Genomic DNA, 57,671 nt, shown 5'->3' with positions numbered 1-57,671 from the left:
AGCTTTAAAAAATCGATATGTCCAGTCCTTTGCGATAAAGAAACTTCAATTTTGGCAAAGAAATTTAAATTATGGCAAAGGAACTTGAATTCTTGCAAAGAAGCTTAATTTTTGGCAAAAAAGTGTGAAGTGCGACAAAGAAGTTTAAAATTCTGGCAAAAAAGCTTAAAAAATTCACGCTTTTTGTGAATTTTTATGATTTGCCTTTGTTGAATTTTCCTTTTAAATACCTAAATTATTCTTTCAAGCATACCTCATTGCAAATTTTAATATTTTTCTTGCCTTGTAAGCACAGCCCTAGAATGACAAATAAGACATCTTGTCTAAATGTTTTAAAAATAAGCCTTAATAAAAGTAGCAATTTTTGCAAAAATGCTAAGCTCTTTCAATCTTAGCAAATTCAAGTAAGGTTCTTAAATTTAGCCTAAATTCAAGGCTCTTTTGTGAAAAAGATCTAAATTCTCCATACCTTGTGCTAGCTAAAAAATTTGCAACTGTTTTTAATTTTGCCAAGCTTAAATTTAAAAGCTCTAGATTTTTTTGCCTTGAATTTTTATCTTAAAACAAGTTTTAAAGCTCATAAAATTTGTCTTTAAGATTTATAAATTCGCCACATTTAAAAACTCATTCACTTTATCACAAAAAGACTTTAAGCTTCATATCTTTGAACTAGCTCTTAATTTGAGGCATTTAGATCTAGTGTGCTAATTTACATACTAAAAGCACAGCAAGGCTTTTGTGTTTTTAAATTTAAGTGAAAATTTGAGCTTTTAAATTTAAGTGAAAATTTATATGTAAATTCTTTTAAATTCAGTCAAGTTTTGCCATAATTTTTTAAATTTTTAGGAGTGATTATGAGCAAATTCACACACTTACATCTTCATACTGAATACTCTTTATTAGACGGTGCCAACAAGCTTAAAGAACTAGCCAAAACCCTTAAAGATCAAGGTGCTACAAGCGTGGCTATGACAGATCATGGAAATATGTTCGGTGCCATTGATTTTTACAAGACCATGAAGGAATTTGGCATAAAGCCAATTATAGGCATAGAGGCTTATTTGCATAATGGAGAGGAAATAAATGATAAAAGCACAAAGCAGAGATTTCACCTTTGTTTGTATGCTAAGAATCAAAAAGGCTATGAGAATTTAATGTATCTAAGCTCTCAAAGCTACATCCAGGGTATGTATTATTACCCTAGAATCAACAAAAAAATGCTAAAAGAGTATAGCGAGGGGCTAATTTGTAGCTCTGCTTGCTTGCAAGGTGAGGTGAATTGGCACTTAAATACCCAAAATGAAAGAAATGTAAAATTTGGAGCCAAGGGCTACGAGGCTGCGAAAGAGGCTGCCTTGTGGTATAAGGAGGTCTTTGGGGATGATTTTTACTTAGAGCTAATGAGGCATGGAATAAATGATCAATTTTTCATAGATGATAAGGTCATAAGGCTTTCAAAGGAGTTAAATATCAAGCTCATAGCCACAAACGACACGCATTATACCTTCAATGACAGAGCAAAGCCTCACGAGGCCTTAATGTGCATCAATATGGGCGTAAAGCTAAGCGATACGGATAGATTAAAACACAGTGTCTTTGAATTTTATGTAAAAACCCCAAAGCAAATGTCAGAGCTCTTTGCTGATGTCCCAGAAGCCCTTGCAAACACTCAAGAAATAGCAGATAAATGTAACCTAGATTTAAAGCTTGGAGATGCTACTCCTCCAAATTTTAAGTTTTCTCGTGAGTATGCAAAAGAATATGGGCTAAATTTAGAAGAAGAAGATCAGGAGTTTAGCTTTAAAAACGATGATCTAGTCTTTGAGTATCTTTGCAAAAAGGGGCTTGATGAGAGGCTTAAATTCATAAAAGAAGAAAGGCACGAGGAGTATAAAAAGCGCTTAGATAGAGAGATTGAGGTCATTAAAAATATGAAATTCTCAGGCTATATGCTCATAGTTTATGATTTTATAGCTATGGCAAAGAGTAAGGACATACCTGTTGGACCAGGGCGAGGCTCAGCAGCTGGAAGCTTGGTGTCTTACTGTTTAAAGATTACCGATCTTGATCCCTTGCCATATAACTTGCTTTTTGAGCGCTTTTTAAATCCTGAGCGCGTGTCAATGCCTGATATTGACATAGACTTTTGTCAAAATAGACGAGATGAGGTAATAGACTATGTGATTGAAAAATACGGCTTTGACAAGGTAGCACAGGTAATCACCTTTAATAAGCTACTTGCAAAGGGTGTTATCAGAGACGTAGCAAGGGTCTTTGATATGCCCTTAAATGAGGCAGATGAGTTTGCAAAGCTAATACCAGATGAGCTTAAAATCACCCTAAGCGATGCTTATAACAAAGAACCAAAGATAGCTGAGTTTATAAAAACTCATCAAAGGGCTGAGGAGATTTGGGAATATGCCCTTGCCTTGGAAGGCTTAAACAGAAACGCTGGAGTTCATGCTGCAGGGCTTGTGATCTCAAATGAAAGCCTTTGGAAAAAAACCCCCCTCTTTCGTCCTAGCAAAAACGATGAAAAGCACCTTGTTACCCAATACGCAAAGGACTTTTTAGAGGAGGTAAACTTAATTAAATTTGACTTTTTGGGCTTAAAAACCCTTGATGTGATTGATAATGCTATAAAATTAATTAAAAAAAGATACGAAAAAGAGATCATTTGGGAACAAATTGATCTAAATGATCCCAAGGTGTATGAGACCGTTCAAAGTGGGGATACGCTTGGGATCTTTCAAATAGAATCAGATGGTATGCAGGTTTTAAATGCTAGGTTAAAACCTGACTGTTTTGAGGATCTTATAGCTGTACTTGCACTTTACCGCCCAGGTCCTTTGGAAAGTGGAATGGTGGATGATTACATAGACATTAAGCACGGACGCAAGAGGGCAAACTATGCTTTCAAGGAATTAGAGCCTATTTTAAAGGATACTTACGGGGTAATTGTTTATCAAGAGCAAGTTATGCAAATAGTGCAGATCGTTGGTGGCTTTACCCTTGGGGGTGCTGATTTGGTTAGACGTGCTATGGGAAAGAAAAAAAGAGAGATCCTAGATAAGCTTAAAAGCGAGTATTTAGAAGGGGCTAAAAAGCAAGGCTTTGATACGAAAAAGGCTGATGATTTGTTTGAGCTAATCTTAAAATTTGCTGAATATGGCTTTAATAAATCTCACTCAGCAGCCTATGCACTAATAGCCTTTCAAACTGCTTATTTAAAGACCTATTATCCTAGTGAATTTATGGCAGCACTACTTACGAGCGAGCAAAACAAGGTAGAAAAGGTAGCCCAGTACATAGAGGAGATCAAAAGAATGCAAATTAAGCTTCTTCCTCCTAACATAAACAAGGCTCAGGGTGAATTTAAGGCCATAAGGCTTGAGGATGGTAGCGAGGCTATACTTTATGGGCTTGGTGCCATTAAAAGTGTGGGTATGCCAGCTGTAAATAGCATAATAAGCGTTCGTCCAAAGGAGGGCTTTGCTAGCATTGATGAGTTTATGTCAAAGATAGATACAACTAAGATAAACAAAAGAACTATGGAAAGCTTGATTAAGGTTGGAGCCTTTGATGAGTATGGCTTTACGAGAAAATGCTTGGTTGAGAATGTAACCAAGCTTTGCGAGAAGGCAAGAAATATAGCTGAGTATAAAAAGGAGGCTGAAAGTTCTTTGTTTGATATGGAGGATGTAACAGGTGATATTAAGATAGAACTAACTAAGATCAACGAAGAATATGGCTTAAAAGAAAAATTAGAATATGAAAAAGAAATTCTAGGGCTTTATCTTTCAGCTCATCCTCTTGATGAGTTTAGCGAGGAAATAGGTGAGCTTGATTATTTTAAGAGCTTGAATTTTGACGAGCTAAAAGATGGGGGGCAGATCTACTGTGTAGGAAAGATAGAGGATTTTAAGGCATTAATGAGTAAAAGTGGACGCAGATATGCTAAGATGCAAGTGATGGACTTTTACTCATCTTTTGATGTGGTTGTTTTTGAAAAGCATGTAGAAGCACTTGAAGAGCTTTTGAAAGATGAGTTTAAAAGAAGCAGGGCTTATGTGTTTAGACTTGGTTATAAAAGAGAAAATGGGGAATTAAGCCTAATGTTAAACGAGCTTTTGGAGCTAAAAGATGCAAAAGAAAGGGGCATTAGATCAAAGAAAAACTACAAAAAACAAGCAGAAAAACAAGAGTTTATAAAAGAGCCAAAGGACTTTGAGGATTTGCTTGTAGAACTTGATCTCAGTGATTTAAACAAGGATCTTGTTTATGAGATCCACGAACTTGCTAGAAGCTTGCATAATCCAAATGACAAAAATGGCAAAAGGCTTGTGATCAAGGTATCTTGCGTGAATGACTGCTTACTTTACCGCACAGACTTTGTTATATCTGAAAAAATAAAAGAAGAGATTAAAAAAAGATGCGTTAGTTAGTTTTAAGTCGGTTTTAATTAGAGATTTTTGACTCAAGACAACTTAATTGGATTTTATCTTATCAACTTTATTAAATTTTGATGAGAATTTTGTCTCAAAATTTTCGCCTTAATTTTGTTTCTTTTAAATGAGGTATAAAATTTCTGATTCCTTTAAACTTGCTTAATCTATGCAAAGCCTCAGAAATTCTTAAGGCGATTGATACTTTTAGCTAAAATGACCTAGGATTTTTCCTAAGCCATTTCAACAAAATTTTATACAAATTTTCATTTTTAACCTTGACATTATATTGAAATTTAGTTTCTTTCAAATGCGTGAAAAATTCTCTTGCCGTAAAACTGACTTAATCTAGCCTTTACAAAGCCCTAGAAATTCTCAATGCCATTTATGTGATTTGTGCCCTTTGCAAACTCATTTTCCCTGTGTTTTACTCTATAACTTTGCTACGCAAAGTTGCAAGCTTAGTGCTGTAAAAAATCAACTAAACTACCATAAGTAGCCAAGCACTAAAATTTCGTCTTGCTTATACCACTTAAATCCCATAGGCAATAGCTCACTAACAAGGCAAGCTTTTACAAGCTGAGTATAAACTTGTTCGTTTTAGCATACCTTCTCGCAGAGGGACAAGAACACGAAATGAAAATATAGGTGTCTTTTTTCAGCCCCATGTCCACGCTTAGCTAGCATTCTTTTTGCACCTTCTGCTAGCAGTTACGAGAGAAACGAAGTAAAAACATACTTCAAAATTCTTTAAATTTAGCCTCTGAAATTTTGAAACGATTGATATACTTATTTTTCATCTGTGTAATCATAGCTTAAAACTTATTTATTTGAGTTTAAGTTGTCTTGAGCCAGATTTTTTGAATTTTTGCTAAGTTGCTAAATTTATAGCAAGGCACTTAATTTGTGGGTTTTGCTTTTTTATATAAAGATCTTAGCTTGCAAGCTAGAAGAATACTTAGCAGAAATTTAAAACTTCTTTGAGTGTTTTGTTGAATTTTTTCAAATTTGGAGAATTTGTTTTTGAATTTTTGTTGAATTTAAATTCAAGGGCTTGGTGAATTTTGTGCGTTATCTTTGAATTTCTATGTAACTTCAATAAAATTTGTTGAATTTTGTGAATTTATTTTTGAATTTTTACTGAATTTATGCCTAAACTTAAAGACTTGTTGAATTTTTATAAATCGTCTTTGAAGTTTTGTTTCACTTTAATAAACTTGCTGAATTTTGTGAATTTTCTTTTGAATTTTTGCTAAATTTAAATAGCTTATTGAATTTTTAATCTTTGCTTTAGACTTAAAAACCATACTCTTAAAATTACATATTCAAAATTATGTTCTCAAAACTTAACCCTCAAAACCGTGTCCTTAAAATTTCATCCTAAAAACTGTAAGTGTAGGTGGGGTAAGGGGACTTGCTTTTTGAAATAGCTTACAAGACACTCTACAAAAGCCCTTTTATAAAACGACAAAAAAGGGGGTGCGTAGAGTTTTAAAAAAGGCGGAATTTTTACAAGAAGATAGGATAAGAGATTATATCTTAATCCTAATTTATAAGACAAGGGTTCTTAACTTTATTTCTAAATACAAGGGTTCTTAATTTTGGCATTTTTTCAAACTGTGAAGAACTTTTTTTTAAAGCACAAGAAAGAAAAACTAAAATTCAGACAAACTGTGAATTTATTGCTCTTTTATTCAATTTAATGTGAATTCAGGCTTTGAATTTAAAATGATATTTTTTTTGTATTTAATGTAAATTTAGGCTTTTATTTGAAGTAAAGAATTCAGTTCCTATTTGCAAGTAATTTTTTTCTTGTGCTTAATGTAAAAAAATTCAAACTTTGATTTAAGATTATGAATTTAGACTTGAATTTTTAAAGGCTATTTTTTGAAAAAGTATTGATTTATCTTTGGTAAGCATATGGGCGAAGAAGCTATAAATTTAAGGCATTTTTCCATAAATTCGTAGATTCTTCGCATACATTTAGAATGACAAGAATTTTGTCATTTTGAGCGAAGCGACCAAGCAACTTGCAAGATGTAGCCTAAGCAAAAAATCTCTTCAGTTATGAGATATTTTGCATTTGCTTGGTATGACAAATTTTTTGAGATACTTGGCTCAAAGGCTCAGTATGACAAAGCTTGAGATACTTCGTATCGCTTTGTATGACAAGAATTTAAGAGCTTTTTTGAATTTTTGTCATATTGAGTTTTCGTAGAAAACGAAATATCTCTTTTTGAATTACAAGATACTTCGCTTGGTATAACAAGAATTTTCTCATTTTGAGCAAAGCAAAAAATCTCTTTTTGGTTTTAAGATACTTCATTTTCGCTTAGAATGACAAATGAGTATTTTATCTAAGATCAATAGTTTTTTAAAATAAAGTCTTAAATTTAAAAGCCTTGAATTTATCTTAGCCACTAAGCTAAATACAGTCTTTTAAATTTAGCCTTCTTGTGAATTTATACTTACAAAGTTTTCTAAGATGCGAATTTTGAAAAGCCTTACTCTGATTAGAGGAATTAAACTTAGTTAAATTCAAGCTTGATTTTTCTTTGCGTTAAAATGAAGCCTTTTGAATTTAAATTAGCTTAATTTTAAACAAAAACTTCAAAAGCTTAATATAGCCTTTAGATAAAACAGTCTTTTTAAATTCAAGCACAAATTTGAATTTAAGCACAAAAGCACACTTAAAAATCTCAAAACAAGGATTTTTCAAAAACTTTTGATCCTTCTCATACTTGCCAAAGATTACAAAATAGATTTTGCCTTTTTTCAAAAAATATTAATTTTACAAGTCCTTGTGGAGAGTTTTTCAGCAAAGGTCCTTAGATAAACAAGAATTCTTTAAATTTAACTTATATTTAGAAAATATCTTACGCGAGAAAGCTTTTAGGATGCTTCTTTTGAAGCATCCTTGGATGTAGATTTTAAGGCAGATTATAAATTCAAGCAGGGTAAATCTACTAATTAAAAGAAACCAAGCTTATTGATGTCATAGCTTACCAACAAGTTCTTTGTTTGTTGATAATGCTCCAAGGCTACCTTGTAGGTTTCTCTACCTATGCCGCTTTGCTTGTATCCTCCAAAGGCAGCATGTGCTGGATATGCGTGATAGCAGTTAGTCCATACTCGTCCAGCCTTTATGCCACGGCCAAAATGATAAGCTCTGTTGATGTCTCTGGTCCAAACCCCACTTCCTAGCCCATAAACAGTGTCATTTGCGATTTCTAGTGCCTCGCTGTCTGTTTTGAAGGTGGTTAGTGCTAGAACAGGCCCAAAGATCTCTTCTTGGAAGATCCTCATTTTGTTGTTGCCTTGAAGTATGGTTGGCTTTATGTAGCAGCCATTTTGCAACTTGCCGTCTAAGACATTTCTTTCGCCTCCTATTAAGACCTTTGCACCCTCTTTTTTGCCTATGTCTATGTAGTTTAGTATGGTTTTGACTTGATTTTCATCAACCTGTGCTCCCATCATAGTTTCTGGATTTAGAGGATTTCCTATCTTAATGGCTTCTATTCTTTTTAGCACCCTATCCATGAATTTATCATAGATCTTCTCGCTAATTAAGGCACGAGAAGGGCAAGTGCAAACCTCGCCTTGATTGAAGGCAAAAAGAACCAAACCTTCAATGGACTTGTCAAAGAACTCATCCTCAAAATCAGCTATATCATCAAAGAAGATATTAGGTGATTTACCGCCAAGTTCTAGGGTAGCTGGGATGATGTTTTCTGTGGCAAAACGCATAATTTGTTGTCCTACAGCAGTAGATCCTGTAAAGGCGATCTTAGCAATTCTAGGGCTTGTGGCAAGGGTCTTTCCTATCTTGCTACCACTTCCGTTGATGATATTTACAACCCCATCAGGAAGTAGATCTCCAATTAGCTTAAAAAGCACCAAGATGCTAGCAGGAGTAGCACTTGCAGGCTTAATGACTATGCAGTTTCCTGCGGCAAGGGCTGGGGCTAGCTTCCAAGCAGCCATTAGTATGGGGAAATTCCAAGGAATGATCTGTCCTACAACCCCTAGTGGCTCATGGAAGTGATAAGCTATGGTATTGCTATCTATCTCACTTATGGCACCTTCTTGTGATCTTAAAACACCAGCAAAATACCTAAAATGATCAGCTGCAAGTGGTATATCAGCATTTGTGGTTTCTCTAATGGGTTTGCCATTGTCCCAAGTTTCTGCGTGGGCAATTAGCTCTAAATTTTCCTCTATACGATCAGCTATTTTAAGCATGATCCTAGCTCTTTCTTGAGGAGAGGTATTGCCCCATTTATCCTTTGCCTTGTGTGCTGCATCAAGGGCATTTTGCACATCTATATCGCTTGATAAAGGCACCTTGCACAAAACCTCGCCAGAAATTGGGGTTTTATTGTCTGCGTATTCGCCCTCCTTAGGAGCTACCCATTTGCCACCTATGAAGTTATCATACTGCTTGTCAAAGACATTCTCAATGCTTGTATATTTACTCATTTTAAACTCCTTGTTTTGTATTTGTGTAGTAAAGCTAGTAGGGTTTCTACTAGCTTTAATTAGTTAAGATGCGAAGTCTAGTACCATTCTTCCATCTATCTTGCCTGCTTTCATATTATCAAAGACCTTGTTGATATCTTCAAGCTTGGCAGGTGTTACATGGGCTTTTACCTTGTTGTCCTCAGCAAAGGCTAAAGCCTCTTGTAGATCAAGTCTAGTACCTACTATGGATCCACGAAGGGTGATGCCATTTAGGATCATTCCAAAGATATTGACAGGAAATTCACCAGGTGGCAAACCGTTCATAGCCACTGTTCCGCCTCTTCTTACAACGCCCACAGCTTGCTTAAATGCCACAGGATGCACAGCGGTTACTAGGACCCCGTGAGAGCCTCCGTCAGTTTCTTTGACGATTTTTTTAATCGTTCCTTCCTCACCAAGGGTTTTAGCATTTGCAACGACAGTGGCTCCATACTTCTTAGCTAGTTCCAATTTGTCATCGGCTACATCGATGGCTGCTATATTAAAGCCCATAGCCTTTGCATATTGAACCGCTAGGTGTCCTAGCCCTCCTATGCCTGAGATGGTAACCCACTGACCAGGCTTTGCCTCTGTCATTCTAAGTCCCTTATAAACAGTTACTCCTGCGCATAAAATAGGTGCTATGCTTAAAAAGTTGGTGTCCTTTTTAAGTATGCCTACATAGTTTGCATCGGCTACTGCATACTCAGCAAAGCCTCCGTTGGTAAAATATCCGCTGTTGGTTTGATCATTGCACAAAGTCTCCCAACCAGCCATACAATGAGAGCAGTGTCCGCAAGCACTATAAAGCCAAGGAATGCCGACCGCATCGCCTTCTTTGATGTGCTTGACACCACTTCCGACCTCTACTACATAGCCAACACCTTCGTGTCCTGGGATTAAACCTCCACCACTAAGAGCCTTTAGATTAGGCTTAACAGGCCAATCACCATCAGTAGCGTGAAGATCTGTGTGGCATACACCGCAAGCTTGTATCTTAACTAGAACTTGACCGTCTTTTGGCTTTGGAACAGCTACTTCCTCAATGACAAGAGGCTTTCCAAATTCCTTGATAACGGCGGCTTTCATCTTCTTAGCCATTTGAAACTCCTTAATGTTCGCATAAAAATATGCATCAATGTGGACGCTTAAAAACTAAGCGCAACTTAATCCAGCTACCCTTGTAGCTAACTTAAATTATAACAAAAAAAAAAAAACTGTTGAGCAAAAAAAGAAAAAATTTACACAAAATGTAACAATTTTAAGTAAAAAGATTTATCATAATTTTTAAGAAAGCCTAAGCTTAGGGATTTTGAGGTATAGCTAAGTTTATAGCTAATACTTTATCTTTTATGAATTTAAGCAAGTTAATTTTCTTAAAATTCACAAAATGTGTTTTTTAAATTTAAGCACTAAGCTTTGATAACTATTTTTATATTTTTAGCCTTGAATTTTTTAAAGACTTATGATTTTTGAGCTTGAATTTAAGCTACTAAAAACTTAAAATAGCCTTTTGATTTAATGCAACAAAGGCACTTTGAGGCTAGGATGGCTTCAATAAAAGGGTTTTAAGATTGATGAGGCTTTTTTAAAGCTTTGCTAGAATTTGAGAAAGGGTGGAAAATTCAAAGAACTGTTTTTGTCCTTGAATTTTCATTTTTTATCTTGTCATTTTATGCTTTTTTAGTTTGCTTGAAAAAGAATTTTTATAGTTTTTTAAAAAAGAGCCTAGTTTTTTAAAGAAGTTTTAAAAACTGTGAATTTAACTTTGAATTTAAGCCTAAGATTGACTGGTTTTAAAGCCAAGTTATTCTAATCTTTTATGAATTTTAAGCCTTAAAAGCAAAGCACGCTAAGGCTTTATGACAAATTTTTAAGCTTTCAAATAAACTACACTAAGGCTTATGACAATTTTTTAAGCTTTAAAAATAACTTAGAACAAGGCTTTATGCAAATTTTGTTAGCAAGTTTGCCACCTCCTTTGCGTGATAGCTAATGATAAGTTTAGCCCCAGCTCTTTTAAAAGACATCACCGTTTCTAAAAGCACCCTTTCATAATCAATCACTCCTAATCTAGCCCCAGCCTTTAAAAGAGCATATTCTCCGCTTACATTATACACGCAAAGTGGCAATTTGCTGTGATTTGATATATCCTTGATTACATCTAAATAAGCAAGGGCGGGCTTTATCATCAAAAGATCAGCTCCTTGTTTTTCATCTTCAAGGCTTTCTAAGAGTGCTTCCTTGCCATTAGCAAAATTCATTTGATAAGATCTTCTATCTCCATAGCTTGGGCTTGAATTTGCCACATCCCTAAAGGGTCCATAAAAAGCAGAAGCAAACTTGCTTGAATACGCCATTATAGGCAAGTTTTCAAAGCCCTCCTCATCAAGTGCCTTTCTTAAAGTGCCTACAATACCATCCATCATACCGCTTGGTGCTATCATATCAGCACCAGCTCTTGCGTGAATTAGGGCTTGTTTGGCTGAAATTTCAAGGGTGAGATCATTATCTACTGTTTGTTTTATGGGATCAATAATGCCACAGTGGCCGTGATCTGTGTATTCACAAAAGCAAAGATCAGTAATTACAAACAAGCTTGGAAAAGCCCTTTTAATCTCTTTTAAACTTCTAGCTATTAGACCTTCCTCATTTAAGGCATCGCTGCCGACACTGTCTTTTTTAGCCTCTTCTAAGACGCCAAAGAGTATGATAGCCTTTATTCCAAGTCTTTCAAGCTCTTTGCACTCCTTTAAGATCTCATCAATACTAAGCTGAAATACACCGGGCATTGAAGAAATTTCATTGCGGACATTTTTGCCATCTACCACAAAAAGCGGATATATGAGATCATTTACGCTTAGATAATTTTCTTCTAGCATTAATCTTAAATTCTCATTAAGTCTCAATCTTCTAAATCTTTTAAACACCGTGCTTCCTTGAATTTTTTGACACATTATAGCTAAGTCTTTGTATAATTTAAAAAAACTTTCTTTATCTTATTTTTAAGCTAACTTAACAGTAGTTATTCATCAGTTTCCTTTTTTTCATTATAATTTCACACTTTGTAATAAAAAGGACAAATTATGGATCTTAAAATATCAGAGCTTGCAAATTTGCCAACAAAATGGGGACAGTTTAAAATTCAAAGCTTTAAGGAAAAAGAAAAGGAACATTTGTGTATATTTAAAGGGGAGCTTCAAGGAACTTGTAATGTGAGAATTCACTCAGAATGCCTAACAGGAGATACCCTTGGTTCTTTAAAATGCGACTGTGGGGAACAGCTTGAGTTTGCACTAAGATACATACAAGAACACGGAGGGATGGTTGTTTATCTTCGTCAAGAAGGAAGGGGTATAGGGCTTTTTAACAAGATCAATGCTTATTCTTTGCAAGATCAAGGACTAGACACCATAGAGGCGAATTTAAAACTTGGCTTTAAGGCTGATGAGAGAAGATATGAGATAGTTGAGTTTATCTTAAAGCATTATAAGATTAGCAAGATAAATTTACTTACAAACAATCCCTCAAAGCTTGACGGTTTAGAGGGCATAGAGATCATCAAAAGAATTCCCATAATAATCAATGCAAATTGCTTTAACAAAGACTATCTACAAATCAAGCACGATAAAATGGGACACTTGCTTTGAATTTCAAGCTTTTGCAAGATAATTTAAATTTTTTGCAAGATCTTAAAGACTTAGAGGACTTAAAAAAGAAACTTGAACTTTATGAAAAGTTCTTTAAATCTTACTCAAAAGCTCATAATATTAGCAATTTTAAGGAACTTGAAAGGGAGATTATAGCTAGTTTAAAGATCTTAGATTTTAAGGATCTAAGCTTTGCTGAAAATGCCATTGATCTAGGCTCTGGGGCTGGCTTTCCTGCTGTATTTTTAGCCATAGTTTTAAAGGCAAATTTCACGCTTTTTGAGCCAAATCCCAAAAAAGCCTCCTTTTTAAGTCTCATAAAAAGCGAGTTAGAACTTGATAATCTAAGCATTATAAAAGAAAAAATAGAGCTTCACGCGCCTAAATTCAAAGCAAGGCTCATAACTTCAAGGGCTTTAATGAAAATTCCACAGCTAATCACAGCTTGCAAGGGCTTTTTTGATGAGGACAGTTTGTTTGTATTTTATAAAGGATCAAGCCTTCAAAGTGAGCTTGTAGGGCTTAAAGATTATAAAATATATGAGTTTGATAAGAGAAGATATTGCTTAATTTTGGGTGCAAAGCTTTGCTAACTGTGGCTAAATGAAATTTAAGAACTCTTAAACAAACTTCATTTTTAAATTTTAACAGTTTTGTCAAGATCTACAAATTTTAATAACTGCTTTGACCTTGAATTTAATCAAGTTAAATTCAAGTTTTTATACCAACACAAGGGCTTGAATTTTGCAAATTTTAAGCCTTACTGTGAAAGCTAGTTTTTTGCAAGATTTAAAGAGGAATTTTTGAAAGGCTTTGAATTTAAGCTATATTAAAAAGGCATTTTAAATTTTTTCTTAATGTGGGTTGAATTTAAAGGCATTTTTAAAGGTTTTGCTTTAAAAATGCAGTCTTTATTTTAACTCTTTTAAAGTGCTATCTTAATTAGTAAGCTTAAAAAGCTATAAATTCAAGCCCTTGAATTCAAACTGTGTCTTTGTGAAATTTGTGTAAAAGCAGTAGCTTAAAATGACAATTAATTAGTTCATAAGGGCTGGCTCTAAATTTAAAATTTACATTAAAAGATCTCAATTTTAAAACAAAAATCAGCTTCTTTGATAAGAAATCAAGCCATTGTATAAATTCAACTCAAGAAAGTTAAATAGCTCAAGACAGTTTAATTTGATACAAGATCATTTTAAAGTATAAAAAACAAAATGAAAAATAATTTAATGATATATTCTCGAATTTATTTAAATGTAAGGGAATATTTTTGAAGTATTTTTTACTTCACACTACGCGTCTTGCAACTTTGCAAGAAGAAGCAAAGGCACATTATATGGTCAAACACTCTAAAAACGAGTTTGCAAAGGGAATAAATCATATCAATGATCTTGTGAATTTTTACTTCTCATTCTTGCAGCTGCGAACAAAATAGGCTATGTGGAATTTAAATTTGCTAAATTTTGTAGAATTAAAAGAGAAAATTTTGTCCTTCACTTAAAAAACAAAATTAAGACGAAAAATTTAAGACAAAATTCTTATCAAATATTTATTAAAATTGATAAACCAAAATCCTATTAAGTTTAATTGAACCAAAATTCACATTAAAAATTATCAAGCCTAAAACAAAATCAACTTTTTTGATAAAATTCAATTATTTAAATTCAAGGCAAGAAGTTTAACTTTACTCAGTAAAAATAGAACTCACCAAAGAATTCACATAATCCTCTGCTTTAAAATGAATTAAATCCTCCACCCCCTCTCCAACTCCTATAAAGAGTATGGGAAGTTCAAGCTCTCTTGCTACGCTAAATAAGGCACCTCCCTTCGCTGTCCCATCTAGCTTTGTGATGATGATCCCATCAAGCTTGATTAACTCGTTAAATGCCTTTGCTTGTAAAATTCCAGCATTTCCTTGAGTGCCATCAAGGACAAGGATCTTTCTGTGAGGGGCGCCTTGCATTGCCTTGTCGCAAATGCGAGAGATTTTTTCAAGCTCAGCATTTAAATTCTTTTGATTTTGAAGCCTTCCTGCTGTGTCTAAGATCACCCTATCAAAGCCCTTTGCCACAGCCTTACTAATGGCATCAAAGGCAACGGCTGAGGGATCGTGTCCTTGAGAGCTTAAAACTATTTCAAGTTCTAATTTTTTAGCCCAAAGCCTTAATTGCTCGATAGCACCAGCACGAAAGGTATCACAAGCACCTAAGATCACAGTTTGTGCTTGATTTTTATATAAATTTGCCAGCTTTGCCACTGTGGTTGTTTTGCCAGCCCCATTTACGCCTAAGATTAGCTCTACAAAGGGCTTTGAGGGCTTAGTTGCTGCCTCTTCGTAGATAAAATAAGTATTTAAGACTCTCTTTAAATCCTCTTTTTTTATCTCCTTGCTTGGAGGTAGATAATAGATTACTTCTTCAACTATCTCATAGCTCACATCTGCTTCAAGTAGCATTTCTTCAAGCAGATCCTTTGAGATTTTTTCGCCCTTTTTGATTAAATTCATAGAGGCAACTGTTTTGCTTAAACCCTTTTTTAGAAAGTCAAGCATTACATAAAGGCCTTTTGAATGTCTATGTCAAGCATTTCTTGGGGGATGATTCCTAGGTAGTGATTGATGAGTTTGCCCTCATTTGAGTATAAGACCATCACAGGCAAGGCATTTATGCCACCTATGCTCTTAGCAAGTAAGTAATTTCCATCTCCTTGGGCTATGGGGTAGCTTATTTTGTTTGAATTTAAAAAGTCGTTTAACTCATTTGCTTCTTTTTCTTCTAGTAAAACACCAACTATAACAAAGCTTTCTTTATACTTTTCTTGAAGCTTGTTAAGATGAGGTATCATAGCATTGCAAGGCTTACACCAGGTAGTAAAAAACACAAACAAAACAGCCCTATCCTCTGTGTCAAATTCAAGCCTTTGTCTTTCTGATTTGATGAAGATCTCCTTGCCGCTATTTAGAATTAAAGAAAAATTTAACTTCTCATCCTGTTTTAACTCAGAAGATCTAGTAGCATTTAAATCATCCTCGCTTTTTTTGCCCTCACAGGCAGCAAAAAAATAAAGAAGTAAAAAGAGTAAAAAAACTCGTAAAATCATATGATTTCCTTGTTGTATAAGTAAAAAAAGATTAAAATTATAACACAGTTTTAACGAATGGCTATTTAATGGACAAAAAAGAAAATTTTAGAAAAAAGGCAAAAAGGGCTTTGATTAGGCACTCAAAAAGCTCTTTTTTGAGAAATTTTTGCGTTTTTAAAGAGGTAATGAATATTATAAAAGCAACTAAGGCAAGGAGGATTTTATTATATTTGCCTTTGAGCTTTGAGCCTGATCTGCACCGATTTAGACGCAAATTTTCAAAAAAATGTCAACTTTTTGTCCCTTTTATGCAAAATCAAAGCTTAAAAATGGTAAAATTACGAGTGCCTTTTTATAAAAAAAGGTTTGGGATTTATGAGCCTATGAATTCCTTTTTTGTCTCAAAGATTGATCTAGCTATAATTCCTGTCATAGGTGTTGATAGAGACTTAAAAAGGATAGGGCAAGGATTTGGCTTTTATGATAGATTTTTTGAAAATTTAAGTTATGATCCACTGCTTATCTTCGTTAGTGCTACAAGGTCTTTAAGCAAAGAAAAACTAGGTCAAAAGCACGATATACAAGCTGATTTTTACATAAATCCTTACGAAAAATTTCATAGGAAAGAGCTAAAAAATGCTTATAACGCTAATTACCGTATTTATCGCCGTTATCATAGGCGCTGGGATAGGATATTTAGTTGCTAAGAAGATAAATGATGCTAGTTACAACATCTTTATCGAACAAGCCAAGGCAAGAGCAAAGGCTATAGAGTATGAGGCTGAGCTTATTTTAAAGGATGCTAAAAATTCAGTGCTAAATGCTGAATTTGAGGCTAAAAAACGGTTTGAGGACAAGAGCCACAGGGTGCAAAAGGAGTATTCTTATAAATTTGATGAGCTTGAGAAATTTGAACAAAGATTAAAAGAAGAAAAGGCTCAAATTATCAAGGATCAAAAAAGGGCTAAGAATTTATATGATGAGGGTGCGAATTTAAAAAACAACTACGAGCAAAAGCTAAAAGACACAGTTAATATGCTAGAAAGACAGGCCGGACTTACTCAAAGCGAGGCTAGGGAGATCATCTTAAAAAAGGTTGAAGAAAGCTCACGCGATGAAATAGCTCATATAGTTAGAAAGTATGAAGAGGAGGCAAAAAGAGAGGCAAAAAGAAGGGCGAATTACATAATAGCTCAGGCAACATCTCGCTTTGCTGGTGAATTTGCAGCCGAAAGACTAATCAATGTAGTAAATATCAAAAATGACGAGCTAAAAGGACGTATCATCGGCAAGGAAGGGCGAAATGTCAAGGCACTTGAAATGACGCTTGGAGTGGATATTATCATAGATGATACCCCAGGTGCCATTATAGTTAGCTGCTTTAATCTTTACCGCAGAGCCATTGCCACAAGAGTAATCGAGCTTTTAATCGAAGACGGTCGCATTCAACCTGCAAGAATCGAGGAAATTCACGAAAAGGTATGCAAGGAATTTGAAAGCTCCATACTCGAAGAGGGACAGACGATAGTGATGGATTTAGGGCTTAACAAAATGCATCCTGAAATTGTAAAGCTAATAGGCAAGTTAAAATACCGAGCAAGTTATGGACAAAATGCCCTAGCTCACTCTTTAGAAGTCGCACACCTTGCAGGCATAATAGCAGCTGAGTGCGGGGGAGATGAGCTTGTAGCAAGAAGAGCTGGACTTTTGCACGACATAGGAAAGGCTTTAACTCACGATTTTGAGGGCTCTCATGTGGATCTAGGAGGGGAGCTTTGCAAAAGATACCAAGAACACTCAGCCGTTATAAATGCGATCTACGCACACCACGGACACGAGGAGGCTACAAGTGTCGAAAGTGCTGCTGTTTGTGCGGCTGATACCCTTAGTGCAGCTCGTCCTGGAGCTCGCCGCGAAGTGCTTGAGGCCTTTTTAAAGAGGGTTACAGAGCTTGAAGACATTGCAAAGAGCAAGGAAGGCATCAAGGGTGCTTATGCCATTAATGCTGGGCGAGAAATTCGCGTAATTGCCAATGCAAGCTTGATAAATGATGATGAAGCCGTGCTTTTGGCTAAGGAGATAGCCACTGAGATAGAAGAAAAGGTGCAATATCCAGGCGAGATCAAGGTAAATGTGATTAGAGAGCTTCGTGCGGTGGATTATGCAAGGTAGGCCTTATGCAAGAAAGCATTGAGAGTTTGCTTAATTATGGCTATATTATTTTGTTTGTATATTCCTTGGGCGGTGGGATGGTTGGCATCTTAGCCGCTGGGGTTCTTTGTGCTACCAATCATTTCAATCTTTCACTTTGCATAATCATTGCCTTCATAGCTAATACCATAGGCTCAACGCTTTTGTTTGTTTTGGGTAGGTATTATAAAAAGGATCTAATGCCTTATTTTGCTAAACATAGACGCAAATTAGCCCTAGCTAGAATGAAGATCAAAAGGCATGGAAGCGTGTTAATACTTTTTCAAAAATTCATATATGGCTTAAAGACCTTTGTTCCGCTAGCTGCTGGCTTTGTTCGCTTTGATCTTGTGAAATTTTGCCTTGTAAATACCCTTGCTTCATTAATCTGGGCCAGCTTACTTGGATACTTAGGCTTTGCCTTTGGGACTGCTCTTAGTTCCTTTGTGGATAAACTTAGCGAGGCCCCTTACATAATGCCTTTGTTTTTGCTATTTTTACTTGCCTTGATCTGGTTTTATCTATCAAGATTTTCAAAAAAAAGAGTTTGAATTTATCATTTTATTTTACTTTGAAAGCAACTAGCTTTGTGCAAAATACAAAGAATAAAAAATTCACACAAGGCTTGAATTTATAGATATTTATTCTTGTAATTTGACAAGATTTAAGAACTTGTTTAAATTTATAATTGGCTCAAGGTATTTTAAGTTGATGTAAGATCATTTTAAAGTATAAAGAATACAATGAAAAATCAGCATATTATACATTCTCTAATTGTCTCAAAAGAAATTTAAGGATTTTGAAGTGTTTTTTGTTTCGTTTCGTCTTGCAACTGCGTAGTAGAAGTTTGCGAGCTTTCGTTTACTTAAATTTAAAGGCTGAAAATTTTATCCTTCATTTAAAAGAAATAAAATTAAGACAAAAATTTTGGGACAAAATATCTATCAAAATTTATTAAAATTGATAAGATCTTGTTGAGTTTAATTACACCTTACTTTAAAAGCAATTAGCTTCGTGCAAAATGCAAAGAATAAAAACTAAAATTCACACAAGGCTTGAATTTATAGATCTTTTATTCTTTTAACTTTGACAAAATTTAGAATCTTGCTTGAATTTATAATGTTTATTTAAGCTAAGTTAGCAATTCATTTTGCCAAGCAAAAACTACTTTGTTATTTTTAGTGCTTGTAGTAAAAATTCGCTTTGTTTTAAATTTATGCCACCAAAAATAGACAGTGATAAATCAAGTCCTTTTTAAAAGCATCATAGCCTTGATTAAGGTTTTTATAAAAAAATATATTTTAAGGCGATTAATGCTTTTAGCTGATATAATTACAGCTCAAAGCTTGGTAAAATAGATCTTAAACAAGTATATATTTTTGCCTTACATTTTTGAGCGGAAATTTAATCAATTGTAGAGTGTTTTTTGTGCTGATATTTGTGTGGGCAAAATCGCCCTCTTTGCAAGCTTTCTCGCCCTTGCGTAAATAGGATAGTGCAACAAGCTTTTAACCCTTAAAGAATGTGAAAAAATCTCAGCGGTGAAATCGAAGAGGGTGAGAGTTATTTTTTGCTTCGTTTCGTCTTGCAACTGCGTAGTAGAAGGGGCTTTGCAAAGGCTAGATTAGGGGGTTTTGCGGCAAGGGAATTTTTCTACCTTCATTTGAAGGAGAGTGAATTTCGATATAATGTCAAGGTTAAAAACGAAAATCTGTATAAAATGTTGTTAAAATGGCTTAGGAAAAATCCTAGGTCATTCTAGCTAAAAGTATCAATCGCCAATTTTAATCAAAGATAAATGCAAAAATATGCTAAAATTCAAGCCTTAATTTACTTAAAGGATCCTCGTGCGAAATGGACGCATCTTTCTTATAATCTTCATACTTGTCATACTTTGCCTAGTGCTTTATCTTTTTAAAAACTTCTTGCTTGTTATGATTATAGGCTGTTTGTTAGCTGTTGCAACCTCAAATATCAATGCTAAATTCTTATATCTTTTAAAGGGCAAAAAGGTCCTTGCTGCACTTTGTACTAGCATTTTGGTAGTGCTTTTTTTAATAACCCCCTTTGCTTATGCCATCACAGAACTTGCCCTTGCCATTAAAAACTTTGACATAGGCATTATTAACTCTACTTTTAATTATATAAAAAATTACGAGTTTGAACTGCCCTCATCCTTTGAATTTTTAAGACCCAAGATAGTAGAAACCCTAAATAGCATAGATCTAAATTCACTTACAAAGAATGTTTTGGGGTATTTTGGTAATTTTACTAGATCGGGTATGAAGATCGTAGCTGATCTAATTTTAATCTGCGTTTTTTATTTCTTTGCAAATCTTTACGGCACAGAGCTTGTGATTTATTTAAAATCAGTAATACCCATAGAAAGAAAAGAACTTGATGAGATCTTGCGTGAGGTTGGTAATGTAATGGCCGTGGTGCTTTATTCTATGGTCTTTATAGCCTTGATCGAGGGGCTTTTATTTGCCATAATAGTCGCCTTTTTTGGATACAACGGTATATTTTGGGGCATACTTTTTGCTTGTAGCTCTCTTATACCAGCAGTTGGAGGGGCTTTGGTCTATGTGCCTTTAAGCCTTTATGAATTTGCTTCAAACAATCTATCCTCTGCACTTTGGATCCTATTTTCTTCCATCATAATAATCTCAGTGATAGCAGATACCTTCATCAAGCCTCTGATCATTAAATGGATAAACGAAAGACTTGTTAAAACTCCGACTAAGATAAACGAACTTCTCATCTTCTTAGCCATGCTAGCTGGAATTTCAAGCTTTGGCTTTTGGGGGCTGATCCTAGGTCCTGCCATACTAACCTTCTTCATATCCACAATAAAAATGTATGTGATCTTAAAGGAAAAGAATTTATTATAAAAAAGCCCTTGCTTTTTGAAAGCCTTGAATTTGGCATAGTATTTATTTTCTTGTATTCTTGTGAATTTATTGCATTTAGTAGCAAAGTAGCTTTCCTTGCTAAGACAAGCCTTTAAAATTATAAGTTGCTTGTGACTTTTAAAATTTACAAGCTTTTTATTTTAGAAGTTTTAATTTTTTTTAACTTAGCATATGGCTTTCGTGCTGCTTATAGATGAAATGCTAGTTTTGTTATGTTGAAAGAACTTAGTATTTTAGTTGGAAAATGCCAGATCTTAAAAAAATTCACGCAAAAGATGCAAATTTTAAATCTCTTTGCCATAAAGACTCACAGTTGCAAAGCAATACTTTTTGAACAAAAGCCTTTTGTTTATCTTAGCTTGAAATTTAAAATTCAAAGCTTTTTACTCGCTTTAAATCTCGCTTTAAATTGCAAAACTTTTTGTAAGGTCTATCTTCTTACATTTAAGGCTTTAACTTTAAAATTCAAAGTCTAGCTTTTTTAATTAGCCCTAAATTTTTAAGCTTTTTTAATCTTTGAATTTTAAATTCAAGCCTTAAAATTCAAGGCCTAGCTTGCTCTAAATTCAAAGTAAGCTCATAAGTTTAAAGATCAAGCAAATCAAAGCTCTATATATCTTTGTATGCTTTCAGGTTCCTTTGTGGGTATTAGCTTGTCTAGGCTTATAAATTCTTGTGTTTGCTTTTCATACTCGGCCCTTAGCTTGTCAAAATCTTCTTTTTCCTTGCCCTTGAGTATGGATTTTGCTATCTTTACAACAGAAAGAGGATTTATGGCTACATTATTAAGATAAAGTCCAAAATGAAGATGAGGTCCTGTGCTAAGCCCTGTTGAGCCGACATAGGCTATGGTTTGTCCTTGGGATACCTTTTGTCCCTTTTTTATCTTGGCATATCTGCTTAAATGTGCATAAAGGGTTCTGTAACCTGAGCCGTGCTCGATTTGCACTGTCTTGCCATATCCTCCCCTTGTGCCTACAAAGCTTACCACTCCATTTCCTGAGCTTTTAACAGGGGTTCCGTGAGGTGCGGCATAATCCACTCCCAAATGCGCTCTATATTTTTTAAGTATGGGATGAAATCTTGCCTTTGTGAAATAAGAACTAATCCTACTATACCTTACAGGAGTAGCCAGCAAGAAATTTTTCATCTCCTTGCCATTTAGATCAAAAAAGCTATCCTTAAAGGCAAATACCTTCTTTGCTTTTTTATTTGCCCCCACACTAGCCATCTTTATAACTATATCTCCAAATCTCTCGCCTAGCCTTTCTTTCCTCTCATAAAGGACAATGATCTCATCACCCTTTTGCATACTCTTAAAATCCACATTTCCAGCAAAGGCATTTGTCATAGCCCTTGCTAGTGGGGTGCTACCTGTTATTTGCTCTATATCCTTGTAGGCTGAGTTTTCAATGCTAAATTTCAAAAATCTAAGCTCTGTGTCATAAGAAATGGGCGAAAAGCTTGAAAGATACTTGCCCTCTTTGTCCTTGTATATGTGAAGCTGAAGATCGGAGTTACTAACCGGTATTAAAACCTGTTCTATTTGTTCATTTTCATCTTTTAAGATGTGAAATTTTTGTCCTGCTTGAATTTCAGAGGCTAGTTCTTTTTCTTGGGCATCCAAGTCTCTATACAAGGAGTAAGGCAGTGAATTTTCCTCTAAAAAAGTGGAAAAAAATTTATTTTTCTCCCATTCTTTAATCTCTATTTGCACAGCGCCAAAAAGCTGAGAGCTTAAAAATAAACAAAAAAGTGCCAGTTTTTTCATAAAATCATCCTTTCAAAAAAGCTAAATTTTACCTTAAAATTCTTAATATTGCTGTTAAATTGTAAGAAAAAGAGATTATAATTTCTTCTTTATCTAGGGGGTTTCTTTGCTAAAAAAACTTATATTTTTTGCCCTTTTATGTGTAAGCTTACAAGGCTTTGAATTTAAGTCCTTGCATTTTAAGATCGAAGATATAAAAGGAAAATTCATTTACATACAAGATGATGAGAGGATTAAAATAGGCACAAGTGCTGCTGTGCTTCAAAGCTTTAAGAATACAAGTTCTATCATTTCAAGTGCAACTGTGATTCAAAGAGAAGATGGGCTAATAAAGCTAGAATTAAGCCCCTTTACTATCTTAGAGCAAAAAGCCCTGCCTCTGCTTGATAGCAAGGTGCAAAAGGGAGATGAGGTAATAGTGAATTTTTTATATGATAGGATCTTGCTTATAGCACCAAATGAAGAAAATTATAACAGCATAAGAGAAAAATTTAATCAGCTTTATTTTGTCCATCCTGATCTTTTGGGTGCTTATATGATAAGAGAATTTAAGCTTAGCCCAAAACAAAAAGATTTTAAGCTTTTTTGTGCTAGCAATGCAGTTGGCGTCCTTGCCTTTGTCTTAGAAGATAAGATCTCTTTTTTAGACTGTGCTAGTTTTACTGTACTTTTTGAAGAGCCCTTTAACTCTTTAAATTTAGAGGCTCAAAAGCCCTTTTACTCGAATGTAGAAGGATATAAAAAGAATTTTTTCAACTTTTTTGAGTGGGGGGTTAAGGATTATTATGAGTATTACAAAAAATTGATAGGAGAGGGTAGGTGAAGACAGAATTTCAGCACTATTTCAAAAGCCTCTTAGGAGAGGACAATGCCTATTTTGACGAGGCTCACAAAAGAGCTTATAGTTACGATGCTACAAGGAAGATCCACCTTCCTGATGGGGTACTTTTTCCAAGAAATGAAGAAGATATAAGTAAAATTTTAAGCTACTGCAATGAAAATAAGATCATCATAGTTCCAAGAGGAGCAGGTTCTGGCTTTACAGGAGGGGCTTTGGCTGTAAGTGGGGGGCTTGTTCTTAGCTTTGAAAAGCATATGAATAAAATTTTAGAAATAGATCTTGAAAATTTAGTAGCAGTGGTTCAACCCGGTGTCATCAACGCTCATTTACAAAAAGAAGTAGCAAAGCTTGGGCTTTTTTATCCACCTGATCCAGCAAGTATGGAGTATTCCTCACTTGGAGGCAATGTCAGCGAAAATGCAGGCGGGATGAGAGCAGCTAAGTATGGCATCACAAAGGATTATGTTATGGCCTTGCGTGCTGTTTTGCCAAACGGAGAGCTAATTCGTGCAGGCAAAAGAACCATAAAAGATGTAGCAGGCTATAATATAGCAGGAATTTTAATAGCAAGTGAGGGTTCTTTGGCGGTTATAACAGAAATTACCCTAAAGCTTATAGCCTTGCCAAGGCTTAAAAAAACTGCTATGGGAGTTTTTGACACAGTTGAAGATGCTATGAATGCGGTTTATAAGAGCCTATCAAAGGGGGTTACCCCTGTTTCTATGGAGTTTTTGGATAATTTAAGCATTCAAGCTGTGGAGGATAAATTCAACAAAGGACTTCCAAGGGATGCAGGGGCTATTTTAATCAGCGATGTAGATGGCAAGGTCATAGAGGCAATTGATATGGATCTAGCCTTGCTCAAAGAAAGCTTTTTATCTTGTGGAGCAAGGGAATTTAGGATAGCAAAGGATGAGCAAGAAGTAGCTGATATTTGGTTTGCTAGAAGAAACTGCTCTCAAAGCATTAATATTTATGGGAATTTAAAGCTCAATGAAGACATAACAGTTCCTAGATCAAAGCTTCCTGAGCTACTAGCAGGAATTACCAAGATAGCTGATAAATACGGCTTTAAGGTGCCTTGCTTTGGACATACAGGGGATGGAAATGTGCATGCAAATGTTATGGTGCCTGATAAAAACGACAAAAAGCAAGTTGAGCAAGGACACGAGGCGATTACAGAGATTTTTCAATTAGCCGTTAGCTTAGGAGGCACTCTCAGTGGGGAGCATGGTATAGGGCTTTCAAAGGCTCCTTTTATGCGACTAGCATTTACAGAAGCTGAGATGCAACTTTTTAAAAGTATAAAGAAGGCATTTGATCCAAATAATATCTTAAACCCCTTTAAAATGGGGCTTTGATAATGGGCAAATTAAAGCAGCTTTGGTTCTTTGTCCTACTTTTTAAGGACAAGGAAATAATGCTCTTTTCAGCAGCACTTAGCTTTTACACAGTGCTTTCCTTGATACCCCTTTTGTTTGTAGGCTTTTCTATCTTTACTCAAATACCTAGTTTTCAAATTTATTATGACAAAATGAAAGGGCTAATCTTTAACTTTTTAATCCCCACCCAGCAAGAATTAATATCCTCTTATCTGGATTCTTTTTTAAAAAACAGCGTTAATCTTGGCATAGTTGGCTTTGTGGCTATGATTTTTACCTCTTTGGCATTTTTTTCAAGCTATGATTATGTGATAAACCGCATAAGCAAAAATGAGCCAAAGACTTTGTGGCAAAGCATTAGTTCTTACTGGACCCTAGTAACCTTAACTCCTTTGGGATTAGGGCTTAGCTTTTATGTGTCAAGTTTCATACAAAAAACCCTAGATGAGTGGCAGGTTAGCTTTAATATCTTAGAGCTTTTACCCTTTCTTATCATTTGGGGGCTTTTTTTTGTAGCCTTTTCAAGCTCCTTAAATAAGGGAAGCCTTAAAATGCTAAGTTTAAGCTCTTTTGTAAGTGCTGCCATTTGGTATATAAGCAAGAATTTATTTATTTATTATGTGGTGTATAACAAGACTTATACCAATGTGTATGGTTCTTTTTCCACCCTTTTGTTCTTCTTTTTGTGGCTTTATATATCTTGGGTTATCTATCTTTTTGGCTTAAAGGCTTATTATCATCTAGATCAGCCAGTTCCTGTAAAAAAAAGCAAAAAAACTAGCTAAAAGATCCAAGAAAGCCAAGAAAAAAGCACATTTGCGTCATTTTTACCGCCTGGCACATAGGCTGCTTGAATAGAAAAGCTTTTGTAATTTATACCCATAGCAGGTAAGGGCAAAGGCAAAGGTATATACCAATACTCATACCTTTGAGTAAGTCCTACTGTGTAGCCAAGTGCAAATTTTATAGAGCCCTTATTAAGATGATAAAGATGAATATAGCCAAACATACTTTGGGTGTGATAATTTGAATCTGCAAACACTATCCCGTAAATCCCATAAAATTCGTATTTTTTATTGATAGTCTTAGAAATTCCAAGCCCATAAGGTCTTTCATTATACCTTTGAACTCTATCCTCGCTGTAAGTATAGCGGTTATGCCAGGTATTTATAGGAAGCAAGGCAGTTAATCTGCCATTTTCATAAGAATCTTGCATTTGATTTTTTAAAAAAAGAACAAGCCTTTTGGCATTTGAATCCTCAGACTCCTCGCAAAAAACAACAGAGAATAATAGCAAAAGACAAAATAAGAATCTCATTTACTATCTTATAAGATCATAATGTGGGGGAATTTTGGGGCTAAAAAGTTCTTTGTTTATGGCTACATTTCTTTTTTGATTAGCTAAGAGTATAAGCACCTCATTGTCAAGCTCGTCTTTATAAGCTATGCTTTTAATTTCTTCGTTTTGAAGCTCTATTTTGTAGATAATTTGCTGATATTTTGCCTCATAATGATCCTTTGAGATCTTTTTTGCTTGTTTGAAAATTTGGCTTAAATTTGGAAGTTCGTTTAAGGAACTTACCGTGGCTTGTTCTAAGCTTGGCTCTAAGATAATCACCTCATTTTTCCTTATAAAAATTTGCTTGTTGTTTGGCTTTTTATACTGCCAAAAGGCCTCATTTTGAGTTAGCACAAAGCTTCCCTCATAGCTTATGCTTGAATTTATAGAACGAACAGTTTGAACAAAATCGCTAGCAAAGCTTTTGTAATTTAGATCAAAGGCAAAAAGTTGAAGAAAACACAAACAAAAAAGAAATAAATATCTCATAGCAAATCCAAAATCAAATAAAACATTTTATCTAAGTTTGATTAATTTTTACTAGCTTTATCCTAGCTAAGAAGACTTGCTTTGAACATTCACTTAAATGCCTTTTTTAATCATTAAAGCACTTTTTTGTGTGTTGATCTTTAAAAGTGGATAAAGGCAAAAATTCACCCGGTGAATTTTACAATTTTTTTAAGTTATTTTTCTACAAAAATGCTTAAATTTTAACTTAATTTAAAAGAGCAAAAACTTTTTTTAAATTTAAAGAGCTTCAAGGCAATTTAAAGCAAATGAATTTTTTAAATTCAACATTAAAAAACTAAGAAAATTTAAGCTTTTTTGCTATACTTTTTAAAAATTAATAATTACACTTAAAATTTTAAAGGTAGATAAATGTCTTATATGGATTATACAAATTTAGATTTTCACTATATAAATAAGGCTGGCAAGATAGCCTATATAAACTCTTGGGACAAAAAGGTGTGTTGCGAGGGTTATTACTGTGATCTTATGCAAGAATTAGATCTTTACTGTGAATTTAAAAAAGATGTTTTAAAATATTTTTGTGCCTTGGTTTTACCTGCTACGGTTGATCAAATTTGGCTTTATAGAAATAAAGAGCTTTTAGAGGACTTTCTTGCTAGAGGAGGCATTATCTTTGACTTTGCGGCAAGTTTTTGTGAGTATTTGCCAAATTTACCCCTTTACACTCAAAGCAAACTTGCTATAAAATCAAGAGAGATTAAACTTACTAAGCATCCTATATGCAAGGGAGTAAGAGAGTATGATCTAAACCACAGACACGGCGTCAAGGGCTTTTTCAACAGAGGCTTCATACAAAAGCCCTTAAATGCCGAGCTTATCTTAGAAGATAATGAGGGCGAATGCGTAGCTTACATAGATAAAAGCTCATTTGAGGGCATCTTGCTTAAAACAGCAGGAGCTGATTTAATGGGACTTTCAATGGGATTTGAAAATGACACCTCTCGTAGAATGGGGCTTAACTGCTTGATCTGGCTTGAAGATGAATTAAGGACTAGGCTATGAAAAAGGCTATAATCACAGGTGGGACTTCCTTTCATCAAAATTTTTTCACAAATAAAAATGGCAAATATAAGCATTTTTTTGATCAAATTTTTTATTTGCCCGATCTTAAAAAAGAAAGCTTGGAGGGCTTTGATTTAGTAGTGATGGCTTCTAGGCTTCATCCTCGTTTTGTGCTTGAAAATAAAGACAAAATCCTTTCTTATCTTAAAAATGGAGGGAATTTGCTTGTTTTTCCCGATCTTACAGAGGGGCTTTTTGATCATATTAAATACAAAAGCTGTATAACGAATTTTTGGTGGTGGATACTTCCTGGGGCTGATTTATATCTAGCAAAGGCTAATGAAAGCCATAAAATTTGGGATTTTTTAGAGCTTTATCAGTGTAAATGGCATCTTCACGGCTCATTCTTGCACGGTTTAAACATAGAAAAGATTTTAGTAAATGAGCTTGGAGAAAGCATTATTTGCAAGGATGATCAAAGCTTTAAAGGAAGTCTTTATCTAAGTGCTTTGGATCCTGATTTTCACTTCGGGCAAGGCTTTATGCCTATAACTGAGCCCTTTTTTGACGGCTTTATGTCTTGGCTTGAGTATGATCTAGCACAAAAGGTAGGGGCTTGAGAAAGATCTTTTTATTTCTTATTTTAGGCTTAAGCTTAGCCCTCTCACAGCCCTTAAAGGTCGTAGTTTTTGGAGGGCTTTGGCCTATGCCATCAATCTTAGCCTTTTTTACGGACGCTAATATTATTTACATTCCACGGTCTGCTTTAAATGCCATTGAAAATTCAGTGGTAATTGACTTAAAGCCTGAATTTAAAACTGTTTTAAGCAGTAGAAGCGAGAATTTAGAAGAGCTTTTATCAATGAATGCTGACTTATATCTAGGGCATAGCGGTGATAAAAGGCTTTATGAGGGTTTAAAAAAGGCAGGGCTAAATGTCAAGCTCTTTGATGTGAATGTGGATAATTATAATATGAAAAAAACCATAAAATATTGGCTTGATGAGCTTAGTGAGTATTTTGATATAAAAGTTAAGAACGAGGATTTAATAGGCAAAATTAGCGAGGCTGAGGAGCTAATAGCACAAAGAACAAAGGGGATTAATAAACTAAGAGGGCTAATTTTAAGACCTGACAAACACAAGATAACAGTTGGCACAAGGAGTTATTACCTAGAAAAAAGCGGACTTATAGATGCTTACAAGGGCTTTTCTACTGAGGGGCTTATAAATTTAGAGGAGCTTTACCGCTTAAATCCTGAGATTATTTATCTTACAAATTTCACCCAGGCCCAGCCAGAAGATCTCTTTAATGATCCCAAATTTAAAGATCTTAAAGCCGTTAAAAACAAGAGGGTTTATAAATTTCCCCTTGCTACCTACCGTCCCTTTGCTCCAAATTTAGATGTAGCCCCTGTGCTTTTGCACCTAGCAAAGACAAATTACCCAGAGCTTTTTGAGGACATAGACATAAAAGAGGAGTTTAGAAAGCATTTTAAGCATTTTTACAAGATAAATTTAAACGAGGCTCAATTAGAACTTATCTTGCATCCTAAAAAAGAAGCGGGTGAGCTTTGATAAGCTGTGTTTGTGGCTTTTTAGCTTAATTTTATCTTGCAAAAAATCCTATGAATTTTTGCAAAAATTACCTTAACTGAGAGTCTAAAACAAAAATTTAAGGAGAAATTATGAAAAAAATTCTACTTTTTGTGCTTTTATTAAGTAGCATACTTTATGCAAACGAAAATAAAACAGTTGCCATAGCAGGTGTTTGGCCTGTGCCTTCTGTGATCTTGTATCTTAGCGATGCAAAGATAATCTTTATGCCCCAATCAGCTAAAAATGCCCTTGTGAATTCTTTAGCGGCTGAATTTTACCCACAAATTCACAGCATAAAGGCTTCAAACAATGAAAATTTAGAAGAGTTCTTAATGCTAAATGCCGATCTTTATATCTGCCATAAGGCAAATTTAAAGCTTTGCGATGGCTTAAAAAGAGCTGGGGTAAATTTAATCGAGCTTGAAACAAGCAAGGGTAATTACAACTCAAAAGAGGTTCTAGCACATTGGCTAAAAGAGCTTGAAAAAAAGATGAAATTGAAAGAAAAAGGCAGCAAGATCATTGATAAAATCACTCAGACAGAAAAACAAATACAAGATAAAACAAAAGCTGCTAAAAAGCCTAGGGCTGCGATTATATTTACATATCAAGATGGCAAAATCAGACTTGGGGGGATCTTTGCTGATTATTTGCTAGAAAAAAGTGCAGCTACAAACGCTTACAAGGGCATTTCAAACACAGATGGCAATATAAATTTAGAGGAGCTTTACCGCTTAAATCCTGAGATTATTTATATTACAAATTTTACCCCCACTCAGCCAGAAGATCTCTTTAATGATCCTAAATTCAAGGATATTAAAGCCATTAAAGATAAAAGAGTGTATAAGCTTCCACTTGGCACCTACCGTCCCTTTGCACCAAGTTTGGATCTAGAAATTGTTTTGAAATTTTTAGCCCAAAAAAATCACCCAGATCTTTTTAAAGAAGTGAATATAAAAGAGGAATTTAAAAGGCATTTTAAAGAATTTTATAAGCTTGATTTAAATGAGAAGCAGCTTGAAACAATTTTAAATCCCTCAAGCAAGGCAGGAAAGCTAAAATAAAATCTAAGTGAAATTTGTCTTAATGAGAAGATATTTTTCATTTTATATAAGGCTTAATGATAGATCTATTTAAAGATTTTTTAAGCTTATGTGCTTATAATTTTAACTCAAAACTTAAAAAGGATTATTAAAATGAAAAAATTAAGCCTATGTTTAAGCTTAGTGCTTTTTGCCCTCGCCAATGAGGAAACTTATAAACTAGAAAAGTCCGTTATTTCTGCAACCCTATCTGATTTTACCCTTGAACAACAAAGTAAAAGTATCACCGTTTTAGACAAAAAGACCCTACTTGAAACAGGTGGTGGCACAGGTGGAGTGCAAACTGCGCTAGAACAAGCTCCTGGGATCTTATTTTCTCGCTTTGGTGGGCTTGGTGGCACTATGTATGTTCGTGGTTTAAATTCAAGCTCTGATACTACTATGATAACAGTTGATGAAGCAAGGGTTCTTGGTAGGCCTATTTTAGAATACAACTCATTTGATTTAAATGCAGTAGATAGCATAGAAATTATCAGAGGTCCAGCTTCTGCCTTATTTGGCTCAAACGCGATGAATGGCGTAATAAATTTTAAGTCAAGGCGTTTTAGAGGAGATCTTACTCAGCCTTTTAGTTTGGGACTTAAATTAAGAAATTTAGAGTATTCAAGCGTTAATAACGGCTTTGGTGGCAGACTTGAAGCCATAGGTGGAGGCAATGGCTTTGATGTACTCTTGGGTTTAAATGGCAAGATGGGACAAGATTATAGAACGCCTGACGGTGTTATAGAGCATTCAAGCTATAATCTTGCAGGTTTTGACTGGAATATGGGATATACTACACAAAATGATATAAGATATTACACTCAAGGACGTTTAGCAAGGGTAATGAGCGAAAATGCTGGTGGAAGAAGAGTGCCTGCTGCAATGCTATGGACCAAAGAAGATCCACTAACCGAGCTTTATCTAAGAGCTGGTGTAGAAGCACAAAATTTAAGCTTTGCTGAAAAAATGGATGCTTTTGTGTATTTTAGGCGCTATGATACAGATTTATATAATTACACAAGGGCAGGAACGGTCATTCACAGAGAGGTTAAAAAAAGCGATTATGCAGGCGGACGCTTGGCGTTTAGAACGCAGCTTGGCAAACATAATTTAGGCTATGGGCTTGATACAACGCAAACCATAACCTCAAATCGCTATAAAACAAACGGAGTCGTTGAGCCAGATAGTGCGCCAACCGCACAAAGCGAGATAGGACTTTTCTTAAAAGATGATTTTAGTGCTACTGAGAATTTGCTTCTTTCAGCTTCTGTAAGAGGGGATTATGTCTATGCACTTATGGGAGGCGAAAAAAGACAATCAACCGATAACAACGCCCTTACAGGTTCTTTGGGTGCTGTGTATTTTTTCACTCCACATTTTAGTTCAGCCTTGAATTTAAGCAGAAATTTCTTAGCCCCTTGGATTGGCTATAAACTTGCGCAATCAACTCAGGTCATAACCCAATCTGCAACCTTGCCAAACCCAAATTTAAGCCCTGAATATTCGCATACAGCTGAATTAAGTTTTAGATACAGTGATGAAAAAAATGAAATCTCAATAACAGGATACAGAACCGAATACACAGATAAGATCACAGCAGTGCGGCTTGCAGATGGAAACTCACAGTATCAAAACATAGGTAAATCCTATATACAAGGCATTGAATGGCAAGGACAAGTTAATTTTTTTGATTTTACCCTTGCTTTTTTAGGTACAGCACTTTATGGACATGACAAAACAAATGACAAGCCTCTATCTTACATAGCTCCCTTATATGGACGAATTTCTTTGCAATATGATCTGCCTTGGGGCTATGTCAAGGTGCAAGAAAGGGCATATCAAGGTAAATCACACCGTATAGATGAAAGCGATGAGAAAAAAACAAAATCTTATGCTATGACTGATGTATTTGTGAATTTTGATTTGGGTTATTTAGCAAATTCTATGAAAGCGATGAGTTTAAATTTTGGCGTTGAAAATGTTTTTGATAAAAAGGCTACAAAACCAACAACAATAAGCATTCCAACCTTGGTAACTTCAAAAACAAATCCTCTTTTAGAGCCGGGCATAAATTTCTTTGTGAAGTATTCTTATAACTATTAAGGATGCTTATTAGGGTTAAAATTCATCTTTTTTAGCATTCATGCTGCTTAGTTTAGCAAATGCTAAAAGCAAAAAAGTCGTGAAGGCTTATAATATGCTTTTGCGTCTTTGTTTTTAAGCGATGCTAGGCTTGTTTATATCCCTGAATCAGCTCAAATTGCTCTTAAAAATTCTGTTGTGAATGATTTTTTCCCAAAAATTTCACATATCAAATCAGGTGAAAATGATAATTTTAAAAAGCTTTTGTCCTTAAATGCTAATTTTATATTTGTCATCAAGATAGTGTGAAACTTTGTCCTATGCTTGGCTAAGCGTTTTACCATTAAAGATAAGAGTGGCGAATTTTAATTCAAAAGAAGTGTTAAAATATTGGTTGAGTGAAATAAACAAACACTTTAATATAAAAGAAAAAAGCGATAAAATCATCGCAGCTATAACGCAAAGCGAGAGAGAAAATGCCCAAATTTTAAAAGGTGCAAAACCTGTTCGTTATGATGGTGAGTATATATGAAAATAAGATTATCCTTGGAGCTTTTGGAGATTATCTTTTACAAAATAGCGGAGGGATAGATATTTTTAAAGGTGTGTGGAATGCAAATAATGGTGGAGTAATCAATATGGAAGAAATTTATCGTTTAAACCCTGATCTTATTTACCTAAGAAATTTTACGCCTACACAGCCACAAGATTTGATTAATGATAAAAAATGGCAAGGCATAGATGCTATAAAAAACAAAAGAGTGTATAGCTTGGCACTTACCGCTCCTTTGCACCAAATTTAGACCTAGCTGTGCTTTTGAAATTTTTAGCCCAAAAAAATCACCCCAAACTTTTTAAACACATAGATATAAGCGCAGAATTTAAAAGGCATTTTAAAGAATTTTATGGTTTAGATTTAGTTGAAAAGCAAATAGATGGTATATTAAAGCCAAGCAAAGGGGCTGGTTTATTAAAAAGCTTGAATTTATTTTGTTGTTTTAAAGCTCTTTTAAGGGATTTGCTTTTGAAACTGTTGAATTTCTCGTAAGCTTGTATCAAATTTAGCCTTTTATAAAAAGCACAAAAGTTCTTTTTGCAAATAAACTTTACTAAATAAACTTCGTTTTATCAAAACACCTTGCTTTAACGAAGAAATTTTGTTTTCTAAAAAAGCTTCAATGTAAGCTTCTTAGCTGAGGTTAAAACGACAAACTTAACTAAGATAGACAAAATCTATACTTTTTGAAAAATAAGCTTTTTTATAAAAGAGTTTTTGAATTTTAATTTTTTTATAAAAGCTACTTAATAATTAAAATAAAAAATTTATAAAAATTAAAGAAAAAATTTGATATATTTTAATATCTATTTTTAATTTAAAGGATAAAAATGAAGAAAAAATTAGCTTTATCACTTATTTGCGCATCTTTTCTTTTCGCTAATGAAAATACGGCAAATATTGGGGGGGGGGGGAGGTAAGCTCCTTTCAACTTGAAAAAACAGAGATCACAGCTTCAAGCCTTGATCAAAAAGACTTTGTAAGTAGCGTTCCACACAAAAGCACCACAAGGATTAAGGGTGTGGATCTACTAAGATATGGCGGCACAGGAGGGATACAAAGCGTTATGGAAAAAAGCCCGGGCATTATCTTTGTGCGATCAGGTAGCACAAACGGACAGGTAAATATAAGAGGTAGGAGCACCCAAAGATCCTACTCTCTTACAACCCTTGACGGGGTTCCTGTGCTTGGTAGAAACACGCTTATGTTTAATATAATGGATCCAAATGCCTTTGATTCCATTGAGATCATAAGAGGTGCTGCTTCTTCTATGTATGGCTCTGATGCTATAAATGGGGTCATAAACCTAGTCTCTCGCAGATATAGAGGAGACATTAGCAAGGATTTTAGCCTTGATACCAAAATAAGAGCCCTTGAATATGCCACTGTTAATAATATGATAGGAGGAAGATTAGAGGTTCTTGGAGGAGGAGACGGCTTTGATGTGCTTTTTGGCTTAAATGGCAGGACAGGTGGGAATTTTCAAACCCCTGAGGGAGAAGCTAAAAATTCAGAATTTAAATCTTATGGTTTTGATTTTAATATAGGCTATACAAATTCAGCCGATACTCGCTTTTATACCCAAGGTCGATACGCAAGGGCTGTTGATTCAGGTGCTGGAGGGCAGTTTGCAAATGGGGGTGCTGATTATGGCTCGATTAGAAGAAGATATCCTATCTATGAGACCTACATTAAACTTGGGGTTGAGCTTTATGATCTACCCTTTGCTGAAAAGCTTGATGCCTTTGCTTATTATAGAGGCTATGAAACCGAGCTTTTCACAGGCTTTTACACAAGAGACGGTCGCGGCGGACTTACAAACACCTATAATTTAACCAATCAACACGTTAGAGGCACAAAGTATGCTGGCTTAAAGCTGGCTTTTAGCTCCTTAGTTTCAAGCCACAGTCTTGATTACGGCATAGAAACTCTAAGCTCTTTAAACACAAAGGTGATTCCACCTACAAGGTTTGCAACGACAGGTTGGACTATTACACCCCTAACAGGTAGAAAATCTCAGCAACACACCTTTTCGGCCTACATAAAAGATGACTTTGCCCTGTCAAATTCTTTTACCCTAACAGCAGCCTTACGAAATGCAACCATTTTAACAAACATAGGTCCAAAGCTAGCAGGATCAGCAGAATCTGCTACTCAAACCTCAAGGCTTGATGAAAAAAGAAATGATGTGAAAAATGCCTTCACAGGAAATATAGGAGCAAATTTTCATTTCAATGAATTCTTTAGCCTTTATGGAGATATAAGTCATAACTTCAAAACAGCAAGCGTTAGTGGGATCTTTGCTGCAAACGGTGCAGCTGCTGATGCAAATCCTATCTTAAATAATCCTGATCTAAAATATGAAACAGCACAAAGCTATGAGCTTGGCATTAGGCTTGATAGTCAGGATCACTTTTTTAGCCTTTCAGCCTATCAAACAAATCATCAAGATATGATCTCCCTAGTTCAGTTTTATGATGATCCTACAAATTATAGCAATGGCTATCAAAAGTATGCAAACATAGGCAAAACCTACATTAGAGGGGTTGAACTTGCAGGAGAGCATAAATTTTACGGCTTTACCTATGCTTACAATGCCACTCACACCTATGGACACGATCAAACAAATAACAGACCCTTGCGTGAGATACCTCCTCTTTTTGGACGAATTTCCTTGCAATATGATCTGCCCTTTGGCTACATAAAGGTGCAAGAAAGGGCATATCAAGGAAGAACCCGCATAGATCCTACAAATGAAAGAAAGACTAAATCTTATGCTATGAGCGATGCTTATTTGGGGCTTGATCTTGGGTATTTTAACAAAGAGGCAAGAGATATGGAGCTTACCTTGGGGGTTGAAAATATCTTTAACAAAAGAGGGGTTAATCCTGCTGCCATTGAGGATATAACAGTGCCAAAATCAAAGATAACAAATCCTCTGATCGAACCAGGGACAAATTTCTTTATAAAATACGGATATAAATACTAATGAGCCTTATTAAATTCGCAGCTGCTTCTTGCTTTGTGCTAGCCTTAGCCTTTTTTATCTTAGGCTTTGGCAGGTATGATTTAAGCTATACGCAAATTTTTTCCTTGCTTTATGAGAGCTTGTTGAATTTAGGAAGCTCTTCAAATGAGCTGTCAAACAAGGAAGCCTTCATCTTGCTTGAGGTTCGCTTACCAAGAGTGATCCTAGCCATTATAGTTGGGCTAGGGCTTGGCATAGCAGGGGCTAGTTTTCAGGCTATTTTTAGAAATCCCCTTGCCTCACCTGACATACTAGGAGTAGCTAGTGGGGCTGGCTTTGGGGCTGTTTTGGCCATGCTTTTTGGGCTAAATATTTATTTATTAACCCTAAGTTCTTTTCTTTTTGGAATTTTAAGCCTTGTTTTAACCCTGCTTGTTGCAAGAGGAGGCAAGGATAAAATCATGATCATACTCTCAGGCATTATAATCGCGGCCTTGTTTCAAAGCTTTATATCTCTTTTAAAATACATAGCCGATCCTCAAGATACCCTACCGGCCATCACCTACTGGCTACTTGGTTCCTTGCAAGTGAGTAATCTAGCTCAAATGCTCTTTTGTTGCATAGGCGTCTTTGTTGGAGCAGTGATCATCTTTATATACCGCTGGAAGCATAATTTATTGCTTTTTGATGATAATGAGGCTAGGACCTTGGGGGTTAATGTTTTTTATTTAAGATTATTATTAATCCTTGCTTGTACGCTTATAGTTTCTTGCATAGTGAGTATGTGTGGGATCATAGGCTGGATAGGGCTAATCATCCCTCACATAGCAAGGATGCTTTGTGGTTTTAATAGCAAAAATGTCATCAGCACAAGCCTTTTTGTAGGTGCTGTTTTTATGCTAATCATTGACACTCTAAGTAGGTCTTTAAGCTCTCAAGAGCTTCCCATATCCATTTTAAGTGCTGTTGTTGGTGCTCCTTTTTTTGTGATGATACTTTATAGGGTTAAGGGTATGCGTATATGAGTGTTTTTAGGCTTGAAAATGCAAGTTTTGCAAGAGGAAAGCGGGTTTTGTTTGAAAATCTTTGCTTTGAGCTTAAAGAGGGGGAAATTCTAGCGATCTTAGGACAAAATGGGGTTGGAAAAACAACGCTTTTAAACTGCTTAATGGGGCTTTTGCCACTCACAAAGGGAGTTAGCTTGTATAATGAAAAAAAAATTCAAGCCTACAGCACAAAGGAGCTTTTTTCGATCATTTCTTACATACCTCAGGCAAAAAATCACAGCTTAGGCTTATGTGTGCTTGATATGGTGATCTTAGGGCTAAACACTGAAATTTCAACCCTTCCTAAGAAAGAACACATACAAAAAGCTACTTTGTGCCTTGAAAATTTGGGTTTTTCTCATCTTATAAAGAGAACTTGTGATAGTTTAAGCGGAGGGGAATTGCAAATGGTGATTTTTGCAAGAGCCTTGGTGAATGAGCCTAAGATCATTATTTTAGATGAGCCTGAATCAAATTTAGACTTTAAAAATCAGCTTTGCATCATAGAAAATTTAAGCAAACTAAAAGAAGAAAAAAAGATCATCATCTTTAACACCCATTATCCTCAAAATGCCAAAAAACTAGCCGACAAGGTGCTAATACTAGAAAAAAAAGGCCACGCATTGGGAGATAAAAGTCTAATTAACAAAGCCCAGCTTGGCAAAAGCTTTGAGGTAAAAAGTAGTTTTTTTGACTATCTAGCTGGGCTTGATTGATTTTGCTTTTTTAAACAAGCTTAGTTTGTAAACAACAGTGTTGATTATATCACTTATATATGAATTAAGCTAGAATTCACACCTTAAAAAAGTTTTTAAAAAAGCATTTATTATGTGTGAATTCAAACTCAAACACCCCTCTTTACTAAAAGTAAAAATTCAAGCAAAAAGCAAATTATCTACGCTAAGACAGTTTTATTTCACCCATCTTACTAGCTTAATCTTTTTTCAAAAAAAGCTTGTTTTATAAATCAAGCCTATTAAAAAAAGAGCCTTGAATTTTAAGCTAAAATTCAAGGCTCTGTGATTAAATTTTAAACAAAAATTTATTATAATCAAAATTTGATTTTTACAAAATTTAAGGACGAGCTATGTTTAAATTCATCCAGGCCCTGCTAGGTACGAAAAATGACAGAGAAATTAAAAAATATTTAAAAAGAGTAAAAGAAATAAATGCCCTTGAAGGCAAATATGAGGCTTTAAGCGATGAGGATTTAAAGGCTCATTTTAGCTCACTTAAAACCCAGGTTCAAGAAGAGGAACTTAGCATAGATAATATCCTAAACGAGGTCTTTGCCATAGTTAGAGAGGTAAGCAAACGCACCTTGCAAATGAGGCATTTTGATGTCCAGCTAATAGGCGGCATAATCTTACACGAGGGCAAGATAGCCGAAATGAAAACAGGAGAAGGAAAAACCCTTGTTGCAAGTCTTCCTGTGGTGCTTAATGCTATGAGTGGCAAGGGCGTTCATATAGTAACTGTAAATGATTATCTAGCAAAGCGAGATGCCGAGCAAATGGGTGAAATTTATAAGTTTTTAGGGCTTAGTGTTGGGGTAGTGCTTTCAAGTTCTAATTCTGATGAGGATCATAAACTTGCTTATGAATGCGACATAACTTATGGTACAAACAATGAATTTGGCTTTGATTATTTGCGTGATAATATGAAATTTAGTGCAAAAGATAAGGTTCAAAGAGGGCATAATTTTGTCATCGTTGATGAGGTTGATAGCATTTTAATTGACGAGGCAAGAACCCCATTAATTATTAGTGGTCCCACAAACCGCACACTTGATGGCTATTTAAGAGCAAACGAGGTAGCCAAAAAAATGCAAAGAGGAGAAAACCCTCCTCCAAATTTGGCAAACAAAGATGTCAAGCCCACAGGAGACTTTGTCGTAGATGAGAAAAACCGCACGATTTTAATCACAGAAGCAGGAATTTCAAAGGCAGAAGAGCTTTTTGGGGTGGAAAATCTTTACAGCCTTGACAATGCTATCTTAGCTCATCAGCTAGATCAAGCCTTAAAAGCACATAATCTCTTTGAAAAAGATGTGCATTATGTGGTAAGAAACAAAGAAGTTGTAATTGTCGATGAATTCACAGGTCGTTTAAGCGAGGGTAGACGTTTTAGCGACGGACTTCATCAGGCCTTAGAGGCAAAAGAAAATGTTAAAATTCAAGAAGAAAGTCAGACCCTAGCAGACATTACCTTTCAAAATTATTTTAGAATGTATGAAAAGTTAGCCGGTATGACAGGAACAGCTCAAACAGAAGCTACCGAGTTTAGTCAAATTTACAAGCTTGATGTTATCTCAATTCCTACAAATTTAGCCGTTAAAAGAATAGACAAGCATGATCTAATTTATAAAACCCAAAAAGAAAAATTCAAAGCAGTAATAAAAGAGATCAAGGCAGCAAATTCAAAGGGACAGCCTGTTTTAGTAGGAACTGCTAGCATTGAAAGAAGCGAGCTTTTGCACGAAATGCTAAAAAAAGAACGCATAGCTCACAATGTGCTAAATGCTAAAAACCACGAGCAAGAAGCACTAATCATAGCAGATGCTGGCAAAAAAGGAGCCGTTACCATAGCCACAAATATGGCAGGAAGGGGGGTTGATATAAAGATAGACGAAGAGGTAAAAGAACTTGGAGGACTTTATATCATAGGCACTGAAAGGCACGAAAGCCGTAGGATAGATAATCAGCTCCGCGGACGAAGTGGTAGGCAAGGTGATCCTGGAATGAGCCGTTTTTATCTAAGCCTTGAGGATAATCTTTTGCGAATTTTTGGAGGAGATAGGATCAAGGCTATAATGGAAAGACTTGGCATAGAAGAGGATGAGCATATAGAAAGTGGCATAGTTACAAGAGCTGTGGAAAATGCACAAAAAAAGGTGGAAAGTATGCATTTTGAAAGCCGTAAGCACTTGCTTGAATATGATGATGTGGCAAATGAGCAAAGAAAGAGTATTTATAAATACCGAAACGAGCTCTTAGATGAGGAGTATAATTTAAGGGCTAAGATTAGCCAAAATATAAAAGAGTATGCAGACTATGCTATGAGGGATTTTTTAGCTAGTGAGGAGCCTGACTTTGAAAAGCTTAAGGCAAAAATAGCCTTGGAGTGTAATACAGATCTTAAATATGAGGAGTTTGAAAGCTATAATAGTATGGAAATGGAGCAGAATTTAGCCGAGGTGCTTGAAAGATCCTATGAAGAAAGGATGAGGGAATTAAGCCAGGAGGATAAAGACAAAATAGAGAGAATTTTATACTTACAGGTGCTTGATGGGGTGTGGAGACAACATTTGTATCAGATGGACATACTAAAAACAGGCATATCGCTTCGTGGATATAATCAAAAAGACCCCCTTGTTGAGTATAAAAAAGAAAGCTATGAGCTCTTCTTAGAACTTGCAGAAAGGATTAAATTTGAAAGCGTAAAGCTACTTTTTAATATTAGCTTTACCAAACAAAGCACTCAAAGCATAGAAGAAAAGGCTCAAAATGAAAATGAAAAGATCCTACAAAACACAGTGCAAACAGGAGCTAGCGAGGATGAGCTAGGACAAGCTGCCACAAGAAAGGTAGGTGCTAAAGGCAATTTGAATTCTAACAACTTGGTTAAAAAGGTCCCACGCAACAGTCCTTGCCCTTGTGGCAGTGGTAAAAAATACAAAGAATGCCACGGAAAAAGCGGTCCGAAAGCTGGGATTTTGGCGTGAAATTTTTAAGTATTTTTTAAAAAATTCACGCAAAGCGTGAATTTTTGTCATACTGAGCGTGTGCTAAATATCCACAATGCACAAAGTGCGTTTTAAAGCTTCCCTCTCTTGCGGAGGGTGGTTTGGGGGGTGGGTAAATTGCCATTGCTAGCCGTAATTTTGTCATTTTGAGCTTTCGCAGAAAGCGAAAAATCTCTATTTAATGTTTGTAGTTTTAAAACCCCTTGCGAAGTAATGTTATCCAAAGGCAAAGCCCCTCTCTTGCGGAGGGGATTTTGCTTCGCAAGGCTTGCAACTCGCTTGGTGGGGTGAGTATTTTGCGTAGCAAAAATGTATTAGCAAACGCGTAGCATAAAATATAAAAAAATTCACAAAAATGTGTGAGTGTTTAACAAATTTTGTGCAAAATTCATTAAATAAAATTTTTGCATTGTGTTAGCAAATTATCTTGTATTTGGTAGATAAGATCATAGATAATTAAAAAGTTAAAAAAGGATAAAAATGGCCAATGAGCGAAATACCGAACAACTTACACTCAAAGCCTTTGAAGCGGTTTTGGGGCAAAATGATGGCTACAAACTTTTTGCACAAAAGCTTCCAAATGAATTTACGCTCATCAACAAGGCCTTAAGCGAGGCAGGTGGTAAGCCTGAATTTTGTGAGATTGAGGACTTTACAAAAGGTGGTAATGGGCAAGGAATGCCTGAATTCATAGCTGTTTTTAGCAAGGATAAAGACAGTATTTTCATTTGTGAGTGCAAAAAAGAAGTGAATTTTTTGCAAAGTGCAAATTTAAACAAGCCTAAAAAATACGCCCTTGACGGCATTATTTATTATGCTAAATTTTTACAAAAGCATTTTAATGTCATCGCATTAGCCGTTGCTGGAACGGATATAAATAAAATTAAAACAAGGGCTTTATATTTTCCAAAAGCCTTACACAAATATGATGAAAAGGTTTTTGATAGAACGAAAGATCTTATTTTAAGTCCCTTAAATTATCTTAAACTTTTAAAAGGCGAAAAGCTATCAAAAGCCTTTTCTTTAGAAGAGGTGCGAAAAATCGCCCTTGATTTTCACGAGAATTTAAGAGAGATAAAAATTAGCGAACGCCATAAGCCCATATTTATCGCAGGGCTTTTGTTAGCCCTTGAAAATAAAGATTACGAGCGAGATTATCACGGCTTAAATTCCTTTAACTTTCTTTATGATAGCTTAAAAACTGCCCTAAATACCGTGCTAGAAAATGCAGAGCTTACAAACACCAAAATCAACAACATACAACACGCCATCGATGAGGTAGAACACAATGTAAAGCTTAAAAACAAAGATTTCAACGAAAACGGCTCGATTTATTGGTATTTAAAAGAGCTTGAGCTTAAAATAAAGCCTATGATGAATCAAGCTCATTCAAATTTGGACGCTTTGGGAATCTTTTACCACGAGTTTATACGCTATACAGGAGGGGACGGCAAGGGGCTTGGCATAGTGCTTACACCTACGCATTTAACCGAATTTATGTGTGAGATTGCAGGGCTTAATAAGCAAAGCTCAGTGCTTGACATTTGCTGTGGCTCAGCTTCATTTTTAGTCAGTGCTATGGTTTTAATGCTAAAACAAGCAAACGAAAAAGAAATAAACGAAATAAAAAAGGGGCAAATTTATGGCATAGAGCTTGAACCAGAGCTTTACACCTTGGCAAATGCAAATATGATTATAAGAAGGGATGGCAAAAGCAACATTTATCAAGGCGATTGTTTTGACAAGCAATTTAATGCTTTAAAAGGCAAGTGTAATGTGGGTTTGCTTAATCCTCCCTATTCACAAAATGATAAAAGTGAGCTTGAATTTGTAGAAAGGCTTTGTGAGCTTATCGCCCCATCGGGGTTGGTATGCGTTGTAGTGCCATTAAGCTGTGCCATTGGTAATAAATTTAAAGAAGAAAGACGGCGTTTGTTTAAACAGCATTCCTTGCTTGCTGTATTTTCTATGCCTGATGATATTTTTTATACAAATAATGCAAACACAAATACTTGTGTTATGCTTTGGCAAGCACATACTCCACATTATATCAATCTTAATTTAAGTGATGATGAGCTTTTAAAAGAAAGCAATATCCGCAATTTTACTTATTTTGGTTTTTACAAAGATGATGGCTTTGTGAAAGCTAAAAAACAGGGTAGAATTGATAAATTTAACAAATGGGAAAAAATTAAAAAAGAATGGATAGAAAATTATCAACTCAAAAGGCAAATTGACGGGCTAAGCATAGTAAAAAAGGTTACGCATTTAGATGAATGGCTTGCTGAGGCTTATATAAAAACGGATTATTCAAAACTCACACAAGAGGATTTTGAAAAAACGGTGAGGGAGTATTTATCTCATCTCATTAAGTGGAATTTACAATGATAAAAGTTAGAGATTTATTTTACATTAAAACTGGCGGGGATTTATGGCTTGAAAAAGAAGAAGTAGGAGAGATTCCTGTTGTTGCTTTAGGTTTTGAGGATAATGGCATAGTTGGTTTTATATCAAAAAATTTAGAGCATAAACTTTATCCCAAAGGCTCTATTACTGTGGCTGGTTGGGCTGGTGGGCTAAAAGCATTTGTGCAAGAAAGAAATTTTTATGTTAGAGGTAGGGTAAAAATTTTAATCCCCAAAAATTCTACAATGTCTTTAAATGAAAAATTATTTTATTGTCTATGTCTCAATCAAAATTCATTTCGTTTCGCGTATGGTCGCAAATCTTCTGCTGATAAATTGGCTGATTTATTATTGCCAAGCGAAATTCCTTTATGGGTTTATAATATAAATGTTAATACATTAAAAAATCAATTTATTTCAAAAAATAAAAATACGAAAGAGATAAATTTAAATATAAATTCTTGGGTTGAATTTAAAATGATAGATATTTTTGAGCAAATCATTCGTGGTAAAAGGCTTAAAAGCGAGGACAGAGAACACGACAAAAATAAAAAACAAACTTTATATTTTAGTGCCTCAGAGCTTAACAATGGCTTGACAGATAGCATCTCAAATCCACTTTTTATAGAAAAAAACGCCCTTATTTATACGACTTTTGGAGACTGTTTTTATGTCGAGGGTGAATTTAGCGCAAGCGATGAGATAAATATCTTTAAGCACAGCCAAATGGATAAATACTCAGCCCTTTTCATAGCCACTATCATCAGTCAAAACAAATATCGCTACCGCTTTGGTAGAAAGGCTTTTTTCAATAAATTTGAAAATGAACTAATAAAACTTCCAGCCAAGAAAGAAAATGGCGAATTTAAACCAAATTTTGAATTTATGAGTAATTACATTAAAAATCTAAAATACAGCGAGTTTATATGATGAAAAATTCGTCCATAACCTCCGCAAAAAGTAGTTTGTAATGAATTATTTGCTTTTAACCTAACATTTTGACAAAGAACATTCTTCCATAATGCTGTCTATGATGTTGGCTTTCATCGAACCGTGTTGGGTGTGAAGCTAAAAAGATCTGTGTTTTTGCCCCTCATTCTTGTAACGATGCGGATCTTGAGTTGAAAAGAGCATATGTAAGTGCTAAGAACAGTTGTATCATAATAAAGCTTGAAAATGCCTAAAATACTGCTTTTATAGCTATAACTAAAAGCATACTAAGGCTTAATTTTGCAATACCTTGCCTTTGGAGGAAGAAAGACTCATTATAAAACTAAATGAGTTTGCGTACTTATAAATCAAACTCACATTTTGAATGCTTTTACTTCACTAAGGCTCATAAGCAGTAAAAGATTTTACTAGCTTGGCTAAATTAATGACAAAAAACAATTCACCCCTTGCTTAAAAGAACTTAAAATAAAAATTTCAAGGCAATATTCTCATCAAAATTTATTCAAATGTATAAGTCAAATTTTTGTTAAGTTTCATTAGTTTCAAGGTTTTTAAGTAGTTTTCTAAAAATGTTTTAATTTTAGGCTCAATTAAACTTAAACCAAATTGAAAGGTTTTTAAGTTATGATTGCACCTATGAACAACAAAAGTCCGTTTCCGAATTTCGCAGATATAATTTAGGGAAATTTTGCGTTATTTTTTACTTCGCCTTGTAGGTCCCTCACTTTGCAAGAATTGATTTAGAGGCAAAAAAATCGCTGAAATTTGTCAAATTTCAGAGCAAAGTTGTGTGTAAAAGCAAATTCGCATTTTAATAGCCAAAAAGTGCAAAAAAATCTCAGCGGTGAAATTGAAGAGGGTGAGAGCTACTTCGGGGCAAGGCGTGTGCGTGGAAAAAGGGGGCGTGGAGCTGGAAAAAAGACACCTGTGTTTGGTATGCTAAAACGCAATCGCACGAGTTTATACACAGGTGGTAAAACACTGCTCTGCCAAAGAATTGCTGCCTATCATAAAGGACTTTGTGGAGCTTAACGAATGCGAGATTTACAGCGACAGCTGGAAGGCTTATGATGGCTTGGTGGATTTGTGTGCAAAGGCTCATTATAGGGTAAAGCACTCCAAAAACGAGTTTGCAAATGGACGAAGCCATATTAACAAAATTGTGAATTTCTGGGGCTTTGCGAAGTTGACACTTGCCAAATTTAATGACTGAAATTTTGTCCTTCGTTTAAAAGAAACAAAATTAAGGCGAAAATTTTAAGGCAATATTCTCATCAAAATTTATTAAAATTGATAAACCAAAATCCGTTCAAGTTGTCTTGAGTATAAATTTTTATGAAAAGTGCAAAAATTTTCTAGCTTTAATTTAGTCAAGTTTTAAGAAGCTAACTTTTTAAAATACAAACTGTATTTTTAAATCTAAACTCAAAAGCTTAAAAACTTTAAAATAATTTTGAGCCTAAACTAAGAAAAAAGCTTTAATGCTCTTTCGTAATCCTCCTTGCTATCAATGCCTATGCTTTTTGTGTCAATTTCAAGCATCTTAATCCTTTTGCCATTTTCAAGGGCGCGTAGTTGTTCTAATTTTTCAGCATTTTCTAAATCGCTACTTTTAAAGGCACAAAATTCACGCAAAGCCCTCACAGTATAAGCATAAATGCCAAGATGAGCCTTAAAATGCTGATAACTTGCCCTTTCATAAGGGATTTTTGAGCGTGAAAAATAAAGCCCAAAGCCCTCTTTATCGGTAACGACTTTAACTAAATTCGCATCCTCACAAGCCTTGCTATCGCTTTTTTTGTAGCAACTTGCCATAAAGGCGTCCTTATCAAGGCAAGAAGTGGCAAATTCCTTGAATTTTTGCAAATTTTCTGGTTCAATGAAGGGCTCATCTGCTTGGACATTTATGATGATTTCGCTGTCTTTAAGCCCTAAAATTTGGCACGCTTCGTTGATTCTATCCGTGCCGCTTTCGTGTTTTTCGCTTGTCATAACAACTTCAAGCTCATAGGTTCTAGCTATATCAAGCACTTTTTGATTATCCACAGCAACGCACACCCTATCTACGCTACTTACACGTTTTGCAGTTGCTACAAACATAGGCAAACCCTGAATTTCTTTTAGAATTTTCTCGCTAAACCTCGTGCTTTTAAGCCTTGCTGGTATTATTATCATTTATTATCCCCTTTTATCCATTGCAAAATAGTGTTTTTTAGCTCAGCTACCTCATAAATTTTTCCCTCAACTTGCCCCTCATCAAACAAGGCAAGAAGCTCAGACTTTAAGTCGTTCTTATAAGCCCTTGTGATTTCAAGCATAGCATTTTTTTCATCTACGCAAGGCTTATCAAATAATGCCTCGAACATACTTGGCACGAATTTAACCCACTCAGCCGTTGAAGTTATTATGCTTGTTTTATCATTTTTGAATTTAAAGCAGGTGGCTGTGTGTGGGTCGATTAGGGCTATTTTTGAAAAATCTTTTATGAATTTTTTACACTCTCTGTCCGTGCAAAACTCAGCCTCAAAGTCTTTTTTCAGCTCATTTAGCTCGTTTTTTGTGAGCTTGAAATAGTTTTCATTTTTTAGTTTCTCGTAAAGCTCAAATGTTCTTTTATCGCCAAATTTATCAAAAATTAGCCTTTCTACATTTGAGCTAATAAGTATATCCATAGCTGGTGAGATGGTCTTTTGAAGCACCCTGTTTCTTAAATCATACTCGCCTTTTGTGAAAAAGTCCGTTAGTATATTGTTTGAATTTGAAGCAATTTTAATGCGTCTTATTTTCGCACCCATTTTTTTGGCATAATATGCCCCCAAAGCATCTCCAAAATTCCCGCTAGGCACGATAATATCAGCTTCTTTATCAATTTGCACTAGGGCATAATAATGATAAATTATTTGAAATAAAATTCGCCCAAAATTCACTGAATTTGCAGCTGTAAGCTCAATTTTAGCCAAATTTAAACTTTCTTTAAAGTTGCTATCGCTTAATAAATCCTTCAAAGCCCTTTGTGCTGCGTCAAAATCGCCCTTGATGGCAAGGCTTTTGAGATTTTTTGCCTTCAAACTTGTCATTTGTAAGGCTTGAAAAGAGCTTGTGCCAAAGGCTGGATAAAGGCAAACAACCCTTGAATTTAAGGTGCTTTCAAAGGCTTTAAGCGTAGCAGGTCCTGTGTCTCCGCTTGTGGCACAAATGATTAGCATATTTTTATCTTTTGCTAACTCGCTTACAAGGCTAGCAAAGGGCTGCAAAGCCATATCCTTAAAAGCCCTTGTTGGTCCGTGGTAAAGCTCGTTTATGTAAAGTTTATCATTAACCTTAAAAAGCCTTATAGGACAGCTTTTGCCACTGAATTTCAAATGCTTTTCGCAACTTTTCTCATCAAATTTTTCATAGCTTTGTAAAGCCCTTTCAAAGAGCTTATCAAGCTTAAATTCAAAGCTTTGAATGAGTTTTAAGGCAAAGTCTTTGTAGCTTAAATCCTTGAATTTATAGCCATCAAAGTTTGGCAAGCTCAAAGGTGAGTAAAGTCCGCCTTTACTTGCACTTGGGGCTAAAATCGCTTGGCTAAACTCTACGCTTTCGTTAGCATTTCTTGTGCTTACAAGTTTCATTTAAAATTCTCCACATAGCTTAAAATTGCTTTTTTAAAATCCTCTCTTAACTCTATGTCAAGCTCGATTAGCTGGGTTTTTAGCCCAAATTCTTTAATTTTAACAAAGTCCTTAAAGGTTAGCATTACTGTGTCGCAGTTGTGCTTTTTTAGCAAGGCTTCAAGCTCACTTTTTTTAAACTCGTAATGGTCTGCAAAAAAATAACAAGCCCTCGCCTTGATAAAATGCTCATAAAGCCGAAAGGGCTTAGCAATGGCTGTAATCAGCACGGCTTTTGGATTTTCTTTCACATAAGAATGCCTTGCAAAATGCTCATTTTCAACCGCTACAAAGTCAGCCCTTTTAGCAAAACAAGTAGGCAGCCGGTAAGCCCCACTTGGCAAAACAAAGCTAAAATAAGGCTTTCTCGCACTTTCAAGCAGGATCTCAAATTTCTCAATATGCCTTTTTGAAAAGGCATCATCAAGCAAGATTAAGCTAGCCTTTAAATTCAAAGCCTCTTTAATGCCCTTTGTTCTATCCTCGCTTACTATAACCCCTGAGATAGCTTCATTTAAGGCATATTCCATAGCCTCATCTCCGCTTATTGCAACATCGCAGTGAATTTTACCCTCGCTTTTAACTACAACTAGTCCCTTACTCTTTCTTTTATATCCACGAAGGACGATAAAAACGCGTTTTGTGTCCTTAAAAAGTTTAGCTATTGCCTTGCAAATGGGCGTTTTGCCATTGCCTCCTAATGTGAGATTTCCTACGCTGATGATGGGGACATTAAAGCTAATTTTTTTGCGAAAATTTGCGTTTAAAATGGCAATGAGTGCGTAAAGAAAGCTAAAAGGCAAAAGTGCAAAGGCTAACATCTTTTGTGCTAAATTTGGCTCAAAAAAATACCTATCAAGCCAAGACATTTTTTAGCTTTCTTAAATTTAAAAAGGTGCGTAAAACTAAATAAAAATTGTATGAGTTAAAAATTAAAAACTTTGAGTTTTTTTGTAAATTTGAACAATTTAAAATGCTTGAATTTTTTTGTAAAAGGTGAGAAATTTTATACTCAAAAAATGTATTTTGTGAATTTAACATGCATAAAATTTGAGCTATTTTTTTAAAATAAGTTAAGCTTGTAATTTTAACAAGGCTTAAAATTATTCTTTGTGTGGTTTGTAAGTTGGAGCAAAAACTGTGTAGGTTTTTTTGTAGGTCTTTCTTTAAAAATGCCAAACTGTTAGGGCTTAAAAAGAGTTTTTGTGAATTTAAAAAGGGTTTCTTTGATATAAACTTTGAATTTTTAAGCCTCTTCATAAAAGGCTTAAAATTTTCTTTTAAGCCTTTCTTTGCTGCAAAGCTCACTCTATATCCTTGAAAATCGCAGGCATTGATCGCTTAAAAGCATTACTTTGTATCTTTTCTTGCACCATTTCAAGTAGCTTTTTATCAGCCTTTGCAGCAACTTGCATATTAACATCTTTTAAGGCTTTTAAAAGCTCATCAATTTGATCATACTTAAAGCCAAGCTCGCCCTCATCGCTTTGCCCCTCGTATAGATCAGCACTTGGAGCCTTGTCTATAAAGCATTGAGGAAGCTTTAAATACCTAGCAAAGTCATAAAGCTCACTCTTGTAAAGCTCACCTATGATATTAAAGCCACAAGCTAGATCCCCATACAAGGTGCCATATCCTAGCATTATCTCGCTTTTGTTGCTAGTTCCTGCTACTAGGGCTTTTTTTAAGGCTGAGTAATCATAAAGCAAACACATACGAATGCGAGCTGAGAGATTTCCTATGCGAAGCCTATCAGGCTCCTCGCAACTTGCCAAAAAGGCATCTAGGATGGGCTGAATTTCTATGAGCTTATACTCTATTTTAAGGCTTTCGCACAAAGACAAGGCATCTTTTATATTGTCTTTATTTGAGCTTTTTGTAGGCATTATAAGGGCAAAAAGCTTTCCATCTTCACCGTTTAGCACCTTATGACAAACAGTTGCTACCAAAGCAGAGTCAAGCCCCCCACTAAGCCCTATTACAACATTTTTTACCTTGGCTAAACTTAGCCTTTGCCTTATGAAAGCACAGATCTTACTTTCTAGTTTTGCAAAATCCATAGCCCCTCCTTAAAATTTTTCAACATTGTAGCGAAAAAAATTTAAGGCAAACTAAATTCACAGCCCTTGCAAAACCTTATTTAGATAGTCCTTAGCCAATCTTAAACCCTTCATACCACTGCTAGGAACAACCTCGTTATTATCTATTATCTTCATATAAGATCTTATAAGGTATTCTTTTTCTGCCTTGGTGCCATTTCTTATAGTTTCTTGTTGTATTAATCTACTTCCAATTGGATCAGAATTCATATCCGTACTAGCACAGATCTCAAACCAATCACCTCCTCTTTTTTGCTGAATCAAATTTACACAAACTATCATTTCTGCAGCATCCAAAAAATACAATGCATCATATTCTTCCCGACTTAACAAGCCGTTTTGTAGATCATCATAACGAACTCCACTAAGCTTAGGTTCTTGCTTTTTTTCTATCTCTTGGGATAGAAGCTCTGAGAAATCTTGCTTTGCATCTTGCTTTGAAGCTGGGCTTAATTCTGCATTTTTAGTATTTAACTTAGAATTTAAATGTCTGATTTGGTAAAAGCCTTCGTAAAATTCCATTGTAGCCTCCTATTTAATAAACAATGATTCTGATATTTTTCTAGCCGAAAATCCAGATGAATTTCTTGCTGTAAATACAAAATTTCCATTTGAGCTTTTGTTAGATAGATCTCTTACATCCACGCAACCAACAGCCCTATTGCCTCTTACCACAAAGGTAGATTCAATTCTTCTTACAAACTGTTTTTTAAAACTAGCCACATCAGACAAACAACCAAAGCCCAGCATTTTCGTACTTAGCTTAAATAAACTACCACCGTGGGCTCTTTTAGTAACACCTTGTCTATAATTAATAACTTCCAATCCACCCTTGGTTGATTCTACTTCATAGATATGAACCATACTTAAAGATGGATTTACAGCACGGCCCTGCCTTGGATCATCATCTATTTTCATATTTTTTACCACTTCATCAAATTTGCCACTTAGTATATCTTTTTTGATGCTTGAATGTGGCTCTATGTAAAAATCCACTCCATTTCTATTAAGCTTTTCTTTGTCTTTGATTAACTCTTGCAGATCAAGCCCAAAAGCACTAATACTCGTCATCAAAACTGCAATAAAAGCTAATTTTTTCACATTTTTTCCAAAACTTTTTGAGCTAAAAAGCAAAATTCATTCCAAAACGCTTAAAAATTAAGACTTGAAAAGGGCTTGATCTTGCACAAGCTTGTCCGACTTCTTTTCTTCATCCGTTAGCCCCTTGCTTTAAGAAAAGAAAGCTCTTTTAAAAACTGTCTAAAAATTTTTGCTATAATTTTGCCTTAAAGGATGAAAAATGCAAATTTTAGCTCAAGCTTGTGGGGCTTATTCTACAAACTGTTATATTTTAAAGCACGAAAAGGGTGATTTTATCATAGATCCTGGGCAAAATGCCTTTGAGTTTATCAAGAAAAATGTCACTAGGGTGTGTGCTGTGCTAAACACCCACGGTCATTTTGATCATGTTTGGGATAATGCTGCTGTTAAAGAAGAATTTAAGGTGCCAATTTACATACACAAAGACGATGAGTTTATGCTAGAAGATCCCTTTGAAATGGGGCATAGACACTCAAAGGCAGATTTTTTGATAAGCACTGAGGAAGAGCTTGAAATTTGTGGGGTGAAATTTCGCTTTTTGCACTTTGCTGGGCATACTCCGGGTTGTTGTATGATAGAACTTGTGGGAGAAAATTTGGCGTTTAGCGGGGATTTTTTGTTTAAAGGAAGCATAGGACGCTACGATTTTCCTTACTCAGATCCAAATTCTATGAAGCAAAGCCTTGAAAGGGTGGCTAAATTCACGCAAGATCTAAGGCTCTTGCCAGGTCATGGAGGAGAAACTACACTAAAAGAGGAGCAAAAGAATCTAGGATGGTGGCTTAATGCTTTTTGATGGGATCTTTGAATTTTTTGTGTATTATCTTGGTTTTTTGCTTATAGTGGGGCTTTTGGGGGCTAAGTTTTCTCAAAAACACAAAGAATTAAGCGAGTTTAATGAGGCTAGATTTAAAAAAGAAGTTATAGGTGCATCTTCTAAAATTCAAGGCGATATGCTTGGTGATTCTAGCAAGTTTAACAGTGAAGGCACACACTCTCAAAGAATGGTGCATAAAAAGAGTGCATTGAGGGGACTTTACAAGCACTGCCCTTGTCGCAAGGCTGTGGAAAATGGCACTATGAGCACTCTTTGCATTTATAGTAGCGTTGCTGGCTTTATGCTTTCTCTTACAAATATAGCCTTGATGGGTAATTACGCCACGCAAAATTTCATCGTTTTAACACTAAGCATGCTTTGTGCTTGGCTTGGCTGGGTGCTTAAAAAATAAGCTGAATTTTTGATAAATTTTTGCATTTGTTTTCACAGCTTTAAAATTTAGGCATTTTTTGAAAAATATTGAATTTTTAACTGTCTTCTTGGCTTTAAACAAAAAATCAAAAGCTTCAAAACTTAAAAATGATAAGCTAACTTTTGTACTCTTAAATTCACAAAAAATTTATGTTTTTTGTGAATTTTTTGTAAATGTGATATTTTATAGTGGCTTAATTAAACTTAAAATATTTTTTAAGTTATGATGAAGCCTATGAAAAACAAATATACAGTTCGTTTCCAAATTGTTTCAAAAGAAATTTAGACAAATTTTAAGGTATGTTTTTGCAAGGCTTGGCTTTTAATGCAATGCCTACAATTTGAATGTGTAAGCTTGGCAGACAGAACAGTGTTTGCATTTTTTTAAAAAGGTGCAAGCTTGGCGAGATGACACATTAAATTTAAGTTCGCAAGGAAATTAAGCCAAGGCACACTGTGAATCTTTTTACCTCAAGCTGTGCCTAAGTTTGCAAAATAAAAGAAGATTGGCAAGTAAAACACAAACGGATAAAACACATTAAATTCAAGTTTACAAAGGGACAAATCAGATCAATACAAACTGTGAATGTGTTTGCTTTTTTCTACGCGTCTTGTAACTGCGTAGTAGAATATGCTTTGCAAATTTTAGACCTGCCAAAGTTCGTGGACAAGAAAATGTTATCCTTCACTTAAAGGAAGTAGAATTTATATACAGCAGTAAAAATTTAGGAAAAAATTTTTATCAAAATTTATTAAAGTTGCTAAGAGAAAATACTATTAAAGTATCTTGAGTCTAAATTCATACCCCTAGTGTTAATTATAGCAAAAGATAGGAATATCTTTTGCAATCTTGCCTCTGCTCTTTTTTTCTAAATGTTTTAACTTTATACCCTTGCTTTGAGCTTCAATTTCTTTTAAATTTATACCACTTAGGTGAATTTCAAACTAGAATTTTAAACTTGTCCGCTAAATTTATATTATTTATGCAAATTTCAAACTTGCCATTATTGTTTCCCTCATTGCTAAAAATATCCACCTCTTATTTAACTCTTATTTTGATTCCAAAGCCACTGTAAATTTTATTTGGCTTTAAGGTAGTTTGTAGGGTGTAGGGCTTTTTCTTTGGCATTATGGTGTAGGCTGTGTTTGGCTTAGTTGACATCTTGGCTCCTCACACCTTCAAATTTTATACAAAGAATTTTAGCAAAGCTCACTTATTTTACACACTCTTTAAATTCACATAAATTATATGCTAAATTTATGCAAATTTACTTGCATTCCTTGCAGTATTTTTTCACTATGCGTTTTATTTCATCTTCAAGAGAATGATGGCCCTCTATATTGTGGTTTTGATCTAATAACAAATATAAACAATGATTTGCTATATTTGTTTGCATAGCATTTTTATCCTTATCAATATAAGCTTTCAGTTCATTAAGTGGCTCTATTCCCAAAAGATACACTATTTTGTTTATTTGAAAATCATCTATGTTAAATCTAGCAGGTATTTCTTGATATCCAAATTTTATGTTTTTTTCTATCTTAAAATGCCCCATACAATACCCAACAGCCCACAATTTATAATATTGATTTATATCTTTTTTGAAAGTAGATAATAAGGCAAATACCATGTCACCTGAAGCATAAGAGTTTATAACAATAAATAGTATTATAAATATAGTCTTTTTCATAACAACTCCTCAATCAATCAAATCCCAAAAGTATAGCTCATTGATAATATAATCTGTTTCGTTTAAAAAATTATAGTAACCAAAACTTAGATCCACAAAATTATCTTGATTCCATAGCGTAGTATGCCTTAATCCATCTGTGCCAATCATTGCTACAATACCTTTTCTCTTTAAGGACTGAAATTCTTTGAAAAAGCTTTGATTTTCTTCTTTTGAGTTCATACTGTGATAAAAATCCTTCGAGCAACCGTATTTTATACTTTCTTTTACTTGGGCATAAGTAGATTTATTCCAAGATATGTCTTTCCAATTTATCTTTAAAATTTCAACAATATCAAACACCCCCAAATATAAATATCTTTGTCCTCTCCTTGATAAGTTCTTTTTGCAATTTGTTTATCCATAGTATTTATGGGGTGGGTGCTATGATTAAGTGCATAACTTATACGCAAGGCACAGGTATTGTAGTATTTATCCATATCATTTATAAATTGCCTATAAGCACCTTAGCCAATTTTTATATATTTAGTAGCCACATTTTTATAGTGTTTTGCCATTTGTAAAGCATTTGAATGTGTATAATTTTGTTTAATTAGTAAGTCATAAATTAAAACTTCTGCTTTCTTGTTCTTGCGAGATAGAATTTATCTCTACATACCCATTTTCTACACTTTTAAAGCTAGGTCTTTGAATTTTAATTTCTACTTCCTTATCTTCACATTTTACCTTGCATATATTTGATGACATATTTACTCCTTATGCAATATATTCATAATTATCGCTTCCTTATTACGAATACCAACTTGAATGTTAAAGTTTTGCTTATTAAATTCAATGTTTAATCTTATCATTTCACCATCCTCATATCCACTTGTGTTTATATGCAAATTTAAATCAGAGCTATGTCTTGAATCATCGCCCTCTAATTTTATCATTTCCTTTCCATAGCTAAAATACATTTCAAGGATTTCTTTAGATTCTACTCGTGATTTTGTCCTTTCTATCCCCTACCATTCCCCTATAAACCTCAAAGGCAGTTTAAATTCAACATTTACATAGCCTCTATTTACATCATCACTTGTTAATTGAATTTTTTGTGAGGCTGTGTTATTTGCTTCATTCTTGTTTGTCAATGGAATAAAAGATAAATTCAACAAGCAAGGCTTGATTAAATTTTGCTTTGCTTGATTTATAAATACTTTCTTTTGTCTGATTTATAAGATCTTTGCTTAAATTTGTCTTTATGGTTATAGTGTTACCGTCTAATTTTGATCTGCTTGTTTAAGTGCTGATTGTAACAAAATATGCTTGTTTCTTGTGAGTGTTAATTGTAGCAAAAAATGGGTGTGTCTTTTGTGATCTTGCCTTTGCTTTCTTTTTTCTTTTAAATTTATACCATATTATGTGAATTTCAAAGTTTCTTACTGAAAGTATCTACTTCTTCTTTAACTCTTATTTTTATGCCAAAGCAGCTGTAAATGCGATTTGGCTTTAAACTTGTTTGTAGGGTGTAGGGTTTAGTTTGGTTGGGCAGCATTTTTGCTCCAATCGCCAAAGAACCACCTACCTTTGAAATATGTTGTTTTGAAATCTATTTCTTTGTGTAGCACCACTTCGATATAGTATTTTTTGGCATTTTGCATTTTTTGCTTTATAGATTCTATATCGTTAGTTTTGCTAAACTTATATTGCAAATGCGGAATAGCCCCATAGTCAAGCGCAACAATGCTTTGAAGCAAATCTAGTTTTATAATTTCTTTGTTGTCAAAGACGATAATTGCACATTGCGCTGTTGTATATTTGCTAGGTTTTAGTGGTTTTTCATTTACCCAATCATAAGTGCTAATCTCAAAGTTAAACAATTTGCCTTTGCGCATACTATCAGCCTCATTTGCCGTAAAAATCTTTTTAGGTTTATATGTATCATTAAAAAATCTAGCCATAATGCGCTCATATAATAGATTCTTGCCAATATTTTCGCAAGGGTTATTAGTAAAGCCGATAATTTTATGATTGCGCATTGTAAATGTGAGTGGTGATTCATTATACGCACGATTATCTCTTAGTGAATAGTAGGTGATTTTTGGCACTTCCAATGAAAACTGCTCCACATTATCACGCCAATCCTTTTGGCAATCATTTTTACATAGCACAATAGTGCGAAAGAAATGGATATTTGTTTCAAAATATGCGCTAAAAAGTTGCTTATTTGCAAATATATTTATTGCAAATATTGCACCACATAGCATAAAACACACTACAACACCACATAAAACAAACTTTTTCATTTTTATAATCTTACTTCAAGTATGCCTATATATTTATCATTTGTTGGGTCTCTATGTGAGATAAGATAGTCATATAAATCATTCCATTTATTCATATCATAAATTGTTACACAGCCGTGAGAGATTTGTCCTGGGTGGATATACCTATCTTGTTTTTTCGTAATAGGGTCTATATATTCTATGGGAAACCACACATCGTAATTTTTCATACTTGGATATTTATTTACATACTGTCCTGCTAAAATTCCACGATTTTGTCCATTTTCATAATGGCTAGAGTGGCTAAAATCTGGTGATAAAATCTTATATGTACCATTAGATATAATGCTAAATCTGCTATTTCTTGGTGTATTGAGTGTAATCGTTACATTGCTATTGCTAAATTTTAAGTTAGCAAATACTTGCTCTTTTATATTATTGTCGAAAGTGCGCTCCTCTATTTCAACAACCACTTTTGCCATCTTGTCAAAATTTCTTGGTTGTTCTGTTGTAAGAATACGCATTTCGTTTTTTTCGCTTAACCATACTTTCTTAACATCTTTTCTATTTAGATAAATTGTTTTATCATTGATTTTGACTTGTATATTGCCACCACTGACTCTAAATCCTATAAAACTATTTTGTCTATACTGCTCAATAAGTTTCGTATTGCCACATAGATACACGGAGGTTACCCCTGATTGCGTAGGTGGTTCATCACCATAGTGAAATTTTGTCCAACCACCATCATTTGTTGTATATGTTTTTACATACCAAACTTTTCTTTGTATCTTCACCACACTATCTTTATTAGTAGTTGTTCTTGCTTGTGTTATGGTATTGTTCATTTTATTTCCTATCCTAAAATCTCAATATTTAAATTTTGTGCATTTTGAGTATAGATTCTTTGTGTGTAGCCATTATTATCTGTGTTTCCTTCATATTCTGTGCCACACTCCGTGGAAATTTTGTATGGTATATTTGGTAATCCACAGCCATTGTCATCTACTATTTGAAACGCTTGATTATATTCGCCTTGATTTTTACCGTCTTTACTATCCCCTATCCCCTCCCACTCTCCTATAAACCTCAAAGGCAGTTTAAATTCAACATTTACATAGCCTCTATTTACATCATCACTTGTTAATTGAATTTTTTGTGAGGCCTTGTTGTTTGCCTCGTTCTTATTTATCAAGGGAATAAAGGATAAATTCAAAAAGCAAGGCTTGATTAAGCTTTCTTTGGCTTGATTTATAAGATCTTTGCTTAAATTTGTTTTGATGGTCATAGCGCTATCTTCTAATTTTGCTACGCTTGTTTCTTGTGAGTGTTGATTATAGCAAAAGATAGGTGTGTCTTTTGCGATCTTGCCCTTGCTTTCTTTTTCAATTTCTTTTAAATTTATACTATTTATGTGAATTTCAAAGTTTCCTTCATTGCTACAAGTATCTTGGGGGCGATTAAGCTCTAATTTGATGCCAAAGGTAGAGTAGATTTTGTTAGGATAGAGGGTGGAATCTAATATGTAA

General features: G+C 34.7%; 53 protein-coding genes and 3 pseudogenes. 28 read left to right on the top strand and 28 right to left on the bottom strand.

What is annotated here, in order from left to right:
• Nucleotides 1-854: 854 nt before the first annotated feature.
• On the top strand, nucleotides 855-4,445 hold the full coding sequence (gene dnaE, locus DMC01_RS02845; RefSeq protein WP_142692786.1) for a DNA polymerase III subunit alpha: 3,591 nt from the start codon (nucleotides 855-857) through the stop codon (nucleotides 4,443-4,445).
• A gap of 211 nt (nucleotides 4,446-4,656) precedes the next feature.
• On the opposite strand, the pseudogene DMC01_RS14745 reads toward dnaE, so the two are convergent.
• The 4 genes and pseudogenes from DMC01_RS14745 to hemB all read right to left on the bottom strand — a co-directional run.
• A pseudogene (locus DMC01_RS14745) lies at nucleotides 4,657-4,882 on the bottom strand (hypothetical protein); the annotation flags it as partial.
• Between the two features lie 2,533 nt (nucleotides 4,883-7,415).
• A complete protein-coding gene (locus tag DMC01_RS02840; protein WP_142692785.1) occupies nucleotides 7,416-8,924 on the bottom strand; it encodes an aldehyde dehydrogenase family protein in 1,509 nt (502 codons plus the stop codon).
• Between the two features lie 63 nt (nucleotides 8,925-8,987).
• A complete protein-coding gene (gene adhP, locus DMC01_RS02835) occupies nucleotides 8,988-10,046 on the bottom strand; it encodes an alcohol dehydrogenase AdhP (RefSeq protein ID WP_142692784.1) in 1,059 nt (352 codons plus the stop codon).
• An 845-nt stretch (nucleotides 10,047-10,891) separates the two neighbouring features.
• On the bottom strand, nucleotides 10,892-11,875 hold the full coding sequence (hemB, locus tag DMC01_RS02830; RefSeq protein ID WP_142692783.1) for a porphobilinogen synthase: 984 nt from the start codon (nucleotides 11,873-11,875) through the stop codon (nucleotides 10,892-10,894).
• A 156-nt stretch (nucleotides 11,876-12,031) separates the two neighbouring features.
• Here hemB and ribA point away from each other — a divergent pair, with 156 nt between their 5' ends.
• The 3 genes and pseudogenes from ribA to DMC01_RS14740 all read left to right on the top strand — a co-directional run.
• Nucleotides 12,032-12,595, top strand: a complete 564-nt coding sequence (gene ribA / locus DMC01_RS02825; protein WP_142692782.1) for a GTP cyclohydrolase II — start codon at nucleotides 12,032-12,034, stop codon at nucleotides 12,593-12,595.
• Nucleotides 12,592-13,188, top strand: a complete 597-nt coding sequence (rsmG, locus tag DMC01_RS02820; RefSeq protein WP_246058962.1) for a 16S rRNA (guanine(527)-N(7))-methyltransferase RsmG — start codon at nucleotides 12,592-12,594, stop codon at nucleotides 13,186-13,188. The genes ribA and rsmG overlap by 4 nt, the downstream gene beginning before the upstream one ends.
• A gap of 728 nt (nucleotides 13,189-13,916) precedes the next feature.
• Nucleotides 13,917-14,186: pseudogene (locus DMC01_RS14740) on the top strand (hypothetical protein); the annotation flags it as partial.
• 93 nt (nucleotides 14,187-14,279) lie between these two features.
• Here the strand turns inward: DMC01_RS14740 and ftsY are convergent.
• Both ftsY and DMC01_RS02810 read right to left on the bottom strand, forming a co-directional pair.
• Nucleotides 14,280-15,146 (bottom strand): signal recognition particle-docking protein FtsY, encoded by an 867-nt coding sequence (ftsY, locus tag DMC01_RS02815; RefSeq protein WP_142692781.1) that lies wholly within the window; start codon nucleotides 15,144-15,146, stop codon nucleotides 14,280-14,282.
• Complete coding sequence (locus DMC01_RS02810) at nucleotides 15,146-15,694, bottom strand: TlpA family protein disulfide reductase (RefSeq protein WP_142692780.1); 549 nt, start codon at nucleotides 15,692-15,694, stop codon at nucleotides 15,146-15,148. The genes ftsY and DMC01_RS02810 overlap by 1 nt, the downstream gene beginning before the upstream one ends.
• A 68-nt stretch (nucleotides 15,695-15,762) precedes the next feature.
• On the opposite strand from DMC01_RS02810, the gene DMC01_RS02805 reads away from it, so the two are divergent.
• From DMC01_RS02805 to DMC01_RS02790, 4 genes are all read left to right on the top strand, one after another.
• Complete coding sequence (locus DMC01_RS02805) at nucleotides 15,763-16,383, top strand: 5-formyltetrahydrofolate cyclo-ligase (RefSeq protein ID WP_142692779.1); 621 nt, start codon at nucleotides 15,763-15,765, stop codon at nucleotides 16,381-16,383.
• Complete coding sequence (rny, locus tag DMC01_RS02800; RefSeq protein ID WP_142692778.1) at nucleotides 16,313-17,848, top strand: ribonuclease Y; 1,536 nt, start codon at nucleotides 16,313-16,315, stop codon at nucleotides 17,846-17,848. Before DMC01_RS02805 ends, rny begins: the two co-directional genes overlap by 71 nt.
• Before the next feature lie 5 nt (nucleotides 17,849-17,853).
• Complete coding sequence (locus DMC01_RS02795; protein ID WP_142692777.1) at nucleotides 17,854-18,417, top strand: DedA family protein; 564 nt, start codon at nucleotides 17,854-17,856, stop codon at nucleotides 18,415-18,417.
• A gap of 1,296 nt (nucleotides 18,418-19,713) precedes the next feature.
• Nucleotides 19,714-20,757, top strand: a complete 1,044-nt coding sequence (locus DMC01_RS02790) for an AI-2E family transporter (protein WP_142692776.1) — start codon at nucleotides 19,714-19,716, stop codon at nucleotides 20,755-20,757.
• A 622-nt stretch (nucleotides 20,758-21,379) separates the two neighbouring features.
• Here the strand turns inward: DMC01_RS02790 and DMC01_RS02785 are convergent.
• A complete protein-coding gene (locus DMC01_RS02785; RefSeq protein WP_142692775.1) occupies nucleotides 21,380-22,549 on the bottom strand; it encodes a peptidoglycan DD-metalloendopeptidase family protein in 1,170 nt (389 codons plus the stop codon).
• 106 nt (nucleotides 22,550-22,655) lie between these two features.
• Between DMC01_RS02785 and DMC01_RS02780 the strand changes: the two genes are divergently transcribed.
• Genes DMC01_RS02780 through DMC01_RS02770 form a run of 3 tightly spaced genes read left to right on the top strand, consistent with a single transcriptional unit; the run spans nucleotide 22,656 to nucleotide 25,557 of the window.
• Nucleotides 22,656-23,372 (top strand): plasminogen-binding N-terminal domain-containing protein, encoded by a 717-nt coding sequence (locus DMC01_RS02780; protein WP_142692774.1) that lies wholly within the window; start codon nucleotides 22,656-22,658, stop codon nucleotides 23,370-23,372.
• A complete protein-coding gene (locus DMC01_RS02775) occupies nucleotides 23,369-24,751 on the top strand; it encodes an FAD-linked oxidase C-terminal domain-containing protein (protein ID WP_142692773.1) in 1,383 nt (460 codons plus the stop codon). Before DMC01_RS02780 ends, DMC01_RS02775 begins: the two co-directional genes overlap by 4 nt.
• Before the next feature lie 2 nt (nucleotides 24,752-24,753).
• A complete protein-coding gene (locus DMC01_RS02770) occupies nucleotides 24,754-25,557 on the top strand; it encodes a YihY/virulence factor BrkB family protein (RefSeq protein WP_142692772.1) in 804 nt (267 codons plus the stop codon).
• On the opposite strand, the gene DMC01_RS02765 is transcribed toward DMC01_RS02770, so the two are convergent.
• Nucleotides 25,554-26,090, bottom strand: coding sequence for a hypothetical protein (locus tag DMC01_RS02765; protein WP_142692771.1), 537 nt, complete (start codon nucleotides 26,088-26,090; stop codon nucleotides 25,554-25,556). The two genes, DMC01_RS02770 and DMC01_RS02765, sit on opposite strands and share 4 nt — an antisense overlap.
• Before the next feature lie 3 nt (nucleotides 26,091-26,093).
• Nucleotides 26,094-26,600, bottom strand: coding sequence for a LolA-like outer membrane lipoprotein chaperone (lolA, locus tag DMC01_RS02760; protein WP_142692770.1), 507 nt, complete (start codon nucleotides 26,598-26,600; stop codon nucleotides 26,094-26,096).
• A gap of 390 nt (nucleotides 26,601-26,990) precedes the next feature.
• Here lolA and DMC01_RS02755 point away from each other — a divergent pair, with 390 nt between their 5' ends.
• The 12 genes from DMC01_RS02755 to secA all read left to right on the top strand — a co-directional run bounded on the left by DMC01_RS02755 (nucleotide 26,991) and on the right by secA (nucleotide 40,702).
• Nucleotides 26,991-27,644, top strand: a complete 654-nt coding sequence (locus tag DMC01_RS02755) for a hypothetical protein (protein ID WP_142692769.1) — start codon at nucleotides 26,991-26,993, stop codon at nucleotides 27,642-27,644.
• Nucleotides 27,641-28,264 carry a hypothetical protein gene (locus DMC01_RS02750; RefSeq protein ID WP_142692768.1) on the top strand — a complete coding sequence of 208 codons (624 nt, stop codon included), beginning with the start codon at nucleotides 27,641-27,643 and terminating at the stop codon, nucleotides 28,262-28,264. Before DMC01_RS02755 ends, DMC01_RS02750 begins: the two co-directional genes overlap by 4 nt.
• Complete coding sequence (locus DMC01_RS02745) at nucleotides 28,261-29,220, top strand: ABC transporter substrate-binding protein (protein WP_142692767.1); 960 nt, start codon at nucleotides 28,261-28,263, stop codon at nucleotides 29,218-29,220. Before DMC01_RS02750 ends, DMC01_RS02745 begins: the two co-directional genes overlap by 4 nt.
• A 110-nt stretch (nucleotides 29,221-29,330) precedes the next feature.
• Complete coding sequence (locus tag DMC01_RS02740; RefSeq protein WP_142692766.1) at nucleotides 29,331-30,305, top strand: ABC transporter substrate-binding protein; 975 nt, start codon at nucleotides 29,331-29,333, stop codon at nucleotides 30,303-30,305.
• A gap of 132 nt (nucleotides 30,306-30,437) precedes the next feature.
• Complete coding sequence (locus DMC01_RS02735) at nucleotides 30,438-32,429, top strand: TonB-dependent receptor plug domain-containing protein (protein WP_142692765.1); 1,992 nt, start codon at nucleotides 30,438-30,440, stop codon at nucleotides 32,427-32,429.
• Nucleotides 32,430-32,721: 292 nt separating this feature from the next.
• Nucleotides 32,722-32,940 carry a hypothetical protein gene (locus DMC01_RS02730; RefSeq protein WP_142692764.1) on the top strand — a complete coding sequence of 73 codons (219 nt, stop codon included), beginning with the start codon at nucleotides 32,722-32,724 and terminating at the stop codon, nucleotides 32,938-32,940.
• Complete coding sequence (locus DMC01_RS02725; protein ID WP_142692763.1) at nucleotides 32,921-33,211, top strand: ABC transporter substrate-binding protein; 291 nt, start codon at nucleotides 32,921-32,923, stop codon at nucleotides 33,209-33,211. The genes DMC01_RS02730 and DMC01_RS02725 overlap by 20 nt, the downstream gene beginning before the upstream one ends.
• 14 nt (nucleotides 33,212-33,225) lie before the next feature.
• On the top strand, nucleotides 33,226-33,456 hold the full coding sequence (locus tag DMC01_RS02720; RefSeq protein WP_142692762.1) for a hypothetical protein: 231 nt from the start codon (nucleotides 33,226-33,228) through the stop codon (nucleotides 33,454-33,456).
• A gap of 454 nt (nucleotides 33,457-33,910) precedes the next feature.
• Entirely contained in the window at nucleotides 33,911-35,953 is a 2,043-nt protein-coding gene (locus DMC01_RS02715) for a TonB-dependent receptor (RefSeq protein WP_345788958.1), read from the top strand.
• A complete protein-coding gene (locus DMC01_RS02710) occupies nucleotides 35,953-36,957 on the top strand; it encodes a FecCD family ABC transporter permease (protein WP_142692760.1) in 1,005 nt (334 codons plus the stop codon). Before DMC01_RS02715 ends, DMC01_RS02710 begins: the two co-directional genes overlap by 1 nt.
• Nucleotides 36,954-37,694, top strand: coding sequence for an ABC transporter ATP-binding protein (locus DMC01_RS02705; RefSeq protein ID WP_142692759.1), 741 nt, complete (start codon nucleotides 36,954-36,956; stop codon nucleotides 37,692-37,694). The genes DMC01_RS02710 and DMC01_RS02705 overlap by 4 nt, the downstream gene beginning before the upstream one ends.
• A gap of 371 nt (nucleotides 37,695-38,065) precedes the next feature.
• A complete protein-coding gene (gene secA / locus DMC01_RS02700) occupies nucleotides 38,066-40,702 on the top strand; it encodes a preprotein translocase subunit SecA (RefSeq protein ID WP_142692758.1) in 2,637 nt (878 codons plus the stop codon).
• 25 nt (nucleotides 40,703-40,727) lie between these two features.
• Here secA and DMC01_RS13155 read toward each other — a convergent pair whose 3' ends face one another.
• Nucleotides 40,728-40,868 carry a hypothetical protein gene (locus DMC01_RS13155; RefSeq protein WP_185908639.1) on the bottom strand — a complete coding sequence of 47 codons (141 nt, stop codon included), beginning with the start codon at nucleotides 40,866-40,868 and terminating at the stop codon, nucleotides 40,728-40,730.
• Nucleotides 40,869-41,203: 335 nt separating this feature from the next.
• On the opposite strand from DMC01_RS13155, the gene DMC01_RS02695 reads away from it, so the two are divergent.
• The 3 genes and pseudogenes from DMC01_RS02695 to DMC01_RS16390 all read left to right on the top strand — a co-directional run bounded on the left by DMC01_RS02695 (nucleotide 41,204) and on the right by DMC01_RS16390 (nucleotide 45,292).
• The gene (locus tag DMC01_RS02695) at nucleotides 41,204-43,111 is read left to right on the top strand and encodes an HsdM family class I SAM-dependent methyltransferase (RefSeq protein WP_142692757.1); all 1,908 of its coding nucleotides are present in this window, start codon (nucleotides 41,204-41,206) and stop codon (nucleotides 43,109-43,111) included.
• On the top strand, nucleotides 43,108-44,058 hold the full coding sequence (locus DMC01_RS02690; protein ID WP_142692756.1) for a restriction endonuclease subunit S: 951 nt from the start codon (nucleotides 43,108-43,110) through the stop codon (nucleotides 44,056-44,058). The genes DMC01_RS02695 and DMC01_RS02690 overlap by 4 nt, the downstream gene beginning before the upstream one ends.
• Before the next feature lie 846 nt (nucleotides 44,059-44,904).
• A pseudogene (locus DMC01_RS16390) lies at nucleotides 44,905-45,292 on the top strand (IS1595 family transposase).
• A gap of 251 nt (nucleotides 45,293-45,543) precedes the next feature.
• On the opposite strand, the gene kdsB reads toward DMC01_RS16390, so the two are convergent.
• The 7 genes from kdsB to DMC01_RS02650 are packed head-to-tail and all read right to left on the bottom strand — an operon-like array spanning nucleotide 45,544 to nucleotide 50,935.
• Nucleotides 45,544-46,254, bottom strand: coding sequence for a 3-deoxy-manno-octulosonate cytidylyltransferase (gene kdsB, locus DMC01_RS02680; RefSeq protein WP_142692755.1), 711 nt, complete (start codon nucleotides 46,252-46,254; stop codon nucleotides 45,544-45,546).
• Nucleotides 46,251-47,696: a threonine synthase gene (thrC, locus tag DMC01_RS02675; RefSeq protein ID WP_142692754.1), complete on the bottom strand. Its 1,446-nt coding sequence runs from the start codon at nucleotides 47,694-47,696 to the stop codon at nucleotides 46,251-46,253. Before thrC ends, kdsB begins: the two co-directional genes overlap by 4 nt.
• The gene (locus tag DMC01_RS02670) at nucleotides 47,693-48,604 is read right to left on the bottom strand and encodes a tetraacyldisaccharide 4'-kinase (protein WP_142692753.1); all 912 of its coding nucleotides are present in this window, start codon (nucleotides 48,602-48,604) and stop codon (nucleotides 47,693-47,695) included. Before DMC01_RS02670 ends, thrC begins: the two co-directional genes overlap by 4 nt.
• Nucleotides 48,591-49,043 carry a hypothetical protein gene (locus tag DMC01_RS02665; protein WP_142692752.1) on the bottom strand — a complete coding sequence of 151 codons (453 nt, stop codon included), beginning with the start codon at nucleotides 49,041-49,043 and terminating at the stop codon, nucleotides 48,591-48,593. Before DMC01_RS02665 ends, DMC01_RS02670 begins: the two co-directional genes overlap by 14 nt.
• Nucleotides 49,040-49,795 carry an NAD+ synthase gene (locus DMC01_RS02660; protein WP_142692751.1) on the bottom strand — a complete coding sequence of 252 codons (756 nt, stop codon included), beginning with the start codon at nucleotides 49,793-49,795 and terminating at the stop codon, nucleotides 49,040-49,042. Before DMC01_RS02660 ends, DMC01_RS02665 begins: the two co-directional genes overlap by 4 nt.
• A gap of 57 nt (nucleotides 49,796-49,852) precedes the next feature.
• A complete protein-coding gene (locus DMC01_RS02655) occupies nucleotides 49,853-50,356 on the bottom strand; it encodes a hypothetical protein (protein WP_142692750.1) in 504 nt (167 codons plus the stop codon).
• A 9-nt stretch (nucleotides 50,357-50,365) separates the two neighbouring features.
• On the bottom strand, nucleotides 50,366-50,935 hold the full coding sequence (locus tag DMC01_RS02650) for a DUF4879 domain-containing protein (protein ID WP_142692749.1): 570 nt from the start codon (nucleotides 50,933-50,935) through the stop codon (nucleotides 50,366-50,368).
• 199 nt (nucleotides 50,936-51,134) lie between these two features.
• Between DMC01_RS02650 and DMC01_RS02645 the strand changes: the two genes are divergently transcribed.
• The gene (locus tag DMC01_RS02645; protein WP_142692748.1) at nucleotides 51,135-51,731 is read left to right on the top strand and encodes an MBL fold metallo-hydrolase; all 597 of its coding nucleotides are present in this window, start codon (nucleotides 51,135-51,137) and stop codon (nucleotides 51,729-51,731) included.
• Nucleotides 51,721-52,164, top strand: coding sequence for a hypothetical protein (locus DMC01_RS02640; protein ID WP_142692747.1), 444 nt, complete (start codon nucleotides 51,721-51,723; stop codon nucleotides 52,162-52,164). The genes DMC01_RS02645 and DMC01_RS02640 overlap by 11 nt, the downstream gene beginning before the upstream one ends.
• Before the next feature lie 1,059 nt (nucleotides 52,165-53,223).
• On the opposite strand, the gene DMC01_RS15765 is transcribed toward DMC01_RS02640, so the two are convergent.
• From DMC01_RS15765 to DMC01_RS13145, 11 genes are all read right to left on the bottom strand, one after another.
• Entirely contained in the window at nucleotides 53,224-53,346 is a 123-nt protein-coding gene (locus DMC01_RS15765) for a hypothetical protein (RefSeq protein WP_282432232.1), read from the bottom strand.
• A gap of 106 nt (nucleotides 53,347-53,452) precedes the next feature.
• Nucleotides 53,453-53,875 (bottom strand): hypothetical protein, encoded by a 423-nt coding sequence (locus DMC01_RS02635; protein ID WP_142692746.1) that lies wholly within the window; start codon nucleotides 53,873-53,875, stop codon nucleotides 53,453-53,455.
• 9 nt (nucleotides 53,876-53,884) lie between these two features.
• Nucleotides 53,885-54,223 carry a type VI secretion system amidase effector protein Tae4 gene (locus DMC01_RS14730; protein WP_246058960.1) on the bottom strand — a complete coding sequence of 113 codons (339 nt, stop codon included), beginning with the start codon at nucleotides 54,221-54,223 and terminating at the stop codon, nucleotides 53,885-53,887.
• Nucleotides 54,193-54,354 carry a T6SS effector amidase Tae4 family protein gene (locus DMC01_RS14725; protein ID WP_246058958.1) on the bottom strand — a complete coding sequence of 54 codons (162 nt, stop codon included), beginning with the start codon at nucleotides 54,352-54,354 and terminating at the stop codon, nucleotides 54,193-54,195. Before DMC01_RS14725 ends, DMC01_RS14730 begins: the two co-directional genes overlap by 31 nt.
• Nucleotides 54,355-54,475: 121 nt before the next feature.
• A complete protein-coding gene (locus tag DMC01_RS14720) occupies nucleotides 54,476-54,622 on the bottom strand; it encodes a hypothetical protein (RefSeq protein WP_246058956.1) in 147 nt (48 codons plus the stop codon).
• A gap of 2 nt (nucleotides 54,623-54,624) precedes the next feature.
• Entirely contained in the window at nucleotides 54,625-54,834 is a 210-nt protein-coding gene (locus tag DMC01_RS02625; RefSeq protein ID WP_142692745.1) for a hypothetical protein, read from the bottom strand.
• A gap of 48 nt (nucleotides 54,835-54,882) precedes the next feature.
• Nucleotides 54,883-55,029, bottom strand: coding sequence for a hypothetical protein (locus tag DMC01_RS13150; RefSeq protein WP_185908635.1), 147 nt, complete (start codon nucleotides 55,027-55,029; stop codon nucleotides 54,883-54,885).
• A gap of 257 nt (nucleotides 55,030-55,286) precedes the next feature.
• A complete protein-coding gene (locus tag DMC01_RS15760; RefSeq protein ID WP_282432231.1) occupies nucleotides 55,287-55,412 on the bottom strand; it encodes a hypothetical protein in 126 nt (41 codons plus the stop codon).
• Entirely contained in the window at nucleotides 55,393-56,163 is a 771-nt protein-coding gene (locus DMC01_RS02620; RefSeq protein ID WP_142692744.1) for a hypothetical protein, read from the bottom strand. Before DMC01_RS02620 ends, DMC01_RS15760 begins: the two co-directional genes overlap by 20 nt.
• Nucleotides 56,164-56,165: 2 nt before the next feature.
• Nucleotides 56,166-56,990: a hypothetical protein gene (locus DMC01_RS02615; protein ID WP_142692743.1), complete on the bottom strand. Its 825-nt coding sequence runs from the start codon at nucleotides 56,988-56,990 to the stop codon at nucleotides 56,166-56,168.
• Between the two features lie 8 nt (nucleotides 56,991-56,998).
• Nucleotides 56,999-57,671: hypothetical protein (locus tag DMC01_RS13145; RefSeq protein ID WP_221887123.1), on the bottom strand; the 673-nt coding region annotated here is incomplete at its 5' end.

Source organism: Campylobacter troglodytis, assembly GCF_006864425.1.
Classification (GTDB): Bacteria; Campylobacterota; Campylobacteria; order Campylobacterales; family Campylobacteraceae; genus Campylobacter_D; species Campylobacter_D troglodytis.
This window is presented reverse-complemented; position numbering and strand designations above follow the sequence as displayed.

Coding starts and splice junctions, on each gene's coding strand:
- dnaE (WP_142692786.1), top strand. CDS start 855: ATGAGCAAATTCACACACTTACATCTTCATACTGAATACTCTTTATTA.
- DMC01_RS02840 (WP_142692785.1), bottom strand. CDS start 8,924: ATGAGTAAATATACAAGCATTGAGAATGTCTTTGACAAGCAGTATGAT.
- adhP (WP_142692784.1), bottom strand. CDS start 10,046: ATGGCTAAGAAGATGAAAGCCGCCGTTATCAAGGAATTTGGAAAGCCT.
- ribA (WP_142692782.1), top strand. CDS start 12,032: ATGGATCTTAAAATATCAGAGCTTGCAAATTTGCCAACAAAATGGGGA.
- ftsY (WP_142692781.1), bottom strand. CDS start 15,146: ATGCTTGACTTTCTAAAAAAGGGTTTAAGCAAAACAGTTGCCTCTATG.
- DMC01_RS02810 (WP_142692780.1), bottom strand. CDS start 15,694: ATGATTTTACGAGTTTTTTTACTCTTTTTACTTCTTTATTTTTTTGCT.
- DMC01_RS02805 (WP_142692779.1), top strand. CDS start 15,763: ATGGACAAAAAAGAAAATTTTAGAAAAAAGGCAAAAAGGGCTTTGATT.
- rny (WP_142692778.1), top strand. CDS start 16,313: ATGCTTATAACGCTAATTACCGTATTTATCGCCGTTATCATAGGCGCT.
- DMC01_RS02795 (WP_142692777.1), top strand. CDS start 17,854: ATGCAAGAAAGCATTGAGAGTTTGCTTAATTATGGCTATATTATTTTG.
- DMC01_RS02785 (WP_142692775.1), bottom strand. CDS start 22,549: ATGAAAAAACTGGCACTTTTTTGTTTATTTTTAAGCTCTCAGCTTTTT.
- DMC01_RS02770 (WP_142692772.1), top strand. CDS start 24,754: ATGGGCAAATTAAAGCAGCTTTGGTTCTTTGTCCTACTTTTTAAGGAC.
- DMC01_RS02765 (WP_142692771.1), bottom strand. CDS start 26,090: ATGAGATTCTTATTTTGTCTTTTGCTATTATTCTCTGTTGTTTTTTGC.
- lolA (WP_142692770.1), bottom strand. CDS start 26,600: ATGAGATATTTATTTCTTTTTTGTTTGTGTTTTCTTCAACTTTTTGCC.
- DMC01_RS02755 (WP_142692769.1), top strand. CDS start 26,991: ATGTCTTATATGGATTATACAAATTTAGATTTTCACTATATAAATAAG.
- DMC01_RS02750 (WP_142692768.1), top strand. CDS start 27,641: ATGAAAAAGGCTATAATCACAGGTGGGACTTCCTTTCATCAAAATTTT.
- DMC01_RS02740 (WP_142692766.1), top strand. CDS start 29,331: ATGAAAAAAATTCTACTTTTTGTGCTTTTATTAAGTAGCATACTTTAT.
- DMC01_RS02735 (WP_142692765.1), top strand. CDS start 30,438: ATGAAAAAATTAAGCCTATGTTTAAGCTTAGTGCTTTTTGCCCTCGCC.
- DMC01_RS02725 (WP_142692763.1), top strand. CDS start 32,921: ATGATGGTGAGTATATATGAAAATAAGATTATCCTTGGAGCTTTTGGA.
- DMC01_RS02710 (WP_142692760.1), top strand. CDS start 35,953: ATGAGCCTTATTAAATTCGCAGCTGCTTCTTGCTTTGTGCTAGCCTTA.
- DMC01_RS02705 (WP_142692759.1), top strand. CDS start 36,954: ATGAGTGTTTTTAGGCTTGAAAATGCAAGTTTTGCAAGAGGAAAGCGG.
- secA (WP_142692758.1), top strand. CDS start 38,066: ATGTTTAAATTCATCCAGGCCCTGCTAGGTACGAAAAATGACAGAGAA.
- DMC01_RS13155 (WP_185908639.1), bottom strand. CDS start 40,868: ATGACAAAATTACGGCTAGCAATGGCAATTTACCCACCCCCCAAACCA.
- DMC01_RS02695 (WP_142692757.1), top strand. CDS start 41,204: ATGGCCAATGAGCGAAATACCGAACAACTTACACTCAAAGCCTTTGAA.
- DMC01_RS02690 (WP_142692756.1), top strand. CDS start 43,108: ATGATAAAAGTTAGAGATTTATTTTACATTAAAACTGGCGGGGATTTA.
- kdsB (WP_142692755.1), bottom strand. CDS start 46,254: ATGATAATAATACCAGCAAGGCTTAAAAGCACGAGGTTTAGCGAGAAA.
- thrC (WP_142692754.1), bottom strand. CDS start 47,696: ATGAAACTTGTAAGCACAAGAAATGCTAACGAAAGCGTAGAGTTTAGC.
- DMC01_RS02670 (WP_142692753.1), bottom strand. CDS start 48,604: ATGTCTTGGCTTGATAGGTATTTTTTTGAGCCAAATTTAGCACAAAAG.
- DMC01_RS02660 (WP_142692751.1), bottom strand. CDS start 49,795: ATGGATTTTGCAAAACTAGAAAGTAAGATCTGTGCTTTCATAAGGCAA.
- DMC01_RS02655 (WP_142692750.1), bottom strand. CDS start 50,356: ATGGAATTTTACGAAGGCTTTTACCAAATCAGACATTTAAATTCTAAG.
- DMC01_RS02645 (WP_142692748.1), top strand. CDS start 51,135: ATGCAAATTTTAGCTCAAGCTTGTGGGGCTTATTCTACAAACTGTTAT.
- DMC01_RS02640 (WP_142692747.1), top strand. CDS start 51,721: ATGCTTTTTGATGGGATCTTTGAATTTTTTGTGTATTATCTTGGTTTT.
- DMC01_RS15765 (WP_282432232.1), bottom strand. CDS start 53,346: ATGTCAACTAAGCCAAACACAGCCTACACCATAATGCCAAAGAAAAAG.
- DMC01_RS02635 (WP_142692746.1), bottom strand. CDS start 53,875: ATGAAAAAGACTATATTTATAATACTATTTATTGTTATAAACTCTTAT.
- DMC01_RS14725 (WP_246058958.1), bottom strand. CDS start 54,354: ATGGATAAATACTACAATACCTGTGCCTTGCGTATAAGTTATGCACTT.
- DMC01_RS14720 (WP_246058956.1), bottom strand. CDS start 54,622: ATGTCATCAAATATATGCAAGGTAAAATGTGAAGATAAGGAAGTAGAA.
- DMC01_RS02625 (WP_142692745.1), bottom strand. CDS start 54,834: ATGTATTTTAGCTATGGAAAGGAAATGATAAAATTAGAGGGCGATGAT.
- DMC01_RS15760 (WP_282432231.1), bottom strand. CDS start 55,412: ATGCTGCCCAACCAAACTAAACCCTACACCCTACAAACAAGTTTAAAG.
- DMC01_RS02620 (WP_142692744.1), bottom strand. CDS start 56,163: ATGAAAAAGTTTGTTTTATGTGGTGTTGTAGTGTGTTTTATGCTATGT.
- DMC01_RS02615 (WP_142692743.1), bottom strand. CDS start 56,990: ATGAACAATACCATAACACAAGCAAGAACAACTACTAATAAAGATAGT.